The organism is Janthinobacterium sp. (assembly GCF_031995485.1).
Classification (GTDB): Bacteria; Pseudomonadota; Gammaproteobacteria; order Burkholderiales; family Burkholderiaceae_D; genus Janthinobacterium.
This window is the reverse complement of sequence record NZ_DAMAGB010000032.1, coordinates 1-56,327: the sequence shown is the minus strand read 5'-3', so window position 1 is coordinate 56,327 and position 56,327 is coordinate 1. Positions and strand designations below refer to the sequence as shown.

Below are 56,327 nucleotides of genomic sequence, written 5' to 3'. Positions count from 1 at the left end.
GACAGCGGACGTATGCCCGCACTACTGGACTACGTAGCCTTGGGCGACGTATTACGTCGGGCGCAAATGGCCCGCCTCTCTCATTCCGTCCATTTAGCGCACCGCCTCTGCGCATTCACCGCCTCACGCATTGGTAACGTCGTCAATGCTGAATGGGCGGAATTTCAGCTTGAAGGCGAGCAGCCAGTCTGGACTATTCCAAGGGAAAAAATGAAAGTCACCAACCGCGACATTGACCATCGGGTCCCTCTCTGCCCAGAGATTACAGAGGAACTACGTCGCTGGCAGGCAATGATTGGCAAAAAGGGTTACGTCTTCCCATCTCCCGCCGGTGGCAAGCACATTGGCAGGGAGTCGATTGAGAAGGTATATCGCGTAACACTAAATCTGTCTGGCAAACACTCACCTCATGGCTGGCGGAGCGCCTTTTCGACCCTCGCCCGCGATCACGGCTTTGAGCGAGATGTAGTGGAACTCGCCTTGGATCACGCACATGACAATGAAGTGGCACGAGCCTATGACCGTGGTGAACGATTCGTTCAACGTGTGGAATTATACAAATGGTGGGGCAATCAACTTGCCAACGCTCAAAGGGGTGCAGAAATTCTGCCGCTGAATAAGAATGAAAAGGCAGCAGCTTAATTTCTAATAATTCAACTTTATATGGCAGTGTCCGCTTTCAAATTCTGAACATGCCAGATGAGCTGCAATCAACAACCAATCCCATGAGCAAGCCGCGTCAAAGCTGTTTTGCGGCTATTTCTAATCAGATATTTTTGGCAAACCGTTCTTAGCCGCATGTCTAATCAATCTCTCCACCAATTCCTTTTTCGTTAGTCCAAATTTTTTAGCCAAAGTGTCCAATTGAGACCTAACGTCTTCCGGGAACGCAAAATTGGTCTGCTTGGTTCCCTCCTGATTAGCACTAACCTGTCGCCGCTTCCACTCCTTCTTTATTTCCACTATATGCAACCGCTTTTCATCTAACTTCAAACCAGATGAATCCAAAAATAAAAGAAGAGCCTCGTAAGTATGGAAAGGATTTTTCCCTCTGGTCAACCTTGGCATTTCTTTTCTATACCAACCCCACGCTGTTTCGCATTTTTGTTTTTCTGAATTTTCCTTAAACCACTTGTAATATTTATCCTCCTCCAGATGGTGCCCCCAATCTTTTCGCAAAGAATCGAGTACTTCACTCTTCCTAGCAATTGGGGCATTCCAGTAATCAACAATCGCGATTAATTTCTCTCTAGGCGATAAGTGTGCTGGGTATACCGGCTCATCAATTCTGATTTCGTTTAGAAATTCATCGATTAACCATTTTGATTGCCGCGCGCTCTTCTCAATCCATTGCAGATCTTCTTCGCGAAGTATGGTTATATTTCTCTCCTCCTCAAAATATGCTATCAGTCTCTCATCCTCAATGAAATGAGCCATGCGGTCACACATATTGTTCGCACCGAACTCATCCAAAGGAAGAGCAAGCTTTAGCCTACGAAGCATCAACCACAGCCATACAACTTCTCTGTCGTTCAGCCTCCACTTGGGAAAGAGACTCTTCAACTCGTCCTTAAACTCTATATTCATAGACTATCAATTTTTCAATATTCATAGCTTTAACCAAAAAATTCACTTTGACCTATTATCGAAATTCATGAAAAATAGCTCAGAAATGTTCGAGAAATAGATTGGAAATATATCGGAAATAAGTGAATTTTTCAATGGTTCTCGCCCGATAAAGCGTCATACAAGGCTAGCGTGAATACGCCACTATGCAGAGTGGAGTGAGGACAGGCTGCAATGACCAACTCTCACCTCATTTTCGCTTCGATCATACCCCCAGTCTTGCCACCCACTCCGAACAAAGAGATGCCGCGACGATAAAAAACTACTGGCATCTCGAATGATCTGGACAAACCAGACAGGAGTACACCATGCGCCTCATCAGACTCACAGACGTCATCTACCTTACCGGCCTCGGACGATCAACCATTTACAAATACATCACCGAAAGTACCTTCCCAAAACCCGTACCATTAGGCGGTGCACGTGTCGCGTGGGTGGAGCAGGAAGTGCAGGACTGGATTATTCAGCGGATAGAAGAACGCGACGCTATGTAAGGGAGTACAGCCCATAACTGGGAGCTTCAACTCCCAGTTATATATCTTGAATTTATCTTGCCATAATTCTCAAAGCATTCCCCAAAAAAAATAAGTCTGCATATGGAAATCCACAAAAAATCTGCACCAGCCACAAAAATAATAAATAAAACCACTTACATACACGACTTAATATCAAACCGAAATACTGCTTCTTATGAAATCAAGCAAACAAAAGGAGCATTCATTAAAAAAAGAACACTTAACAGAAATATTTTTATAGCTGACTAGCTGATCCATTGTTCAAACAGACCAATGGAGCAAGCATGATAGTGCACGAAAAAATTAATCAACTTGAAGAGAAATCACTAAATCTAGAAAAACGCATGTTCGAAGTGAAATCCAGATACTTAGTTTTGTTTCTTACCCTCAACTACAAACCAGACTATCGCGATGACATGACAATAGATGACATCCAACAACACCGTGACAAATTATTTAACAATAGAAGATCCAACACCTTTCTTAAAGGCATCAAGGGTTATATCTGGAAAATTGAAGAAGGGAAAGAAGCCGGATTACACGTCCACTTACTCATTTTCTATGCTGGAGATCACAGAGCGGATGTCTACATTGCCAGAAAGATCGGTGACTACTGGGAAGATAAGGTAACAAAAGGCACAGGCAGTTACTGGAACAGTAATGCCGATAAGAATCGCATCCTTGCCCGAGGACTTCGTGTGGGGGTTGGCCAGATTGACCGAAATCATCTTGAGCGCAGGAAAGGCTTACATGCAATCATCCACTACATGGCAAAGGATGAGCCGTTGGCGGAACACCGCCACCATTGCAGAACCTTTGGCATGAGCCAATCACCCTAACCACAAACACTGGGAGAATCAGATTTCTTCATATATTGGATATTCACGATATCACTAGAGTCTGCTGTACTTCTAGGCTTTACGCACGGCAAGTAGGAGAAATCTTGCAATCATCCGACGACACGGCTACCTGACTCTTCACGTATCCAGTCGAGTGATAATGCCTACTTTGAGCAAGCGCCAGCGCCTGACTGGTCTCGCCCCGTTTCGTAGAATGCGGCAGTAGCATTGATCGAAGGCGCGAGGCAGGGGCGCTTGCCGTGGTACGTCTTTGAACGCGACGGCGAGATCGCCGGCTACGCCTACGCAACGCCCTGGAGTGGGGTAAACAGATCGGGCGGTCTCGACCAATTAAGTCGAGCCCCAACCACACTCGGATACACCAAAAAAAGAGCTACCTGCCCCTTGCGGGCAGGTAGCTCTGTGCTGTCAACCTACTTTAATTAATGTGAAATGCCCATCACGACATAATCGGTATCGGCGTTCAGTTTAGGAGTCGTAGCGCCCAGCTTGGTACTGACAATGACGTAGAGATAGGTCGGGCTAGCGTCCTTCGTTTTGTACACCTTCCCACGAACCAAAGAACCGCCCGCTGAATTCACATAACCGCCAGAAGTCAGAGCTTGTACGAAGTTCACATCCGGGCTATCGCTCTTGCCGGACGCCTTCTCTGTGAAGATGAAATTGCCGTTTGCAGTAATCTGCGAAGTACCGTAGGCAGCACAGTCTTCGTATTCGTCGAAGGACTTACCGAACAGCTCTGTCGGGTCAGTCACTTCCATCAGGTCAGAAGAAACGTACACGTATTGACTGGCCATGTGGCCATTGAAACCACCTGTATTGTCAGTGCAAAGCTGCCCAATGCGATTCCCCATCAACGAAACGAAACCGTTGAAGGGACTACCGTGATTCAGACTCACGATGTTACCGTCGGTATTGCGCGCGGCCTTTGTCGTGATATTGCCACGATTCGGGTCAGAGATCGACAGCGAAAACGTATCGTCCAGGTTTTTGGAGGAGCCCATCTTGATCGTCGTCAGATTGGGAGTTGTGAACGCCGTAAGCGCAAACGCTTCCTTCGTCAGGGCCGCACCAGCCGATGCGGCCTTGCCAGCGTCTTCTTGTGTCAGACCAGCAGCAGTCAGTACTGCCCCATAAACTTCGAGCAAATCGTCGACCTCATTTCCCTTGACGGCATTGAAACCGGTAGTGACCGGATCAAAATTATCAGGAAGGCTCAATTTACCCGGCAAAGTAGACAAGGCCGCCTTCACCTTAGCCATACCAGCTGAAGTGGTTGTAGGGGTTATTGAGCCAGCCAAATTGCCGTTGGTTGCACTTGCGTACCAAGTAGCCGGCAACTGGCCCACCATGGTGGCTAGCAGCAGATCGGTCAGTGGCGTGATATTGGCAGTGCCAGCTCCCATAGCCGCCGAGTAGAGAGAACCAGTGAAAGTCTTACCTCCAACAGTACCGCCTGTCATTTGAATTACGCACGGATAGTCTGTCGCCTTGAGAGAAGCAGTCCAGGTGCCAGCAGCTTCAGTGACGGCGGAAAGTCTGCTACCAGACGCACATTTCATGGTGACTTGGCCACCGACAATGGGAGAGCCGATCGCAGCAGTACCAGACGACACAACAGATGGCTTCGGTGAGTCAATGACCGGAGGAGTCACGGCATCGTTGCCACCACCACATGCGGCAAGTACAGCCGCCAGGGTAGTTGTTGAGATCAAACGAAACGAATTCTTGAAGTTCTTCATTTTTATAACCTACTCCTATTGAAAAAAGCCCGGGGCAACCGGGGTCGTACTTAAAAACCAATGAATCTTGCGACGTCACTGCATCGTATGCTGGAGGGGAGAAGCCAATTTCACTTCCCGACTTTGCTTAATCATCGAAAGGAGTAGGTAAAATTTCCTTGACTGGTCATTAAGACAACCTCTTTGACTTTGCACGTATGGGCAAAAAGTTTGACGCCGTCACCAAACTTGAAGGTGAGCGGCAGGGGGTAGATTCCGCCCAGCTTCGCGCTCTTGCAATTACCACGGTTCACGTTAAAGCCGGTAAGCACAACCTTGTTGGCAATGGCCTCAAGCTGGATGATGGGAACATCACGTACGGTTTGTAGTGAGACCTGAAAAGGCGTTTCGTCTGCGGTACATACGTTGCTGACTGCGAAAATGCCAGCGATAGCGAACAATTGTAGGACTCGTTTCATTTGTTAATTTCCCAAGGTTATAGTTTGTGGATTGCCTTAACATCATTTTACCAACTTAATAGGTTGATACTCAACCTATTAAACCCTTCATCTTAATAAGGTGATGCTCGACCATGTCGATTGGATATGGAGGGTGAATGCCGAAAACTGAGGTGGAGCGCTTAGCTGCGGGCGTTAGTCGCGCAATCGCGAAGCGCCGGGCCGCTTGTGAACTGACTCAGGAGCAAGTAGCTGAGCGCTTAGGGATAGGCGTGGAGGCCGTGTCGCGGATTGAACGAGGCGTTGTCCTGCCGACCGTGGTGCGTTTGGGTGAGTTGGCTGACATCTTTGAGTGCAATATCGCCGACCTCCTAACCGAGGTCAGCTCACGCGCGACCGATCAAGCCAACCATATAGCGCGCCTACTTTCCAAGCTTGGAAGCGCTGATCGTGCGATGGTAGTGGAAATCATCGAAAAATTAACAGCCCGCCTTGGCGATCTGGACCGCTAGTCTTTGACGATTGTTTTTTGCCAGAGCGATCATGCGCAGCGTCCGGCGAGTGTCAATTTTTCGAGTTGGTGAGTCATTTTCATGCCTGCATAAAGCGCAATCCTGGCAGCACCTCGGTGCTAGCCAGGCCTTGTGATATCGAGCGCAAGGATAGAATTTATGCGACGAGTCTCAACGCCTCTTCCAAAGCCTTTTGCTTGATCATAGCCCCTTGACCGAACCAAGCCGCGTCCAGGCGGTGATCGTCGCTGCGGGCGCGGCGGTAATGGTCAACATACTCAGTAACACTGTTGAGCAGCCCCCAAGCTGTGCCGCACGCCGAGACCATTTCAGAGCCCTTGCCACGACCGGCATAAAGTTCCTGTACGGTTCTTAATGCACGATCGTTGACGGCTATGGCATTACCACCAACAGAGGGATTGACCGGATATGTCAGCACACGGCGGAGGAAAGCTTCGATATCGCCCTCCTTTACCTTGCACTCGGCCAACGACTTCATACGGACAATAAATCCGTCCCATGACGAAATTGCAATGCCTAGCTGGCGCTTGACGGCTTGCGCATCGAACTGGCTACGATGAGGCACCTTGACCGCACCGGCACCGTCGCCCAATGCAATCGCCAAGGTGTTGTTGCAGACCACCCTCACAGATGTAAACTGAGCGGTGGTCGCCAACGTGCCGTCGCAAGCCGTAGCCAGCAACAGAAAGCCATTAACCTGATCTCGACCTTTGAGCGTCGCAACCTGGCCGGTTTTGGCAAGCGCCCATAGCTTCTTTCCGCCTTTCAAGACCCCAGCAGTTTCTAGCTCGAAGCCACCGACTTCGGTGAGATCCCTGTAAAACTCAATGATGTCGGCTGGCTGCACCACTTGATAACGGGACGAAACGACTGAAAGCGGCGCCTTCGTATCAGAGCGATATAGAACTTTCTGTTCAGGAAAAGAGTGAATTGAACCGAGGCTGGAGCCAGCGCTTCCCGAAACGAAGCGCACATCGCTTTCTTCGATGCGCCAGTTCATGCCTGCCTGCTGCGCCCAGACTTCGAGAGGCTGATGAGGGGAGAGTTGATTGCCAAGCCCATGCCACGGTGTTTGGTCGACATAGGCCATAGATTGAACGAGATGCATAATTAGTACTCCTGATAATAGAGACAAAACAAATACCTACAGCCCTGCGGGGCTGTAGGTATTTGCATAAGGTAATAATGGAGAAAAGCGCCAGCAGAGTGCTATTTTTAGGAGAGAGACTTGCTAAAGGTGTAAGCACAAGCTTGGCACTCGTAGTTATCGAGAACATGAGTATCAAGCTGTTCGCCCACAGCAGCGCCAGCAACACAACCAGCGGCTCCGCCAAATAAAGCCCCCATTAGGGCTCCAGCCAGACCACCAACGATGGAGCCGACAGGACCAGCAATCATTCCGAGGGCAGCCCCGGCCTCAGCGCCGCCCAATGCTGCTGCAGCACTACCAGCAGCGCCAGCGGCAGCACCTACGGCACCTCCCGTTTTACGAGCGTAGTTACGGGTTGTGATTTTGGTGGAATTGCAACGAGGACAAGAGAAAATAGAAGACATGCGGATTCCTTTGATTAAAAATACCCATGCGGCGCACGGGCTAATCGAGCACATGAAGCCTTACTCTTGCCAGTGATATATGTTTCAAAATGTCTACAGTTTTTGTCTAGCGCAGTATCAATAGCCAGGTCAGTGAGGTGTGTCCACTAAGCTGCGCACGCAGCTAGCTTCAGTTTTTGAGATTTGTTCTGCCGGTCCTGTCTGTGACCTGTTCAACGATGGAAGTACACACATAGCCACATGCTGTCCAACCGTTCCTTTCTATCAATGAATTTTAGAAATAGTGAAAGTAGTAGTAGAGTTATCAATAGGGTCCAGGATGAATGCCTATTTTGATAATTTTTAAATGGGCGCTGGCTTAGATCACTTCCCCCTGCCCTAGTGATAGGTCAATGTTTCGCGCAGTGGTACGTGGAAAAACTGTCAAAACGACCAAATTGCTGCCTTCACCCACCAGCGGCCATTTCATGGCATAAAACCCGCCATTCTGTTAGACTACTTTCAACGATTTAAGACGATTCTAAAGGCAAATCTCTGAGCCCCAATGCAATAAACACTGAGCCGTGGGTGACTGCTGAACACGTGGCCCAACATCTGGGTGTAGTTAAGGACACGGTCTACCGCTGGCGTGAGCGTAGGGGCCTGCCTGCGCACAAGATCGGCCGGCTTTGGAAGTTCCAACTATCCGAGGTCGATGGATGGGTGCGCGCTGGCGGAGCGGATGAACCTGCCGACGGAGATAGCGCCGCATGACGACAAGCCGTAATGAAACGCAGACACGAATCGAACTCATCGATTCACAGCTGGCTCGTGCGGGTTGGTCCCGAAATCGCCGAAACCTCGTAAACGAATTTCTCTTACAGACAGCAGAGCCCACGGCCGACTATGGTGGTGAGCAGTTCGCTGACTACGTCCTTCTTGGTTCAGATGGCAAGCCGATTGCCGTAGTTGAGGCCAAGCGATCATCCCGCGATGAAATCGCCGGAAAACGCCAGGCAGCCGACTATGCCGATGTGATAAAAACAAAATTTGGCACTGATCCATTCGTGTTTCTCACCAATGGTAAAGAAATTCAATTCTGGGATCGCGAACGCTACGCTCCCCGTAAGGTCTCTGGCTTTTACACACGGGACGATCTGGAGCGACTGCGCCACCAGCGCCAGTTTGCCGAACCGCTGGGTGGCGTTTCCATCAACGCTGAAATCGCCGGCCGCGACTATCAAAACGAAGCGATTCGTCGTGTCACTGAAGGCGTAGATGCGGCCAAGCGAAAGTTTTTGCTGGTAATGGCCACTGGCACGGGAAAAACACGAACAACCATCGCCCTAGTCGATACATTGTTGCGCTCCAAGCGCGTGCAACGCGTATTGTTTCTTGCTGATCGCCGTGAACTTGTACGCCAAGCGATGTCGGAGTTCAAATCCCATCTACACAATGAAAGTGTTGCCCGTATCGAGTCCGGCGAAACTTCTGGCGCGCGTATTCAATTCTCCACCTACCCCAGCATGATGCAGGTGTACTCACGCCTGTCGGTAGGCTACTACGACCTGATCGTGGCGGATGAAAGCCACCGCTCCATTTACCAGCGCTACAAGGCCGTTTTCGATCATTTCGATGCCATTCAGCTTGGGTTGACTGCAACCCCTACCGACTACATCGACCACAACACGTTCGAACTATTTGATTGTGGTGACGGTGCACCCAGCTACTACTACAGCTATGAGCAGGCCATTGCCGACCAAAACCTGGTGAACTATCGCGTGCTGGACGCCCAAACCAACTTCCAGCTTCAAGGCATTCAGGGCGAAGCGCTGCCGGAGCCTTTGAAGCAGATGGCTCGCGATCAGGGAGTGGATCTTGACGAACTCAACTTCGATGGCAGCGACATCGAAAAGGGCATCATTAATCAGGGCACTAACGATGCCATGGTTCGAGAGTTCATGGACAAAAGCCGCAAAGATGTGCGCGGCCTGCCGCGCAAGTCCATCATCTTTGCCGTCAGTCATGCCCACGCCAAGCGGCTTTATGAGGGATTCAATCGTCTTTATCCGGAGCTGCAGCGCCAAGGCATGGCTGAAATCATCGACAGCCACATGGAGCGCGCTGACGCGACACTGGATGATTTCAAGTACCGCGCCATGCCGCGTGTGGCTATCTCCGTGGACATGCTCGACACCGGCGTAGACGTCCCCGCCATCCAGAACCTGGTTTTCGCCAAGCCCGTATTCAGCAAGGTGAAGTTCTGGCAGATGATAGGACGTGGCACACGGCTCTATACCGATATAGCCACCGGCGAGATAAAGAAGGATTTCTTGATCATCGATCACTGGAAGAACTTCGCGTATTTCAAGCTCAAACCCGACGGAGAGGTTGACCACCCCAGCGAACCGCTACCGGTTCGCCTTTTCCGACTTCGGCTTGAAAAGTGGCAACTCCTGGAGGTACAACAACAAGGCACACAAACCGCCATTGCCGATCTGCAGGCAATGTTGAAAGCATTGCCCCGTCACAGCATCAACGTACGTCCCCACTGGGACGAGCTCGACGCGCTGGCAGCGCAATGGCCAGCCCCGAGCCCAAGCACCATTGAACACTTGTCGCAAACCATCGCCCCCTTGATGCGACTTGCCCAATTGGCTGGTCTGGATGAACTTCAATTTCGCATTTGGTGCGAGCGCCTCTCCGTGGCTTGGCTTAAGGGTGATTCCGGCGAGCAGGCCAAAGTACGTGAGCGCATTCACGAGGCGATTAACAGTCTGGCCGAAAATATCCCACAGGTGCAGCGAGTGGCCGAACAACGAGCCTGGGTTCAGTCGACCGGCTTCTGGCAACACTTGGATATCGCGCGTTTGACCACACTGCAAACCGTATTCGCCCCGCTGATGCGCTATCGCACCACGGCACCAAGCCATACGGTAGAAATCAACCTACCGGACAGCATCACCCAGCGCAGCTGGATCATTTACGGCCCCACGGGTGAAGGTGCTTTTGCAGAAAGTTATCGCGAACAAGTCGAGGCCTTGGTCCGCCGACTGGCTGACCAGCTTCCCGAATTGGCCAAGCTCAAACAAGGCGAACATCTGGGCGACCAAGAGCTGGAGCGAATCAGCGACACACTTAACCAGGCTGATCTATTCGTCACCGAAGATACCTTGCGCAAAGCCTTTGAGGTTCCCGCAGCGTCGCTGGCTGACTTTCTGCGGCACATCCTTTGCGAAGGTGCGCATCTGCCCAACCGCGAGCAGCGCATCAATGCCGCGTTCGACGCTTTCATTGCAGCACACGGCTATTTGCGCGCCAACCAGCTCAACTTCCTGCGGGCCGTAAAAGCCGCTGTTGTGCGCCACGGGCGCATTACCCGCGCCGCACTCAGTGAACCGCCGCTTTCGCGCGTGGGTCGAGTGGAAACGCTGTTTCCGCCGCAAGACATTGACGAACTTATCAACCTCACCAACCAGTTGTTGGATGAGGCCGCCTAAACATCAAGGACACCACTGAATGCTTGCCCCTCATATCAAGAAAAAAGTCGACGAACTCTGGAATCGCTTCTGGGCTGCCGGACTCACCAACCCTTTGGTTGCAGTCGAGCAAATTACCTACCTGTTGTTTCTCAAACGCCTGGAAGACATAGACCTCAAGCGCCAGCAGCGTGGCTTTCCGTCTATTTATGCAGGTTTCGAAACCTGCAAGTGGAGCTACATCCGTCAGGACAAAACCAACCCCACTCACCTGATCGAAGTGGTGTTTCCCTGGTTGCGCGAACTCGACAAGCACTTCACCGGTGCCAGTGCCGACGGCACGGAGCTCGCTAGTCTCAACAACCGCATGGCCGATGCCTACTTTCAGCTCGACCCCAACAAGGGCAAGGTGCTGAGCGACGCCATTGACAAAATCGACGAGCTGTTTGCCCGCGCGGGTGAAGGCTCAGCCGCCCAGGACATCATGGGCGATACCTTTGAATATCTGCTCAGCGAAATGGCCACGGCTGGCAAAAACGGTCAGTTTCGCACCCCGCGCCACCTGATCCGCTTCATGGTCGAGTTGCTTGATCCCGAGCCTGGCCAGCGTGTGATCGATCCGGCAGCTGGCACAGGCGGCTTCCTGTTCAGCACCCAGCAACACCTGATGCGCAAATACTCGGCGCAGCAAAACCTGGTACTGGAATGGGACGGCACCCCGCACCGCATCCATGGCACTGGCGCGACGCCAGAGGAATACGCCGCCATCCACAACGGTGCCAACTTTGTCGGCCTGGACAACGATCGCACCATGGCACGCATTGGCTGGATGAACCTGGTGCTACACGATGTCTCCGATCCACACTTGGTGCAGGGCGACTCACTCAGCAAGCGTGAGGGAAAAGCCAAGCTCAAAGAATTATTGGAGCCGGGCAGCTACCAGTTCGTGCTCGCCAATCCACCCTTTACCGGTACGGTCGATAGCGGCGATCTGGAGCCCGACACGGTCCTGTTTCCGCGCGTTGGCGGTGGCGGAAAGAAGAAGGATGAATCGATCACCAACAAGAGCGAGTTGCTCTTTCTGTGGTTGATGCTCGACCTGCTGGATATTGGTGGCCGCTGTGCCGTGATCATTCCCGAGGGCGTTTTGTTCGGTAACACTGATGCCCACGTGCGTCTGCGCCGTGAGCTGCTTGTCGAGCACGTGGTAGAAGGCGTCATCTCACTTCCCGGAGGTGTCTTTCAGCCCTATACCGGCGTCAAGACCTCCATCCTGATCTTCAGAAAGGTCACGCGCCGCGACAGTAAGCAGACGCTGCCGAGCAACGCCGCACCACTGAGCGAACACGTCTGGTTCTATGAGGTAGATGAAGACGGCTACACGAAAGATGCCAAACGCAATGCCCGCCCTGGCCAACAAAACGACCTGTGGGATTCGCTGGAAAAGTTCAAGGCCTGGATTGCGCACGGTCGCACCGGCGCGCAGCACAACGAGAAAACCCTGCTACAACCCAGCTTTCACGCCGAGCGTTGGCGCCAGGCCCTGCTGCGCGACACCGCCGACAAACTCACGCCTGCTGGCGAGGCTTTTTCGGCTCTACCTGACACCAGCATGTGGGATGGTCACGTATGGGGCATCCACGAGCTGTTCCCGGAGCTTCCAGCCGACCCCAAGGCCGCCGAAATTCAGGTGCGCAACGCCACCAGTCAGCTGCTCTACAACTTGGTGATTCAGTTCTTTGCAGCCTCCACCCAACCCGTGTGGGCGAAGTGGAAAGACGCGGGCACCGCTGTCAAGCACATGGACAGTGACAAGGCGCTGGCGGAATGGCAAAAGGCCATCAAAGTGCCGCAGCAGGAATTCAACCGCGCCGCGCGCGACGTACAGCGTTTCTTTGAAGCGGAAGACGGCCCAGCACTGCCGCTGTGGAAGGACATGGTCAAAGACGCGCTCAACGCGGGACTGTCGTATCACAAACACGCTGCCACGCAAGCGCCTACGGTGCAGTTCAGTATTCATGAACCGGTTGCAGACCTGAACGCTGCACTTGAAGCCGTCGCCCGCGAAGTCGCCAAACTCGACGGCTTCGATGTCACATTGCGTAGCCTGGCCATTGATCAGGCAAGCGACCTCAAAGCGGCCAAGCACTGGGTTGTGCCTGTGCGCGACTGGGTGCGCAACGACGAATGGCAAAGCGCAGATGGCCAGCTTATCGGCTCACACGATGCCTACGGCTTGGTGCGCCCGGCTTATGTGCAAGCCATGCTGGCCGAGGGGCTCTACGACGAGAAAGGCGCGCTCAAGGACGGCGTGCTCGACCCGGACTGCATCGAGGCGCGCGAGTGGAACCTGTCCGCCGGACAGTACAAGCCTTTTGACTTCACCCAGCTGAAAAGCGACATGAGCGTGGCCGAATTGATCGGTACACTCAAGACCACTGAGCACGACATCATCCAAGGTTTGGAAAAGCTGCTGGCGATGGTGGAGGGGCGGGAATGAGCTTGCCTGAAACGTGGATACAGGCTCGCTTAACTGATATTTGCGAGCTCAACCCTCGGCTACGTTCCGAAGACCGACTCACTGACGATGCCATTGTCACCTTTGTGCCTATGTCCGCTGTCGATGAGTATGGCGGCGTCATCATAAAACCTGAAACTCGAACGTTTGCTGAAGTTGCAAAGGGCTATACGAGTTTCCGTGAGCGCGACGTGCTTTTCGCAAAAGTCACGCCTTGTATGGAAAACGGAAAAGCGGCCATTGCATCGAATCTTGAAAATGGTTTGGGCTTTGGATCGACAGAATTTCATGTACTGCGTCCGACCGAGACCGTGCTTCCTGAGTACATTTTCAGTTTTATTCGGCAGAAAGCCTTTCGTGATCGGGCTGCATCTGCATTTATTGGAACAGGCGGCTTGCAGCGAGTGCCGCCTGACTTTCTTGCGAGAGTAAAGATCCCGCTCCCTACACTTCCCGAGCAACAGCGAATCATTGATTTACTGCGACAAGCGGAAGCCTTCGACCACAGCCGCGTTGCCACGAAAGAAACATTGGGCACCGTTCTCCGCGAACAGTACAGGGCACTGTTCGGGGACGTACTGAACAATGAAAGAAGCTGGCAAGTTCGCAAGATTTCGCAAGTAGCCGAACTGGTTCGCGGCAGCTCGCCACGGCCACAAGGCGATCCGAGACTTTTTGGCGGCCCCGTTCCGCGTTTGATGGTTTCCGATGTGACGCGAGACGGGTTGTGGGTTAATGCCACCACGGATTCGCTGACGGACGAAGGCGCCAAGGCAAGTCGGCCAATGGCTGCACAGTCTGTGGTGATGGCAGTTAGTGGTGCCCCAGGACTGACTGCCATCCTCAATCACGATGCCTGCATTCACGACGGGTTCGTAGGCTTACGCGATTTGAACGCTGATCTATTGCCCGAATTTGTCGCCTTTACACTCAATCTTATGCGCGCAAAGAACGACCAGCAAGCAGTGGGGGCTGTATTCCGAAATCTGACAACGGATCAGGTCAAAGCGATGGTGATTCCAGTGCCGCCGATAGAGAAACAAAAGGCATTCCGAGAATTCCTATTGCAGTGGCAGGTTGTTCAACTCGGCATTGCGAGGTCTAAGCGCTTACTTGACGAGTTAATAAATGAGCTGAGTATTGATGCGTTTTCTGGGGCGCTAACGGCGACTTGGCGGGATAAATCTGCGAGGCAAATAGCTGAAGCAGCCTTAGCTCGCAACCACCTATTGCATGAACGCGGCACCAAGATCGCGCTTAGCGGCACCGCCAAAATCAGCCTCACGGCGCAAGCCGATCTCACCGTGGGCCCAGCGCGCCACTGGCTGCTCGCCGAGCTCAGTGAATTCCAGCGCCAAGTGCTGACGGCCTTCACCGAGTATTGCCAACAAAGCGGCCAGCCCTTGCTGGTGGAAGACCCGGAGGTATTCGCCCGCTTCTGCGATGACTCAGCCGTGACGGATCGGCTGCAAGCCTTTGGCCAATCCCAGGGCAATCGCATTCGTCGCGCTCTCAGCCAATTGGCGGCACTGGGCTTGATCGCCAAAATCACCTTGCCCAAGCAAGACACGAACAGCGGCGAGCGCGACTACCTTAAGGCCTTTCGCCCTCTGCGCCCGGAAGAGTTCACACGCATGGCCGATGTGCAGACATTGCGGAAAGCGTTGCCGACCAGCGTAGATCCGCAACGCTATTATTTTGAAGTCCAGTTGGATTACGAGACTTCTGAGCGTGCTGGCGCGAGCGGGATGTTCCAGGTGATTTTGGTCGAAGATGAAGACGGCATGGACTTCACCCACCTGGTGGATCAGGGCCAGCAATACGCCTCACTCGACGACCTTAAAGAAAACATCGCCAGCGCGCTCAAAGTAGAGGCGCAGCAAGTCGATCTGGAGGCCGTGTAATGCGCCTGCGCTACTTGCACCTGCAGAACTATCCACCGATCTCTGACATCAAGGTGTGCTTCGCCAGCGGCTCACCGCTGGCGCGTGAATGCGCAATCCGTTTTGTGGTGGGTGTGAATGGCAGCGGGAAATCGAACCTGCTGCGCGCGGTGGCTGAGGTGTTTTTGGCGCTGGCTGACCTGCGTGTGCCAGCGTTCCCGGTCAGCCTGGCGTATGAGTTGGGCGTGCGCGGAACACCGAACCATCGCACCTTGCTGCTGCACTGCCCGGGGCAACGCCAGCAAGCCAGCTTATGGTTGCACGAGAAATACACCTTTCCCGACGATACAGATCAACAGATGTTTGATCTGACTTTCGAGCATCTTTGGCAGCGCGATGTTCCAATGGTCCCGGGCTTCGTGCCCTTGATCGCAGCTGGCAGTTGGCCGCTGCGTGACAGCTCGCCGCCACAGATTGCATTGCCTTCGGCGGTACTGGCGTACACCACCGGCGACCTGCGCCCCTGGCGCTCGGTGTGGAACCGTAATCAGCATGCTGACGATTTTCTGGAAGGCGGTGATGACACACAAAGCGATGAGCGCCCAGCGGGTTGGACCACTGCCCAGGAAAATGCCCTGCAAGCGGCTCGGCAGGTCGGCGACGGCACGCCACGGCTGGCCATAAATTCAAGCAACGCGGAAACGGATCACTTCCGCCGCCCAGTGCTGCTGGATGCCACGCTGCTGAAATGCGCACTGTTGGCAGTCGCGCTGCCGCAGGCGTTTATTGAAACGGCAGACTATCCGCTACGGACAGAGGCTGATGCAGCGATGCCCAAACTGCTTCGTCGCGACGACAACAAGAACGCGCTGCAAAACCTGCTAGAGCGTGGCGGCTGGCATAGCTTAGTCTCGGTCGCTTTTCGCTCACGCCTGCAAACAGCGCAATGGGATCAGAAGCTCTGTGAAACCGCCCACGATTGGTGGCTATGCGCGAGCGAGGTTATTGCCGAGCCGCACCCGGTGGAAGTTCGCCGCACCCTAATGTTTGATTTGAAGGGGCCTTTCGATGCGCAAGGACCGTCGTTCCTGTCGGCCGCCCGTGAGGAGCTGCAAACTTGCACCAGCCAAGGCGAAGCTTTGTGGACCTTGTTGGGCGGGGCCAAGGATGCTAGCGCCTTCGACTTGTTCACCCGCTTACTTGAACTGAAACAGGCAGGCTTGTTTGACGATGTTTTGTTGCGCTTACGTCGGGCACCAGTAGCTGATCGCGACGAGGCAATCAGCGCAATCGACGTTGGTGTCTTGCGCTATGAGGAGCTGTCGGACGGTGAGCAAATGGTGCTGGGCCGCATGGCGCTATTCCACTTACTGCAAGGTCAGCAGGACGCTTTGCTGCTGCTGGATGAACCGGAGACTCATTTCAATGACAAATGGAAGCGCGAGATCGTCGACATCATTGATGATGCCATTGGTCACGCGACCAATGATGTCTTGATCTCCACTCACTCGGCCATCGTGCTCTCGGATGTCTTCAATAACGAGATTGTGATGGTGCAAAAGACTGCTGAAGGCTCGATAGTACGCAGTGTGGACGAACCAACGTTCGCCACTGATCCGAGCGCATTAATGATGACGGTGTTCGGTGCCGATGACAGCATCGGCAAACGCGCCCAGGAATTCATTGAAGGCAAGCTGCGGCAAGCCACTGGCACACCTGCCGAGGTGGTCGATCTTGAGCACTTGATCGCCAGAATGGGATCAGGGTTCTATCGCAGTGAATTGCGTACACTGCTGAACACTTGGCGGGACAGAAATGCTTAAACCCATCCATCGCGTCAACTGCTCGCCTGCGTTGGATGCCTGTCAACGCATGATGCAACGTTTTGCTCTGTGGTTGTGTAGTCCCGCCATAACTGGTGTCAACATCAGTCAACCAGGTTTGCAGCCTCCAGTGCTCGCTAGCGCAATTGAGGCAAATTGGTTGTGGGGCTTTCTCCAACGCATTGAGGGTGGCCAATCGTTGTTGAGCCGTGCGCAAATGGTGGCGAACATGGCTCCCGCACAAAAGGCTAACTTGGCCAATTGGATGCAGACTGTGGCAGCGGTTGCAACGCAATTTCAACCTGCTCCGGTTCCGTGGCCGATCTATCGCCCAATTACAACCGATTCGAATTGGAAGGCGTTCAAAGCCCTGATGGAAGCCTTTTACGAAAAGGGGTTTAGGGGAGGTCTGCCCTATCTGGCCGATGGCACGCCCACGGCTGCCGGTGGCGTTAGCTACGCCGATTACGTGAGCGCTTTTCGAAGTAGCCACCGTCTGAGTTCTGCGCCCCACTCCCGAGAAGTTTGCGTGCTCTGCGGCGGTCCACTTGGCGACACGCCACACGTTGACCACTGGATTATCAAAAGCGCTTTTCCGCTCCTCAGCGTATGCGCTGACAACCTGCAATTAATTTGCAGCACCTGCAATGAAGCACCGAACAAGGGCGACAAGCCGGTGCACTCCGCTGGCAGCTTTGCAGATTGGTTTCACCCCTATTTCCGTCCGGGCAACGGAACGTTGCAAATAGCATATGTGCTTCCCGAATTTGCCGTGCGATGTTCTGCCAGTACAATTACTGATGAGCCAAAGGCAGAAAAACTAGACACGCTGCTTAACCTGAATAGCCGGTGGACACGCGAATTCAAGGCGGAATATGCCAAGCATCAGGACGTACTTATTCGTAGGGAGCAGCGTCGATTACAAAGCGCACAGGCTCGTCACACCCAAGTCGAAATTCTGTCCTATATCCAGCAATGGCAGGCAGATTTGACCGCAAGCGAGCCGCACCACGAAGTTCACCTAGCCTTAGCTGCGGCTTTGCAAGAACCATCTCGGATCGCAGCTTGGCATAGTGAATTAGCTTCAAAAAACTGAGCCCGCTGAAAAGGTAAGTTCAGTAACTACCGTTTAGTTGACCTTTGCGCGTTCGGCTAGCTCTCAAGGGAATTATCCAACTTGATTTGGATTCGTCAGTGTAAAGAGTGCAGGTAGGATAGTCTATCAAAAATGGTTTACCAGTATGTCGACAATAGCAATGTGTTGAACGAAGAACAGTATGGCCGTTGCCGTGTCGTTGCCGTGTTCGGTGACGCAGCCGCTATAAAGCGTTTACCGGGCGTTATCACAGGTGGCAGCAGCGTGCTCATATCGACGTCAGGTGCTTATGTCGGTTCGAATGGGGTACTGACGATCACACGTGCCGGTGGCGAAAATGTGGCATCAAACACTCTTCTCACCGAATGCAAAAAGATCTGATACGCAATGCTATTCAAGTTGCGACATCGTGCTCAGCAGGAGCAATGGCACTGGCAATCCATACCGGTACAGATTCGCGCGGTGACAAGCGGCTACATGCCTTTGCGGTCGGGCATATAAGCAAACCAGACGGCTGCTGGCGTCGTGTCGCCGGCTGGCCGCTTACCGCCGGCTGGCCGATCATCACGCACAACCGAAGCACCTAGCTCCAGCAACAGCGCCAATGCGCGCTTAAACTCCAGCGGGGGGGGGGGGGGGGGGGGCTGACGGTAGTGACCGCGCGTGTTGCTGGGAATGATCGGTTGAAAATTTGTGTCCATAATCAGAATTTGTGGGCACAAATGCTGTGCCAAACTTCGATCATGACTGGGGCATGGATCAGCGTCTAGACGGTGCTGACTTTACGCTTACTGTTCGGTCACATGCCGAATCCTTCAAAAAATATGGTTGGAAAAGGGGGGAGCGGCAATGCCGTCCACGGTTAAACAAAAAGGGCATAACTCCGCAGCCTGCTGGCTGCGGAGTTATGCCCTCGATTGATGAGGTTCGGTCTGTCCAGAAGGGAAGGTCCGTGGCGCAGCTCCTGGCAGATCAGTTCCCTGTTCTCCCCTCACCGATATAGTTCTGAAATTTTATAGCTCGATCCACCTGTTGCGCTGTGGGGAGATCCGTGCCTATCCATTAGGGAACAGTGCTCTTCTGAGTGAAGAATAGGGAAAAACGCTTCTATAACGCATTAATCGCTTTTTTGCGTGTCTGACGAGCAGTTTTTTTGCAAAACAACTCAGACACGAAAGTTTTTGTGATAAAATTCCTCTCACTGGAAATAATCTGAGAGTGCCGTATGAATGCGAAATCCCCAAGCAGTCTTCGTGAGTTAGAGCAACTCATCATTGAGCATATTCCAAGGGATGTTTTCATGGCATGTGAGGATGCCTACTACGATGGCGATGAAACGGGACGCATTCAGTCGGCTGCATTTGCGAAAGGTCATCGTCCTTCCGCCGCCGGACAGATTAAACACTTCCGTATTAACGAAGCGTTCCATGAGGCATTGGATGCACAAGGGGCTGAACCCAGCCCGCTCAAGGGGACGAGATTAGTCATAGGGCGATTAGGTATCTTTAACGTCGTCCGACTCAATGTGCCTGGTCATAAGTGGTTTAGTTTGCGGCGTAGTGCTACGCGTAAGTCGTTGGCCGAACTCAACGACAACATCGAGCGCAAGTATGTTCAGAGCGATATGTTTGCTGACGCGGCCGATCCGACAGGAGGCACTATCTTTATCCTTGGAGTGATGGATGGCGTGGACGAAAATGGCATTGCCCAGCTGACGCAAGTTATGGTGGCATTGCCAGCGCCAGACATGAAGTCTTGGCTCTATAAAAGCACAATCTCCGATTTCTTAAGCCTTTACGATCAAGCCGATGTTGCTGGTCAAATTGATAAAGCTCAGCCTACACTCAAGACGCAACCCAAGAAGCAAACAGGAAATGACTAAAGGAATTAATGATCTTCAAGCCGCACGCCTCGAACAGGCGCTTGCGGCTCGTGGCCTGACCAAAGGCCAGTTAGCTAGTCTCGTTGGTGTGGCAGCGCCGACGGTTACAAAGTGGTGCAAAGGGGATCAAGCCCCGGAGGCACATACGTTTGATCGCCTTGCTACTGTGCTTAATGTTCAGGCAGAGTGGCTCACACGCCCGATGTTGCAGGCTGTTTCTCCTCCACTTTTTCGCAGTAATGCTTCAGCACTAAAAGCTGCTCGTGCGAAACTTGAAGCGCGTACAGAATGGGTGCAAGAAGTCGCCACTCTTCTCAGTGAATACGTTGACTATCCTAAGGTCAATTTACCACGACGCGAATTTAAAGATCCCGAGCAGATTAGTGATGCTGATATCGAAGCTGCTGCGGATGAGTGCCGTGCACTTTGGCAGTTGGGGCGTGGTCCCATTCAAAATCTCGTGCTAGCTGCTGAAAGTGCGGGCATTATTGTCGCTAGAGAAGAAACTGAAATATCCGCGATCGAAGGACTTTCGAGCTGGAGCGAAATTTTAGGTCGTCCAATTGTTTTGCTGTCGGCGGATAAAGCAAATGGCTATCGCAGTCGCTTCGATCTCGCTCACGAAATAGGACATCTCATCCTTCATAGGTGTATACCTAGGGCCGATGAGCGAGATCGTTACAACCAGATGGAGAAGCAGGCGCATCGATTTGCGGGTGCTCTGTTACTTCCTGCGGAAACGTTTGCTCGCGAAGTTCGGGTGCCAACAAATTTAGATAATTTATTAATATTGAAGCAGCGTTGGGGGGCATCTGTGGCGGCGATGATGATGCGCTTACATGCGCTTGGCTTGTTGAGTGATGAAGAGAAGTTGGCGCTCTTTAAGCGCCGCTCTGCCCGCTGGGGATCAAAAGCTGAGCCGGGAGACGATAAATGGGCTCCTGAGTCACCGCGTCTACTTCGACGTACTGTGGAGCTTTTAGTCAACGAAGGAATTTTGCCGGTTGAGAGCCTTCCTCGTCATTTGGGCTTTTCCCCTCTCGATATACAAAAGCTTTGTAGCTTACGTAGCAATTACTTTGACGCCCCAGGTGAAGTAATCGACCTCGCAACGCTCCGCGTAGCCAAAGCCGATGGACGGCCGGTGAGCCCTCCCGATAGAAAGCCGGGGGCAGTGTTGTCTTTTTTGAATTTTAAAAAATAACTGCTCTTAGAAAACGGCTAGGCTGTTTGGAACAATATGAGTTGCCAACCGATTTCGGGAGCGTAAAGCGCGCTGCTATGTGTGAATTTTACAACATACCTAATAAGATGCATCAGAGCAATTTAAAGTGAGAATAGTCTAACGGCGGCTAAGCAAGTCGTACCCTATTCGATGATTGTGGGGGTATTTTTGGGGGTATTTAAATAATTGAACTCATTTAAAACACTTCAAGCCGTTGAATTTAATAACATTTTTTTATTTGGTTTGATTGACGCCGTCCCACCATGGGATAAAAAGTTAAGGGCCCCCGAGCGCGAGCGACGGGGCCCTTACTTTTTATCCTAGGCGAAACAGCGGGGCATCGAATCCGCGTCCGGCACGGACGCGGGGGACGAGAAGTGTTCCTATCAATAGATCCTGCCTATGTGGTTGGCAAATGAACTGATGAATGGTTGGTAAGCATCAAAGTTGACTAATCAACACACTGGTCTTAAGCTACGGTGTGATTTTGCCAAGTCTGAGAGTTAAACTGAAATGCACATTTCCAACCAGAAAGAATTGTTTAACGTCGCCTATGTTCACGCTATGGCTGCTCAGGCTGGACTCAATCATGGCTCGAGGAGTGTCGATGACGGCAGCCTTGATTTGATCATCGCTGGCAAAGGCTTTGGACAAAACGGAGGGCTTCGTAATCCACAGATGCATCTTCAGCTGAAGTGCACTTCGCAGGACTTGATTTCTTGCGAATACATTAAGTTTCCCTTGTCAATGAAGAATTACGATGACCTGCGTGCTTCGAATGTTGTCGCGCCGTGTTACTTGGTAGTGCTCGTGGTACCCGAGGACGTGAAATCCTGGGCGCACCACGACTCCGATAGCATGATTCTCAATCACTACTGTTACTGGGTGTCTTTGAAGGGCATGCCGTCATCGTCCAATACTGGGAAGATCATTGTGAATGTTCCGCTGTCTCAACGGCTGACGCCAGACGCAATGTATCAGGAGGGGATGAAGAATGAGTAATTGGCTGCAATAGGTCGACCAAGAACTACGACCCTATACGGAATGATAATAACAAGCGAGACAGTCCATGACTATTCAACAGATAGTAGCAGCACGAAACATTCGTTATCTGTGCCACTTCACACGATTGGAAAATCTGGAATCGATATTAAACCATGGGCTCTTACCGACCGACTGGTTGGACAGAAATCGTATAGTTTCCATTCGCAACGACCAAGCACGCTTTGATCGAACAACAGGGATCTGTGCGACTGTCAGCTTTCCGAACTACAAGCTCTTCTGGCCACTTCGGTCTGACAATCCCGGGACAGAGTGGGTTGTGCTTCGAATTAAAGCAGAAGTGCTGTGGCAGAAGAACTGTGCGTTTTGCGTTCGCAATGCTGCGCATAACGAGGTCACCGGCATCCCGCTTCCATTGAGACAAACTACTGAAGCATTTCGAGCAATGTTTGATGACTTTCCCGGCGTTCCTCGGGCGGGGCTTAATATACCAGATCGTTATACAACAAATCCGCAAGCGGAGGTGTTGATGCTCGAACCTGTCGAACTGGAGGATATTGACGCTATAATCTTTGATGACGCGGCGCTGAGGCTTAAGTACGCCGCAATGAACTTGCAGCAGCAAGTCTTGCATAATCATGTCTATTTCTCTGCACGGATGGATTTCGACAAGTGGAAATAAATGGCTAAGCGTCCCGTATTCATCCCGACAACTGATGGGCCGGCTCTGGTTTCGACAGTGCTGGTAGACTTTGAATGGTTCCCGGGCATGGCGCTGTCACAGGCGCAGAAGTGTGTCGAATCCCTGCACGATGCGACGCGTAAAGCGGTCGGGGTACAGCGTATCCTTGAGATTTCGAGTAAGTCCAAGGAGGACCTTGGCGTTCAGTTAAGCGCGTTCAATCTCAAGATTAGGACGCTGAAATACCAACGAGAGTTCAGCGTTGAATGTGCATATCAAGCGAGTAAAGTGTTTGAACGAGGTGGGCCGTTTACCGACTTGCTAGGCGCGACATCCCTAGAGGCCAAGCGCGATCCGAGGCTTACGCAAAACGGGCGTATGACGAAATTCGTATTTTTCAAGCAGGAATGGCCGTTAGAGCCTCGCACGGCGTTCTACGACTGGCTCTACATAAATGCTCTGCATAAGCATATAGACTACGTAGATGAAGTGCTGCAATACCAAGCATTTACCGACATCGCTTTCAACCCAGAACGGTCTGTTAATTGCCAAGCTTACGCTGCGGCGCTGTATTCGTCGCTGGTGCGTCGGAAGATGCTCAATCAGACGCTCCTTCAGGATCAGGAGCTGTATCTATCGATGGTTAAGGGGATGAAAGTTAGTAATGCTCACGAAAACACAGTGACGCAGGATCGAATCAACTTCGACTGACTAATGCTTAGAATCCTTGGTTGCGACCAACTTTCGTATTGAGGAAGACTATGAGCAATGCCAGTAACGCTAAGGTCGCATGCAGATCAAGCTGTCAGTTCAAAAACAGAAATTGTCTCCAGTCTTCGATGATAAAATTCAATGATGACTATGAAGCAACATTCGAAGCCAATGGTATAGTGCCGGAAATATACACACCGAAAGCAACCCCATGAAAAACGACACAACCGCCCGCCCGCAAGCCTCCCAGGCCCCTGCCCGGCTCACCAAAGACGACTTCGTCACCGCCCTGCGCAAACTGCTGCAGGAAGAAGCAAAGGCTGGCAAGGCCAGCGTGGACGTACGCGCTGCGAACCTGCACACCGACGTTGGGGTTTATCCGGCGCGCGGCCACTCGATGCCAACCTGCTGCACGGTGATGTATGAAGAGATGCTGCCGGGTGACGAGATACTGCTGACGCCGGCGGGCGGCAAAGGACCGACGCTGCTGGTACGGTATAAACTGCCACGCTGAGAATCGCGGTCTTCAGCTGCTGGTGGCGAAGTCAGCTGCTGCGGCACCAGGGGCGAACGCCTGCGCAGCAAGGGCGAGATCTGGTGCATTTACCAGCCACCCGATACTTACCGCTGCTTCCTGGGTGTCAATCTGCGCACCGGCGCCAGCATTGCCGGCGCAAGCTGCTGAAGCCTCACCCTCAATTTGCCATCAGATACCTGATCGCCCGTCCATACTTCTCCACCCGCTCCAGATCCTTCTGCGACGGCTCGGCTATCCTCGACAAAACACTGTTCTCCATCAGATCCGCCAGCTTGACGGCCTTGCCCACCGGATCGCGCGCCGCGCGCGCCACGAAGTCCTCGTAGGACTCCCCCGAGGCCGGGGTCAGGTCCGCCATGACAACACGGTTGCAGCCATACCTATGTCCGGACCAAAAATCACTGCGCAATCTCAGTGTCAATGTAAATAGCTCAGGTATGGTCCTCCATACACGATTGCTATTCGGCAGTGCAGCCGCTCCCAACCTCCATACATATTGACGGAACCCCAGCATGCTGGAAATTCAACCCAGAGATAAACGCGGCTATTTCATGCTTCCGCAGGCGCCAGAGGATGCTGGCTACTACGTCTACGGCACGCCAGTCGAGGGCGCTGGCCAATATGCTGACCCTGTATTGCTCTCGGTAATTTTCTTTGTGGAACGTCACTGGCAAGCCACGGAGAAGAGGAAATTCGGCGTTGGCAATATCAGCCAGGCTGGCGGCGTCATCTACGGCAAACATAGCAGCCACAAGGACGGCTTGCAAATGGATATACGTGCACTGCGCGCGGATGGTCTTCATCTGCCAGTCACGCGATTTGATCGCCAATACGATCAACAAGCAACAAAAAGACTAATAGAGATTTTTTATTCACATCCGGCCGTCAAGAAAATCCTGTTTAACGACAAGGATATCCCTCGCGTGCAGTACTGGTTAAATCACGACGATCACTTCCACGTCGATATAAGGGCAACACCAAAATGAAGCCGCTGCTCCCGATTCTCTTCCTCTCCACCCTGCTCGACACAGTTCACGCCGCCGACCAGCCCATGCAACCTGCCAGAACCAAACCACTGAAGGCCGAGTACACGATCTATTCCGGAGAGCTGGGCAACGAGCAAGCGCCAAGCAAGAGCGACCGGAAGCTGGCGATCGAAATCAACGGTCCGGCGGCGAAAGATATCTTCGACTCCCTCTATCCAGACGCCAAAATCACGTGCAGCGGCGAGCAAGGCGAACGCTTGCGCAGCAAGGGAAACCTGTGGTGCTCGTTTCTTCCCGCTACTGGGTACCGCTGCTTCCTCGGTTATGACCTGAGAGCAGGCAAGGACATTCCTGGCGCAAGCTGTTAAACCAGCTATTTTCGCTGAACATCAGATGCCTGTGGAGCAAGCGCGCTGTCTGGTGCATCTGCCAGCCGCCCAATCAATACCGCTGCCTCCTGGGGTTTGATCTGCGCACCGGCAACAGTATCGCTGGCGCCAGCTGCTGACTGACCCCAGTCACAGCCGAGCCAGCCCATTCCCCATCACCCAGCCAAAATCGAAGCCCATCGCACCCCGCTCGCATCGCCACCCTATATTCCCTATCGTCCCTGGCACACCGGCCCAGCTGGAATGTGGGCAAGCTGCGCGGCATGACGATGCAGTCGCACGGCGGCGGCAGAAATGGTGGCGATGAAGGCGGCGGCCATCGCCGCCGGCAACCCTTTCCAGGAGCGCACCGCGATCACGCTCGCCACCCAAGGTGCTGGATGTCTACTTGGGCATTTACCAGATCGATGACAGCAACACGCGCAATTTCCGCAGCGAAGGCTGACAGTTGGTGATGGACCGCAAAGTTCGGGCGCGATGCCGAAGGCGCAGTAAGCAAGGTCACATTCCGTGGCGCTGGCGAGCCGGTGGTGCATGTGCGGACAGGCGCGCTGGTGCCGTAGCAGCATGTGTCGGGATCTCCCGCTACGCGCTTGCCATCAAATACGCAATCGCCCGCCCATACTTCTCCACCCGCTCCAGATCCTTCCGCGACGGCTCGGCTATCCTCGACAAATCACTGTTCTCCATCAGATCCGCCAGCTTGACGGCCTTGCCCACCGGATCGCGCGCCGCGCGCGCGACGAAATCCTCGTACGACTCGCCCTCCACCTTGGTCACCGCGCGCAATCCTTTGACCACCTCGGCGGAAAACCCTTCGCGCTCCAGGTCCTCGAACGTGACGTCGCTGTCCTCCACCACATCATGCAGCACCGCCACAATCTGCTGCGCTCCCGGCGCCACGCGCAGCATCACGCGCAGGGGATGCAGGATGTAGGGCGCGCCGCCCTTGTCGGCCTGGCCCGCATGGGCACGGGCGGCAATTTCTATGGCCCGTTCCAGCGTTCCCTGTCCCAAAATTTCCTTCATGTTGACTCCTTGACGAGCACAGCCTTGCGCCAGCTGCGGCGCTGCAGATGGCAGACGCTGGTGCACAGCACGGCTGGCAATAACAGATTGAGTACCGGGACCAGCATCAGCAAACACAGGAGCAGTCCCAGGAAAACGATTGCCGGACGCTGCTGGTGGCGCAGCGCGCGCTGCTGTTCCTTGTCCAGCACGCCTTCGGCGGCCGCGCCATAGATAAGCCACACATTGCAGGCCAGCAGCCACACCACCAGCACGCACAGCGCCCAGATCGGGATCAGCAGCGACAACACCAGCAGCATACGCCACAGCCAGCGCGGACGGGTACGCTCCAGGCCGGCCGGCGCCTGCCACAAGGCGTAGCGGCGCGCCACCACCTCCTTCGCGCGGGCCAGGAACAGCCAGCGCAGCGGCAAGCGGGCCGTGCCGATGGAGGCAACGATGAACACGAGAAGATAAAAGAAGGTGGCCAGCGCCAGCAGCACCAGCGCGATCTGGGCGATCGACAGCAGGGCCTGGCCGAGACTGCCGAGGCTGCCAGCGACATTGCTCATTTGCGAGACGGTGGCCGGGCCGGTGGCGATCGGCGCCACGCCCTGCATCACGCCGAGTCCCATCAGGCCAGTGACGGACAGCATCGCCAGGATCGCGCTCAGCTCCAGAAAAAAGCGGCCGAAATGCAGATACAGGGCCAGCCACACAGCCACTACCACCGTGCACCACAGCGCGGAACGCCACCACAGCCCCGCATGGCGCGTGTCGCGCACGCCCAGCATCAGGCAGGACAATGCTTCGCGGGCGCCAAGCGACCAGTTTGTCAGTGTATTTTTCAAGCTCGGCACGCTCCGGGTAAGGGGTGGATCGTCGATCCGTATGTTGCCGATTGTACAGTTATGGAGCAGGCCCAGCCGCACCCCACACGTCCCCTGCACCGCATCGATTGCCTCGACAGCGTACACTGGCCCCTCCCCCATCCACGCATCGGCCTCCAGTGAAACTATCGCGCTTTATTACCAGTCATATGGAGGAGCTCCTGGAAGAATGGGAACTGTTCGCCCGTTCCCTGCCGATACCCGGCGCGGCCATCTCGAAAACCGATCTGCGCGATCACGCCAGACAGATGCTGCAAGCCATCGTGATCGACATGGATGGCATCGAAAGCGCCGTGCAGCGCAAGAAGAAAGCGACCAGCGACGTGTCGGAAATGGCAGGCGCGCAAACGGCGGCCGCCACGCACGGCTCGTCGCGCCAGCTGATCGGCTTTACCATGCCGCAACTGACGGCGGAGTTTCGCGCCATGCGCGCCAGCGTGCTGCGGCGCTGGATGGCGCAGGTGACGGTCAGCTCGAAAACGGTGACGCAGGACATCCTGCGCTTCAATGAAGCGATCGACCAGGCGTTGCAGGAGTCGGCCATCCGCTACTCGCAGCAGAGCGACCGCACGCGCAATACCTTTCTTGCCATTCTCAGCCATGACCTGCGCAGCCCGCTCACCACCATGACGATGGCCGGCGCGCTGCTGAGCCGGCCCAGCGCGGACCCGTCATCGTCGGTGCAGATCGGTGCACGCGTGGCCCGCAGCGCCGCCACCATGACCACCATGGTCAACGATCTGCTGGAGTTTGCCCGTACGCAATTGGGTGGCCGCATGCCGGTCACCCCCTCGCTCGGCGATATCGGCGAGATCTGCAAGCAGGCGGTGGACGACGCCTCCGCTGCCCACCCGAAATGCAAGTTCCAGCTGAGCACCTCGGGCGAGATGATCGGCGACTTTGACGCGCCGCGCCTGGCCCAGCTGTTTTCGAACCTGCTCAATAACGCCGCGCAATACCGCAGTGACGATCAACCCGTCACCATCACGGCATGCGGCGATGCCGACACGGCCGTGGTGCAGGTGACCAATTTCGGCCGCCAGATTCCGTCCGATTCATTGAAAGCCATTTTCGATCCGCTGGTGCAGCTGGCCATGTCCGACGATCACAAGGCGCCGAACGCCACCAGCATCGGCCTGGGCTTGTTTATTGCGCGCGAAATCGCCAGCGCCCATGGCGGCACCATCGGCGCCGAGTCCAGCCTGGAATCGGGCACGGTGTTTACCGTGCGGCTGCCCAGGGTGTCGCTGAACGAAGGCGTGGCAGGCAGTTAGACCAGGTGCCTTGATCCTGGCAGCATTACGCCAGGTTCTGCCGCCGGCTGAGGGGTACGTATTCGCCGGGCAGGCTGGACGCTTCCAGCGCGTCGGCAAACGCCAGCAGGAACTTGGCCGGGCCGTGGTCCGACACCAGCAGGGACGCGCCCTTGTGGCGCAGCAGTTTCAGCACTTCCTGATGGTGCGCCTGGTATTCCGGCGCGTGGCCATAAAAGGTCTGGTACATTTCCAGCGTTTCCATGGCCTTGGCGGCCAGGATGAATTCGGGTTTGTCCATGATCTCTCCTTGTGGTGACGTCGAAAGCATTACGCAGTCATCATACGCCTGAACTCAGCCGGCCAGCAACCGCGCACCATCAGGGACGGTAAGGCTGGCCCGACAGGATGCCCTCATACGCACTGAGAGTGGCGCCCACGTGCAGGCCTTCCTCGTCGATATCGTAGAAGCGGATATCCTTGCTGTGGCCGCTGCCGCGTACCTTGACCACCGATACCACGCGCCGGAACTGGCCGTCCAGTTCGATATAGCGCTGCATCACGATGGCGTCGGCCAGGAAGGCGTTGCCGTAGGAGCTGAAGCGCAGCTGCGTGTACTGGTCTTCCAGCTCGGCCGTCATCAGCACCGACACGCCCATGTCGGTCAGCGCCGCCACCAGCCGGTACAGCGATTCGCGGAAGTCCTCGCGGAACATCGACGCCAGCGCCATCTCGAAGCCGGACAGCGAATCGATCACCACGCGCTTGGCCTTCATGCGCGTGATCATGCTGATCAGGTCATGCAGGATCTCATCAAGCGACAGATCGAGCGTGCGCGTGTTGATCACGCCGACCTGGCCGGACTGGATCAGGCCGTTCAACTGGTAACTGAGCAACTGGTTCGGACTTTTTTCAAACGCGGCGATCACGCCCGGCTCGCCGCAGTTCACGCCTTCGGTCAGGAACTGCGTGGCCAGCACGGTCTTGCCGGAGCCGGACGGCCCCACCAGCAGCAGCGAATAGCCGGCAGGCAGGCCGCCGCCCATCATCGCGTCGAGCTCGGGCACGCCCAGCGACAGGCGCTGGTTGCCTGAAATGCTGACTTCTTCCATGCCGCTCGCTTTCAGCACCGCGCGCGAAAAGATTTCCACCCCATCGTCGTTGATGCGGAAGGTATGCACGCCCAGGCTTTGCGCCTGGCCGCGCATCTTGACCACCTGGATCTTGCGCACCATGGCGTCGCGGTGCACCAGCTGCGACAGCCACAGGATGCCGTCGGCAACCGTAAATACCGCGCTCGATTCGGCCTCGGGCGCCAGGTATTCGCCAATCAAAAAGGTAGTGGCCAGCCAGCTGGTCATCTGCGTGCCCAGTTGCTGCACGAAATGCTGCAGGCCGGCCGCGCCCGTGTTCATGGCCTTCGCCGATTGCACCACGGAACGGAAGGAATCGACAAACACCAGGCTGGGCGAAAACGCCGCCACTTCCTCGGCGATGCGCGCCAGTACGCGGTCGAAGTCGCCATCGAGCAGGTCGGCCGACAGGTTGACGAATTTGATCGAATCGTTGATTTTCTCGACATCGAAAAACGGAAACTGCTGCTGGTAGCGCAGCATTTTCAGCGGCGGCTCGCCCAGCACGGTGAAGAACAGGGCCTTGCGCTCGGGGTTGGCCAACGAAAACATGATCTGGTGCGCCAGCGTGGTCTTGCCGCTGCCGGGCGTGCCGGCCAGCAGGTTGAAGGAAAACTCCGGTATGCCGCCGCCCAGCAGTTCGTCCAGGCCGGGCACACCAGAAGCCAGGCGTTGGATGGTCACTTTGTTCATTGGTTCGGCTCCGTTCCAGCATGATTTACTACCTCATCGCCCCAGGCTTGCCGGAGGATGCTATTCGTTAAAAGTTCGCCTATCAGCAAGATCAGCGTGGTGATGAAATGCATCAGCATGGCGGTACTGGCTGCCATCACCAGCGTCTCCTGGCGTGTCTGCAAGTCGCCCCGCAGCACTGTCATGGCCATTTCCAGCGGCTGCGGCGCATGCAGGGTCAGCCAGGCAAACTGCTTCTGGCTCTGGTGCAGGCTGCGTGCGTACATGGATTCCACTCCGCGTTCGCCGACGATCTGATTCAAGGCCGTGGCCAGTTGCTGCCACAGGCAAATACTGACCTCTGCCACCGCACCCGGGCCGCGCATCAGGGCATGCTGAATCATGCGCTGGCGCTGTTCATGGACTGTGGCCATCATCGATTCTTTCTGCAGTTTTGGTGTAGAGACCAGGTTGAACAAACGCACGGACCGCGCACTTCAGCGCAGCACCTGTGCCGAAATGATTTTCAACAGCGCTTCGATATTGATCGGCTTGACCAGGTAATGATCAAAGCCGGCCTCGCCGGCCAGGTCGAACTCGGCCAGCTGGCTGTAACCCGAGGCGGCAATAAAACATGGCAAGGGCGCGCTCAAGGCTGCGCGCGCCGAGCTGATGACCTGGTAGCCATCCATGCCGGGCAGGCCGATATCGCAGATCACCACGTCATACGGTGCGTCGAGCACGGCGCGCAGGCCGCTGGGGCCGTCGAGGCGCAGGTCGACCTGGTGGCCTTCCTGCTCCAGCAGCATGGCCAGCAATTCCGCCGCATCGGCGTTGTCTTCGATCAGCAGTACACGCTTCGGCAAGGCCTTGTCGGCAGGCTCCGGCACGACACTGGCGCCCGGCATGGGTAACGGTGAAATGGGCAGCTTCAGGATGAACTGGCTGCCCATGCCCAGGCCCGCACTGAACACATCGACGGTACCACCATGCAGTTGCGTCAGAGTGCGTACCAGCGACAGGCCGATGCCCAGGCCACCCTGGGCCCGCTCCAGCGAACGGTACCCCTGGGTGAACAAGTCAAAGATAAACGGCTGGGTATCGAGGGCGATGCCGGCGCCGTCGTCGCTGACGGTGATTTCCACCACCGCACCATTGCGTTTGGCAACGATCTCGATATGGCCGAATTCCTGCGTGAATTTGCTGGCGTTGATAAGCAGGTTGGCAAACACCTGCGTCATGCGCACCAGATCGGCCTCGATCGCCAGCGGTTCTTTCGGCAGACTCATTCGCAACACCTGCTGGCGTGTGCCGATCGAGTGCTCGCTGGCCTCCACCGCGCTGGCGATGATGTCGCTCAGCAGCACCGGCAGCAGTTGCAGGTTGATCTTGCCGCTGCTGACGCGCGACGCATCGAGCAGATCGTCGATCAGGCGCGCCATATGGCCAACCTGGCGGCCTATCACGCCATGCACATGTTCCAGCGTAGGGTCGAGCGCGACTTTCTTGCCCAGCAAATCATTGGCCATCGCCAGCGGCTGCAGCGGATTGCGCAGTTCGTGGGCCAGCATGGCGAGAAACTCGGTCTGGCGTAGCGACGCTGCCTCGGCAGTAGCTTGCAGGTCCTGCGCGCCGAACGTCGCCAGCACCAGGTTCTGGTTCGCTTCGCGCAGCTGTGCGATCAGCAGAGTGAAGGCTTCGGATTTGTCCTTTTCCTGTACCTGCATGTTCGCCATCACCAGCAGCTGGTTGATGGTCTCGCGCAGCAGCTTGATTTCGCGCTCGTGCGCGCCATGCAGGCTCGCGTCAGCGGAAGATGATGCGGGGGGCGCATGCCCGGATTCGGGCGGAAGCGCAATGCGGTGCATGATGGCGGATATTCGGCTTGTGTGAGCAAACCTCAGGGACTACTCTTCGCCCACCGGCGCTCACTCAGGCATCGCCGTGCACGTCAGCTCGATTGCTGCAAACAGTATATTTCTGACTAACGGGCACACGATACTCTCTTTTCCCGACAGCACGGCAGCAATTGCGTTATTTTTGCTCCGGCGTGCGCACGGCGATCACATGATTGGCCAGCTGCCAACCCATGGCCAGCGCCGATTGTTCCGCTTCGTGCCGGGTAGCGCGGTTTTCCAGGTTCGCTTCGCAAACGTCGTCATATCCGCACTTGCTCAATACTAGCTGGCCCTGCCAGCAGCCTTCCGGCAGTTCACTGGCGTAGGCGGTAATGACAAAACCATTGTGGGTGGTAGGGTTTTCGTAGCGCATGGTGCCTCCTGTGTGGAATGCGCACGCCCGATACGGAACCGCACGACAGCAAGCCATCGTTCATGGTACGCCGATTATGGCGGCAGCTGCATACAATTGAACGGCATCGTCTGCTTGTCCCTGACGGCAGGACAGCGTTGTCAGGTAACATACGCAGCTTCGCCACAGAGGACTGCCCATGCTCCGTTTAAGCTCTGCCCTGCCCTGCTTGCGCCTGCTGGCCCTTGCCCTGCCGCTTGCCAGTTTGAGCGCCTGCGCCAGCCCGCCCGCAGCTGATGTCCTGTTCGTGGCCGCGCCGCTGACGGCGCCGCACTCGTTTACCAAGGGCATCGAAGGCCCGGCCGTCGATGCGGACGGCAATGTCTACGCCGTCAATTTCGCGCGCCAGCAAACCATCGGCAAGGTCACGCCCGATGGCAAGGGCGAAGTCTTCCTCACCCTGCCCGGCGCCAGCATCGCCAACGGCATCCGCTTCGGCAGCCGTGGCCAGATGTATTTGGCCGACTATATCGAGCACACGATTTACAGGGTCGACCCGCTCACGCGGGCTGTCACCGTCCACGCGCGCGACGAGCGCATGACACAGCCCAACGATATCGCCATCACGCAGGATGACGTGCTGTATGCGAGCGACCCGAACTGGAAAAACGACACCGGCCGCGTGTGGCGCATCGCGCCCGACGGCACGGTCACGCTGGCGCTCGACACCATGGGCACGGCCAACGGCATCGAGGTCAGCCCTGACGGCAGGACGCTGTACGTGAATGAAAGCGTGCAGCGCAATCTCTGGGCCTACACCATCGAAAAGGACGGCAGCCTGAGCGGCAAGCGCCTGCTGAAGACCTTTGACGACTTCGGCATGGACGGCATGCGCGTCGATGTCGACGGCAACCTGTATGTGACGCGCTACGGCAAGGGCACGGTGGTCAAGCTGTCGCCCGAGGGCGCCGTGCTGCGCGAGATCACGGTGCCGGGCGCAAAGCCCAGCAACATCACCTTCGGCGGCCCGGACGGGCGCACCGCATATGTGACGGAAGTGGTGCAGGGGCGGCTGCTGCAGTTCCGCGTGGACCGGCCGGGGCTGGAGTGGCAGCGGGGACAGGAGCGCAAGGCGCACGGGTTGGCCATACCAACGATGAAGTAATGCGGGTCGGATTAGCGCGCGGCGCATAATCCGACAACAGTGTTGGCGGCCGTGGTGGTGTCTGCCAGCAAAATAACCCAACGGCAGATGCCGGGGTCGGACCCTCAGGGTCCGACCCCAGTCCTTGCTCCTGGGTTTAACGCGGAATCACGCGCTCCGCTTTCAAGCGGTCAAACAACGCAAAAAACGCCTCCGGCGTATCCTGGTAATCGAGGAACCCCGCCTTGCGGCTCTTGCCCATGTCGGTCATCACTTCCATCGGACGGCCCAGGTCGGCGTCGGTATGCCACCATGATGCCAGGCGGCTGACATCGGTTTCCACCAGATTATGCTGCGCGGCGATGGCGCGCCATTGCTCGGCAGCGCCGTCCATGCGTTCGGCCAGCGGCGAGATGGTGTCGGGCAGTTCGGCCGCTTCGACGCCGAAGTAGGCAGCCAGGCGCGGCCACAGCCACTTCCAGCGGAACACATCGCCATTGACGATATTGAAGTCCTGGTTCGCTGCGGCCGGGCTTTCGGCGGCCCACGCCAGCTGGCGCGCGATCTGGCCGGCGTCGGTCATGTCGGACAAGCCATTCCACTGCGCGGCAGAACCGGGAAACACGAACGGCTGGCCGCTGGCCTTGCACAGGCTGGCGTACACGGCCAGCGTCAGGCCCATGTTCATGGCGTTGCCCAGCGCGTAGCCGATAATCGTGTGCGGACGGTGCACGCTCCATGTGAAGCCGTATTTTTCGGCCGCTTCAAACAGGCGGTCTTCCTGCTCGTAATAGAAATTCTCGACATCCTGGCGGCCCTGCTCTTCGCGGAACGGCGTGACAGGTACCGAACCCTTGCCATACGCGTCGAACGGTCCCAGGTAGTGCTTCAGGCCCGTCACCAGCGCGGCGTGGCGCAAGTCGCCATTCGGTCCCAAGGCCGCCAGCACATTGGCGACCATGGCGCCGTTGACGCGGATATTGTCCTTTTCATTTTCCTGGCGCGCCCAGGCCGTGAAGAACACATGGCTGGCGCCGATATTGGCCAGGCCGGAGGCGACGGCCGCGGCATCGGTGGCGTCGAGCTGCAGCGATGCGCAGCCGGCCGGCACCGGCGTGCGGCCGCGCGAGACGCCGGTCACCTTCCAGCCCTGCGACAGCAGGTGCGCAGCCAGATTGCTGCCGATAACGCCGCTGGCGCCGATAATCAATGCGTGCTTGTCCATAGATGCTCCAGTATAAAAAACCATCATATAACGGACAGAAATTCTTATCCGCGATAGTATTTCGTATTATTCATGAAAAATATTCTGCAATCATGTCCGACCACCTGAAAGGCATTGCCCCGTTCCTGGCCACCGCCGACGCCGGCAGTTTTACCAAGGCAGCCGAGCGATTGCACCTGACCAGCTCGGCCGTGAGCAAGAGCGTGGCGCGCCTGGAAGAACGCCTGGGGGTAACGCTGTTCGAGCGCAGCACGCGGCGATTGAAACTGAGCAGCGCGGGCCACGCCTATTACGCCACCTGCAAGCGCGTGCTGCAGGAACTGTCCGATGCGGAAGGCGTGCTGGCCGAGCAGGAAGGCGAGCTGGCGGGCAAGGTGCGCATCGGCGTGCCGGCCTCGTATGGCCGCATGCGCGTGATGCCGGCGCTGATCGCCCTGTGCGCCAAATATCCGCGGCTGCAGCCGTCGGTCGATTTCAGCGACCGCTTTGTCGACCTGTTCGAGGAACGCATCGATATCGCCGTGCGCATCGGCGCGCCCACGCACTGGCCGGCCGCGCTGGGAAAGATGCAGCTGGGGGAGGAGCGGCTGATCTTCTGCGCGGCACCCGCCTACCTGGCGCGGCACGGCACGCCGGAAGATATAACGGCGCTGGAACGGCACGACTGCATCGCCTATGGCCGTGGCGACGGCACGGCGGCACCGTGGCTGTTTGCCAATGAGGAGGGAGTCGAGCGGCGCATGGTCACGCCGCGCTTGATCGTGGGCGACGCCGAAGCGCAGACGGCCGCCATGCTGGCAGGCCTCGGCATCGCGCAGCAGGCGACGTGGCTGGTGCAGGAGCATCTGGCCAGCGGCGCCATCGTCGAAGTGCTGGCTGACCATGCCACGCCAGGCCTGCCGCTGTTCCTGGCGTGGCCGCTGGCGCGCCAGCTGACCACCAGGACCGGTACGCTGCTGCAGGAACTGAAGCAGCGTTTGCACATCAGCTGACGATCAATACAGCACGTTCTTCGCTTCCGGCAGGTCGACATTGGCCTTGGTGACGATCACCACGCCGGTGTTGACGAACGGGGCGACCTTCTTGCCTTCGATCAGGCTGACGATGGTTTTCACGCCCAGCGCGCCCATCGAGTAGGAGCCCTGCACGGCGGTGGCATACAGCGTGCCGTCCTTGACGAAGTTTTTCAGGTCTTCATTGCCGTCGAAGCCCACGCCGACCACTTTGCCAGCCTTGCCCGCCTGCGCAAGCGCGCGGCCCATGCCGACGGCGGTCGGTTCATTCGCGCCGAAGATGCCTTTCAGGTCAGGATTCGAGGCCAGCACGTCGGTGGTCTGGTTCAAAGCTGTCGCCATCTGCGATTGCGAATAGTAGGTGCCGACGATCTGCAGCTGCGAGTTCTTTTCGATATAGCGCTTGAAGCCGCCCACGCGGCCCGTCTCGGAACCGGCGCCGGCCACATACGACATCACGGCGATCTTGCCCGTCTTGCCGACCTGCGAAATCAGGGCCTTGGCGCTGGCCTCGCCGGCCGCTTCATTGTCGGTCGACAGGAACGACTGGTAATAGCGCTTGCCGCTGTCGGCCACCAGCGAATCGATCAGCACCACCGGGATCTTCGCTTCCCACGCTTTTTTCAGGGCCGGCACCAGCGCGTCCGGGTCCGACGCGGCCAGCACGATGCCGGCCACTTTGCGCGTCACGGCGTTTTCCACCATGCTGACCTGGTCGGCGATGGCGGACTCCGAAGCCGGGCCCTGGAAGGTCATGCTGTAACCCTTGGCGTCGGCCGCGCTGGCGGTGGCGCCCTTCTTGACGTTCTGCCAGTAGTTCGAGTTCGTCGTCTTGACGATCACGGCGATCTCTTTCGGCGCGGCGAATGCGGCGCTGGTGCTCAGGGCAAATGCTGCGGTCATCAGACCCAGCGACATGGCTTTGATGGTTTTCATTGTCTTCCTCGTTTAATTATAGATTTATGGGTTTTGACTACTTCAACGTGGTTACCTTACTGCTTCAGGCGCGGTTGCGCTTCTGATCGATCCAGACGGTCAGCAGGATGACCAGTCCGATAATGATTTGCTGGATAAAACTCGATACGCCGTTCATGTTCAGGCCATTGCGCAGGATGCCGATCACGAACGAGCCGATGACGGTGCCGGAAATGGTGCCGATGCCGCCGATCAGCGAAGCGCCGCCGATCACCGCGCTGGCGATCGCATCGAGTTCGTACATCACGCCTTCGTTCGGCTGCGCCGTCACCAGGCGCGACATCAGCACGCAGCCGGTCAGGCCCGACAAGGCGCCGGACAGCGTGTACACCAGCAGCGTGACGCGGCCCACCTTGACGCCCGACAGGCGCGCCGCCTCGGCGTTCGAGCCGACCGCATAGATATGTCGGCCAAAGGTGGTGCGGCTGAGCATGATGGACACGGCCACGGCGATCACCACCATCAGCACCACCGGATATGGAATGCCGGGGAAGACGACTTCGGGAAAGGTGCCGCCCGTGTCGCGCTCGATGCGCCACAGCACGCCATTTCCCAGTTCGCCGAACGACTCGCCCAGGCCGGAAATGGCGCGCGCACCGGTTACCTGCAGCGCCAGGCCGCGCGCGATCAGCATCATGCCCAGCGTGGCGATGAATGGCGGGAGTTTCAATTGCGTGATGCAGAAACCGTTGACGGCGCCGCACATGGCGCCCACCACGATGCCGCCCAGCATGGCGACCGGCACCGGCACGCCGCTCTTGACCAGCAGTGCCGCGGCCACGCCGGCCAGCGCCAGCACCGAGCCGGAACTCAAGTCAATGCCGCCGGTGATGATGACGCAGGTGGCGGCGATGCCGAGATATGCAATCGAGGTCACCTGCAGCGCCACGCTCATGCCATTGCTGACCGAGAAAAAGGCGTCGCTGGTCAGCGAAAACACCAGCAGCAGCAAGGACAGGCTGCCCAGCGCGGCAAATTTTTGGATCAGTTCTTTATTCATTTTCTTGTGGCTTTCTGATATGGCTTTTTAATATCAATGAATTGCGGCCTGGCCGGCGACGCGGCCCGAGGCAAGGTGCATGATTTCTTCCTGCGACGACTCGCGCGTATTGACGATGCCGCTGATGCGACCTTCGTGGAACACGGCCACCCGGTCCGTCATGCCCATGATCTCGGGCAGCTCGGAGGTGATCAGCACCACGCCGATGCCCTCGGACGCCAGCTTGTCGAGCAGCTGGTAGATCGCGAACTTGGCGCCCACGTCGATGCCGCGCGTCGGTTCGTCAAAGAAGATGATTTTCGATTCACGGTACAGCCATTTGCTGATGACGATCTTCTGCTGGTTGCCGCCCGACAGATTGCGCGCGATCTGCTTCGACGTCGGCGTCTTGATGCCGAGCGCCGCGATGTACTGCTTCGCCACCGCTTCCTCTTTCGCAAAATCGATGAAGCCGAAACGGTTGGACAGTGCCGACACATTGGTCAGGGTCAGGTTGGCCGCCACCGACATGCGGATCGCCAGGCCGTGGCTCTTGCGGTCTTCGGACAGGTAGGCGATGCCGTGGTCGATCGCGTCGATCGGACTATTGACGGTGATCTCGGTGTCGCCCAGGTGGATCGCGCCGCTGGTCAGTGGATCGGCGCCGAAGATGGCGCGCGCCACTTCCGTGCGCCCTGCTCCCATCAGGCCAGAGAAGCCGAGGATCTCGCCGCGCTTCAGGTCGAAGCTGAGCGGACCGAAGACGTCCTTGCGGTGCAGGTCCGTCACGCGCAGCAGCACGTCGCCGGTCGGTTTCGAAAAGCGTTCGGGGAATTTTTCATCGAGCGTGCGGCCCACCATCTTGGCGACGATGGCGTCGAGGCTGATGGAATTAAAGTCGTCGGTACTGACGAATTTGCCGTCGCGCAGCACCGTCACGCGGTCGATAATATGCTGCATCTCTTCCAGGCGGTGCGAGATATACACCACGCTCACGCCATTGCGCTTGATCTCGTTGATGATCTCGAACAGCTGGCCCGTTTCGCTTTCCGTCAGCGACGAGGTGGGTTCGTCCATGATCAGCACTTCCGTGTTCAGCGACAGCGCCTTGGCGATTTCCACCATCTGCTGCTGCGCACACGACAGGTTCTTCACCAGCTGGCGCGGATCGATGCGCAGCTTGAGGCGGTCCAGCAAGGCCTGCGCATCGGCGCGCATCTTCTTGCGGTCGATGAAAATGCCGCGCACCGGCTCGCGCGCCAGGAAAATATTTTCGGCCACGCTCAGGTGCGGGATCAGGTTCAGCTCCTGGTGGATGATGGCGATGCCGGCCGCCTCCGCATCCACGCTGCAGGTAAAACTGCACACCTTGCCCTTGTAGACCAGTTCCCCCTCGTCGGCCTGGTACACGCCGCTCATCACCTTCATCAGGGTGGACTTGCCGGCGCCGTTTTCGCCGCACAGCGCATGCGCTTCGCCGCGGCGCAAACTGAAGCTCACATTGTCCAGCGCCAGCACGCCGGGAAAGCGCTTGCTCACGCTTTTGAGCGCCAGTATCTCTTCGGATTGATTCATGGTGTGTCTCCTCCACTCCACTGCGATATAACGGCGCGCCCATGTCTGTGCATGTTTGGCGCGCCGGTGCGGCTTGTTCAGTTGTCGATCAGTTCCGGATTCCAGGCGTGTACGGTCTGCTGCTGCTCGCCGAGGCCGGTGATGCCCAGGCGCATGGTGTCGCCCGGCTTCAGGTACACGGCTGCCGGTTTCTGGCCCATGCCCACGCCCGGCGGCGTGCCGGTGCTGATGATGTCGCCCGGGTACAGGGTCATGAAGCGGCTGATGTAGCTGACCAGGTTGGCCACGCCGAACACCATGGTTTTCGTGTTGCCGTCCTGGACCCGCTTGCCGTTCACTTCCAGCCACAGGCCCAGGTTCTGCGGGTCCGCCACTTCGTCGGCGGTCACCAGCCACGGGCCGATCGGACCGAAGGTATCGCAGCCCTTGCCCTTGTCCCACTGGCCGCCGCGCTCGAGCTGATATTCGCGCTCGGACAGGTCGTTTACCACGCAGTAGCCGGCCACGTGCGACAGCGCATCGGCTTCCGACACATAGCGCGCGGTGGTGCCGATCACCACGCCCAGTTCCACTTCCCAGTCGCTCTTTTTCGAGTCCTGCGGCAGCACCACGGCGTCGTTGGCGCCGATGACGGCGCTGGTCGCTTTCATGAACAGCACCGGTTCGGCCGGCACCGCCATGCCCGATTCGGCCGCATGGTCGGCATAGTTCAGGCCCACGCACAAAAACTTGCCCACGCCTTTCCATGGCGGCGCGATGCGGCCCGGATTTTCCACCACTGGCAGGCTGGCGATATCGACGGCGGCCAGGGTCGCCAGCTTATCCTTGCTCAAGGTCGCGCCGGTAATATCGGGCAGCACGCCGGACAGGTCGCGCACGGCGCCATTCGCATCGATCAGTGCAGGTTTTTCAGCGCCCTTGGCGCCATAACGCATCAGTTTCATGTATGTCTCTCGTTGTTGTAGTGATTAATTTGACCAGCCGCCATCGATGACGTGTGTCATGCCAGTCGTAAAGGCGGATTCGTCGGAAGCCAGGTAGACGGCCAGCGCAGCGATTTCATCGGCCTTGCCGACGCGTCCCATCGGCTGGCGCGCGACGAATGCCGCCTGCACCTCGGCGACGCTGACGCCCGTCGCTGCGGCCTGGGCGGCGATGCGCTCCTTGAGCGACGGCGACTCGATGGTGCCGGGGCAGATGGCATTGCAGCGGATGCCGCGCGTGACAAAGTCCGCCGCCACCGACTTGGTCATGCCGACCACGGCCGCTTTCGAGGTGCCATAGATAAAGCGGTTCGGCGCGCCCTTCACGCTCGACGCCACGGACGACATATTGACGATGGAGCCGGCGCCTTTTTCCAGCATGCCGGGCAGCACGGCGCGCATCAGGCGGTACATCGAGCGGGCGTTGATCTCGAACGAGCGGTCCCAGGCGGCATCGTCGCAATCGAGGATGGTGCCGCCGTCGACGAATCCGGCGCAGTTGAACAGGATATCGACGGGGCCGATCTCGTTCACCAGCGCGGTGATGGCGGCGCCGTCGGTGACGTCGAGCAGGCGCACGGTGCAGCCGGTCGCTTCTTTCAGCGCATCGAGCTGGGACTGGTTGATATCGGTGGCGATCACGGTCGCGCCTTCGCGCACGAAGGCTTCGGCGGTGGCGCGGCCGATGCCCTGGCCGGCGGCGGTGAGCAGTGCGGTTTTGCCTTGTAGTCTGGCGGTCATTTCTGTCTCCTTTATTTTTAACCGAACCCTTGAACTGCCGGGGTCGGAACCTGAGGGTCCGACCCCGGTCTTCGCTTTGGGGTCTACGTCTAATTCATATGAAAAACCTGCTCCATCATCGCCCAGTGTTCCCCCTCGGCGCGCGAGGCCAGGGGGACCTGGCACGGCGCGCAGAAGGTCCACCAGCGCTGCGTTTCCGGGTCCGCTGCAATCGCTGCCATATCAGCCTTGAAATCGCTGCCGTGGTATTCCCAGTAGCCGAACAGCAGGTTTTCCGGCTCGCGCAGGAAGATCGAGTAATTGCCGACGTTCGCCTGCGCCAGCCGGTCCAGCACCTGCGGCCAGACCGCTGCGTGCAGCGTCTTGTACTCATCGATGCGCTCCGGCGCAATGCCGATGACCATGCCCATTCTTTGCATTTCGATTCCTCTTTGTTGGCTTACGCCGGCCAGGGCCGGCTAAGCCAAGCTACAATATGTAACGCCGCGGTTCGCTGGTTCGCAGGAAGTGTAGGTCGGCTTAGCCGGCACGGCGCAAGCCGACAAAACCAGCACGTCATTTGAACCCATAAAACCGGCAGGCATTGAGACCGAAAATATCGTTGCGGTCCTGCTGTCCCAGATGCGCGAGCAAGGTCTCGCTGGCTGACAGCCAGGCGCCATAGCCGCCCGCCAGGTCCACCACCGGCCAGTCGCTGCCCCAGATCACGCGCTGCGCGCCAAACACTTCCAGCACATGCGACACGTACGGGCGCAGGTCATCCACGTTCCAGTCCTGTTTCGCTTCCGTCACCATTCCCGACAGCTTGCAGTGCACGTTCGGCAGCGCCGCCAGCTGCGCCATGTCTTCGCGCCACTGTCCAAACGAGGCATCGGCGATCGGCGGCTTGGCTGCATGGTCGATCACGATCGACAAGGCCGGATAGTCGCGTGCACATTGCAGCAGCGCCGGCAAGTGGCGCGGCAGCACCAGCGCGTCGAAGCGCAGGCCGTGTTCCACCATGGCCCTCAAGCCCGGCGCCAGCGCAGGGTTGGCGATCCACTGCTCGTCGTCGAGGTCCTGCAGCATCGGCCGCAGGCCTTTCAGCTTGCTGTTTGACGCCAGGCGGGCAATCGCGGCCGGTGCATCGACAGCCAGCAGATCGGTCCAGCCCACCACGGCGCGGATAAAGCCGGCGCGCTCGGCCAGCGCCAGCAGCCAGCCGGTATCCGCCTCAGAGGGCAGCGACTGCACCAGCACCGTGCCTGCCACGCCATGTTCGGCCAGCAGCGGCGCCAGGTCGCCGGGCGCAAAATCGCGGTAGATCGCGGCCAGGGACGGTGGCGGCCAGCCGCCGGCACGCGCGGCCAGTTGCCAGAAATGCTGATGGGCGTCGATGCGCATCATGCGGCTCCCGCCGGTACCGGGGAAGGCACGGGGGCGCGCGCGTCGATCAGGCCCGCTCCCTGCAACGCCGTCCACAAGCCGGCGGGCAGCGGCGTGGCGAACCAGTCCAGGTTCTGCCGCAGCTGCGCCAGGTCCTGGCCGCCGGGGATGCAGGACACTACGGCCGGATGCGCGAGCGGGAACTGCAGCGCGGCCGCCTGCAGCGGCACATGGAATTCGCGGCAGATGGCGTCGAGCTGCGCCACGCGCTGCAGGATGGCGTCCGGCGCGTCGGCGTAATTGAACTTGCCGTTGCCGGCCAGCACGCCCGAGTTGAATGGCCCGCCGATCACGATGGCGTTGCCACGCTCTACGCACAGGTCCAGCAGCGACGACAGCGAGGCTTGTTCCAGCAAGGTGTAGCGGCCGGCCAGCAGTGTGCAGTCCAGGTCGAATTCGCCCATCGCCCGCTGCACGATCTCGCATTCATTGACACCGAGACCCACGGCTTTCACCTGCCCGCTGCTGCGCAGCTGGTCGAGCGCGCGAAAGCCGCCGCCATCCAGAAGCTGGCGCCAGTATTGCTGATCGTGTTCGCCGTGCGTGACACTGCCGATATCGTGCACGAACAGGATATCGATGCGCTCCAGGCCAAGCCTCTGCAGGCTGTCGTCGTGCGAGCGCAGGATGCCGTCATAGGTGTAGTCATACTGCGGGCGGAACGGCAGCGGCGCGGCGAAGCCGTCGTCGCCGGGGCGCACGGAGGCGTCGGGACGCATCAGCCGGCCCACCTTGGTGCTGATCACGAACTCGTTGCGTGGCCGCTCGCGCAGGGCCGCGCCCAGGCGATGTTCGGACTGGGTATAGCCGTAGTACGGCGCCGTGTCGAAAAAGCGCACGCCGGCCTCCCAGGCGCCATCGAGCGTATTGCGCGCCTGCGCGTCGCTGACCGGCTGGTACAGGCCGCCGAGCGGCGCGCAACCCATGCCGATGCAAGGCAGTGACAGGCCGCCGCGTGGAAGAATACGGTGTTGAGTGACATCCATGACAGCAGTTCTCAGGCAGCGCGCAGCGGGAAACAGCCTGGCCCCACCGCGTCGAATTGTTTATAGGTCAGCACGAACTCCTGGTGGCCCAGGTCCTCCGAGCGGCTCAAGGCACCGTTGGCCACGTCCAGCACGGCGGCGACGATCTCGGCGCCCACTTCTTCCAGGCTCGCTTCACCGGTCAGTATCTTGCCCGCATTGACGTCCATGTCGTCGGACAGCCGCTCGAAGGTTTGCGGATTGGCGCACACCTTGATCACCGGCGAAATCGCCGAGCCGACCACCGAACCGCGGCCGGTGGTAAACAAGGTGATATGGGCGCCGCAGGAAATCAGTTCGACGATTTCCGCGTTGTCGGACACGTTCGGAAAGCCGAAGCGCGGTTCGCCGTCCGGCACCACGTCGAGCAGGTACAGGCCGCCGCCGGCCGGCTGGTCGCCCGGTTTCAGGATGCCGACGATGGGCGAAGAGCCGCTCTTGGCATAGGCGCCCAGCGATTTTTCTTCCTGCGTGGTCAGGCCGCCATCGGCGTTCCCGGGCGAAAAGCTGCCATGGCCCATGATGGTGTAGTAGCGCGCGGCCTTGGCCACGGTTTCGACAATCGCGTTGCCCAGGTCCGGGCTGACGGCGCGCCGCTGCATGTGGTATTCGCAGCCCACCAGTTCGCCCGTCTCTTCAAAGATGCAGGGGCTGCCGGCCGCGATCAGGGTGTCGAAGGCCACGCCGACGGCCGGGTTGGCGCTGATGCCGCTGGTGCTGTCGGAGCCGCCGCAGATGGTGGCCACCACCAGTTCGTCCAACCCCATCGGCACGCGGGTTTGCTGCGCAAGGTGCGCCAAAGCCCAGCCGATCCACTCGACGCCGCTGCTGACGCTGGGGCGGGTACCGCTGTTTTCCTGGATGGTAATCGTGTGGACCGGGCGGTCGCTGTCGGCCACGGCGCTCGACAAACCGTACTTGTTGAAGCCTTCGCAGCCGAGCGATACCAGCAGCACGGCGCCCACGTTCGGGTGCGTCAGCAGGCGGCGCATTACCTGGTCGGCGTATTCGTTCGGGAAGCAGCCGGTGAAACCGATCAGGTGCACCGGCTGGCCGGGAAAGGCGTTGACCATCAGGCGCGCCACGTGATGCGCGCATTCGACCATGTAGGCCACTACCACGATATTGCGGATGCCCTTGCGGCCATCGGCGCGCAGGTAGCCCGACAGAGCGGGCGTCGTTGTTGGAGCGTTCATTGTTTGGCGTCCTTGTCCAGGAAATGGTGGCCGTCCTGGCCCAGGGTAAACGTGGGGATGTAGTCGCTTTCCAGGTTGTGCGTATGGATATGCTCACCGATGGCGACGGGGGCCGTGATGCTGCCGATCAGGGCGCCATAGCGCAGCACCTTGTCGCCTACCGCCAGCGCGCGGCGCGCCACCTTGTGGCCGATCAGGATAGCTTGCGTGAGCGTGACGTCGACGCCGTCGATGGTGACGATGTCGCCCTGGGCCAGTGCGGTCCTGGCGATCATGCAGTTGTCTTCGGGCGACATCAGCAGCAGGCTGGATACAGGATTGGCAAGGCTCATTGCGCGCCCTCCCCTGCAGTGCTGGCGCTTACGGCTGCGTCAGTTTTTCGCGCGTGCCGATCGACGACAGCATGGTGCTGCGCGAAGAATTGAGGTGCGACTTCATGGATTCCAGCGCCTTGGGTATGTCGTGTTCGGCCAGCGCCCGCAAAATTGCCAGGTGCTCCTGCACCGCATACTGGTTGCGGCCCTTTTCCTCGCCCTTGTCCCACTGGTAATGATAGTGAAACACGAACGAGACGATATCGTAGAAGCCCTGCGCGAAACGGTTGTTCAGCAGGCCGATCAGAAACGTGTGGAACTCGCGGTCCAGCGCCGGAAACGCGTTGTGGCGCGTGTCGATCTTCGCTGCCAGCTTCTCGTGCTGCCTGATCAGCCGCGCCAGTTCCGCATACGCCGGATCGCCGTGCGGCAGGTTGGCAAACTGCTCCACTGCCGCCATCTCGAACATGCGCCGCATGTCCGCCAGTTCGGTGGCGAACGAGCGGTCGAACGCGCACAGGCGCCAGCCGCCGCGCGGCTTCTTTTCGATCAGGCCGAAGCGCGAAAAGCCGATCAGGAATTCGCGCACGCTGACGGTACTGGCGCCCGCCTCGCGCGCCAGCTCCGCTTCCGAAAACTCGGCGCCCGGCGGCATGTCGCGCTGGTAGACGCGTTCCATCAGCACCTGCTGGATGCGCTCCGCCCCCGACTGCAGTTCGGCGATATCGAAATAATCGCCCGGTATCGGTTTCCTCAGTAGCCGCCGTTCGGCCGGACTGCTGATCAGCCGCCGCGTCGACAGGTACGCAATCGCGCTGCGGATCGCCGTACGGCTGCCCTGGCAGATGGTGGTCAGGAACTGCTCCGTCGGCAGCATCTCGCCCACTGCGACATTCTCGGCGAGAAATTGCAACAGCAGATTGGTACTGCGCTTGAAGACGGTAGCCGGTTTTGACATGGATGGGGGTGCTCGCTATGTCGGCGACAGGGAAAGTGGGAAAGTGGGCCATTTTAGTCGATATCAGGTTAGGCAGGCATGCGGACGGAATCATCATTGTTGAACTCCCGTCGCCAGCAAAGCGCGCAGATGGGGCTGGGCCAGCGTCGGGCATAGCTGCTGCGCCAGCGCCACCACGGGGGCGATGCGGCGGCGGATTTTCTCGCCATGGTTCTGCGCGATGTCGGCCAGCCGGTGCGCCAGGAAGGAATTGTTGAAGCGCTCCTTTACCTGCGCCAGGTAGGCTGCCGCCGCTACGCCTTCGTCCGCACCCATGGCCGCAAACACGGGCAGCACTTCGTCCTGCCACACGGTTTCCAGCGCCGCCAGCATGGCCGCGTCCTGCATGGCTTCCTTCACCGTCATCGAAGCGGGGCTGCCGGCGTCCTGCCACAGCTGCGCCAGATACGTGTGGCCCAGGTTCAGCAAAAACAGCTTGCGCTGTTCGTAGGCGCGCAAGTCGTCGGTGACCACCACCTGCGGATGGCTGCAAGGCAGCAGCATGCCTGCCTGCCGTTCGATGGCCCACAGCGCATACGGTTCGGCCACGGCGCCGATCGGCTCGATGGCTTCCGAGACGATGCGGTCGACCAGCGAATTGATCCACAGGCAGCCGTTTTGCAGATAGTCGACAAAGGCGCCATCGAGCTGCCACTGGCGCGCCAGCGTGACCACCACGTCGCGCAGCACGCTGCCGTTGTCGACCACCAGCTCGCATGGAAAAATCGTGACAGGCAGTGCGCCCGCCAGATGGCGGCCATGCAGCAGCACCAGCAGTTTGGCGGGAAAACTCGCGGGTGCGACGTCGCCCGCCACGAGGCCCGCATGGTCGTCATTGGAAAGCTGGTAGCCGGTGTCGCCCGTATTCGAGACGATCACGCGCGCGGCCACGGCCGCCTCGCGCACCTGCGGCCAGTCGGTCGACGTTTGCCAGGCTTGCGTGACGGCCTGCACACGGCGTTCCTGGTCAACTTCTGCGCCATGTTCCCGGCCGCGGATGCGTACCGGATAGCCGCCCTGGCGAAACGCCGCCACGCGCGCCGCGCCCTGCGCACTGTGCGTCGTCTGCACGATGGTGATATTGCCCAGTGCTTCGCCGGCCGCCGCCGCCTCGCTGACAAACAGGTCGACATGCGCCTGCAGGAAGCGGCTGGTGCCGAACTGCAGGATGGGGTTGTGGTTGAGCTTGTCCATCTCAGACCTCGACGATGGCCTTGATGACGCCGGTCGACGGCTGCATCCAGTGTTCGAGCACATTGGTAAATTCGTCGAGCGTGGTGCGGTGCGTATTGAGCAGCGCGGTCGGCACTTTGCCCGCCTTCATGGCCGCCACCACCTCTTCGAAATCCTCGGCCGTGGCGTTGCGGCTGCCCAGCAAGGTGGTTTCGCGCTTGTGGAATTCGGGGTCGGAAAACGACAGGCGGTCGCGCACGATCGACACCAGCACATAAGAGCCACCGTGGGCGACGAATTCCAGCCCGCGCTCCATGGCGGCGATATTGCCGGTGGCGTCGAACACCACGTCAAAGAAGTCGCCGTCGGTGGCGTTCGACAATTGCTCCTTGTCGTCCTCGCCCAGCTGCACGGTGCGGGCGATGCCGAGCGCATCGCGGCAGAACTGCAGGCGGTCGGCGCGCGCATCGAGCACCGTCACGTCGGCGCCTTTCAGCGACGAGAACAGCATCACGGCCATGCCGATCGGACCGGCTCCCACCACCAGCACGCGCTTGCCGGCGCCGACCGCGCCACGCGTGACGGCATGTGCGCCAATGGCGAGAAATTCGATCATGGCCGCGTCATCGAGCGAGATGCCTTCGGTCTTGAAGACAAAGCGTTCCGGCAGCGCCAGGTATTCGGTCATGCCGCCATCGCGGTGCACGCCCAATACTTCGATGCGGGTGCAGCAGTTGGTCTTGCCCTGGCGGCAGGCCACGCAGGTGCCGCAGGACAGGTAGGGCATCACGTACACCTGATCGCCCACGGCCAGGCGCGAGCCGGCCGGTGCGCTTTCGATATGGCCGGACAATTCGTGGCCCATCACGCGCGGATAGCTGAGGAAGGGTTGCGTGCCGCGGAAGATATGCATGTCGGTGCCGCAGATGCCGATGCGGCGCACGCGCACCAGCACTTCGTCGCCAACCGGCACGGGGACGGGCCGCTGCTCCATGCGCAGGCTGCCCGGCGTATCGCAAACGATACTTTTCATCATGGTCGTCTCTCTCGCCAGCCGGTCGTTGCCGGCGGCATATTATATTTAACGTACAAACCAACTGCGAAAAAAATCCGTCTGCGCGGATTGTCTTTCCAGTCCTGCTGATGGCGCGCCTTGCTGCGCCGCACAACGATTGTTCCGTAATTCCATGTGGCCCAAACGCGTATGGGAACTGATGTCGCCGTTTGGTTTTATAAATATACCGTACAAAAAAATGAAGGTCAACGGATTCTTTTTGCGGTTTTTTTCCGCTCTCTGCTACATTCCTGCTTGACCCTGACGCTACGTCAGGCGCCATTGTGGCTGCACGCACCGAAGAACAGGAGAAGACGATGTCGTTGAAGATAGGCGAGCTGGCCAGGCTCACGGGCCTGACCGTGCGCACCCTGCACCACTACGACAGCATTGGCCTGCTCTCGCCTTCGGCGCGCACGCAGGCCGGCTACCGCCTGTACCAGCACAGCGACATGGCCCGGCTGCACCGGATCATGGCGCTGCGCCGGTTCGGGCTGTCGCTGGCCGAGATCGCAACTTCACTGGCCAGGTCCGACCTGCCGCTGGCGACCATCGTGGCGAAACAGATCGCCATGCTCGATCACCAGCTGGCGCAGGCCAGCAGCCTGCGCACGCGCCTGCTGGCGCTGCAAACGCAGCTGGCGCAGGGACAGCAGCCGGAACTGGCCGACTGGCTGACCACAATGGAGCAGATGACGATGTACGACAAATATTTTACGCAGCAGGAATTGCAGCAATTGCCGATGCTGAACGACGCGCAGGTGGAACAGGAATGGCAGGCGCTGGTGGCGCGCGTGCAGGCCTTGAAAAATAGCGGCGCGCCTGCCACTTCGCTTGAGGCGCAGGCGCTCGGCACCGAGTGGATGATCAAGCTGGTACGCGATACCGGCGCCCATCCCGGCCTGTTCGAGCGCCTCAATGCCATGCATGTGCAGGAGCCGGGCATGCAGCAAAAAACCGGCATCGACGCGCAGCTGATGGGTTTTGTCACCAGCGCGTTCGGCGCCTCGCGCATCGCGCTGTACCGCCCTTTTCTGGACGACGCCGAATACGCGCACCTGCAGGCCAACTACGGCAAGCGCGCCAGCGAATGGCCGGCGCTGATCGCCGCCGTGCGCGCGGCCATGGACCAGCAAACACCGCCCGCTGATCCTGCCGTGCTGGCGCTGGCGCGGCAATGGCGCGCACTGTTCCAGTCGTATGCGGGCACGGACCCGGCCACGCAGCTGAAATTTCGCCAGGCGCACCAGCAGGAACCGCGCCTGATGCAGGGCAGCTTTGTCACCCTCGCGATGGTTCAGTACCTGGCGCCAGCGATGGCGATCGTGGCGCGCGAAACACAGGCAGCCATGTAGAATCGGGGCCACGCCAACCCCTGAGGAAAATCGATGCGCCGCCTTGCCTTTTGTCTGCTGTCCCTGTCCGCCCTGCCCTTCGCCGTGGCGGCCGACGCCTCCCTGCAAGGGGTCTGGCAGGGCAAGCTCGGCGGCGCCGATATCGTCGCCTGCTTCAACCAGCCTGGCAGCGGTTCGGACAGCAGCGGCAGCTATTACTATACGCGCTACAAGTCGCCCATCATGCTGTCCAAGGCCGAAGGCAAGACGGCGTGGAAGGAAACCGGTCCGGACAACCAGGTCACCGGCAACTGGAGCCTGAATCCGCCGCAGGGCGGCAAGATCGCGGGCAGCTGGACGCATCCGAAAACCGGCAAGTCGCTGCCCGTCGCGCTGACCCTGCTTGAGCGGGCCGGCGGCCTCGATCACCCGGCCTGCGCCACTGACGCCTACAACACCGCGCTGGAAACTTTTCCGGCACTGAAAACGTCAAAAACGAAGACCTTCGAAGGCCATCAATACCGTACTTTAAGCGTGGCCGATACGGTCACGGTGGAGCTGCTGGCGCCCGGCGACGGCGTGGCAAAAGTCAATGCGCAACTGCGCGGCGTGCTGGCGAAAAACACCAAGGACCTGGAAGATTATTTCGACACGCGCCGCCAGCACCTGGGCCAAAACGGCTGGGCGGCGGAAGCGGAAGTGGACGCCGGACCGACCTACTGGTCAGCGCGCTGGGTGACCGTCAAATTCTATCGCTGGGCCGCCGGCTACGGCGCCAGCGGCATCTCGATGAACTACCGCACCTGGGACCTGGCAACAGGACAGGAAACCGACCCCTGGACCTGGTTCGGCACGCGCGCCACCAAGGGCGACGGCGCGGCCGACGACAAGAGCGAACTGCCGCCGCGTTTGCGCCAGGCCCTGTTCAAGGATGCCGTGGCGGACCCCGAATGCAAGGGCGACTACCCGGGCAAGGGCCGCTATCACGTGTCGCTCAAGCGCGAAGGCGTGTCGTTCTGGGAGGACGCGCGCGGCAGCGGCTGCGAGCAGGAATTCCTGCTGCCCTACAACAAGGTCGGGCCATTCCTGACGCCGCAGGGACGCGCCGCGTTAGGCGACATGGTGCGTTAGGCGACATGGTGCGATAGGCGTGGCGGCACGGGCCACGCTGCGCTTGCCGTGGCCATCCGCCAAGAAACATCGATAGCATTGCTGGCCTGTATGAAGGTGTCAGCCAGCTTTTCCATGGCTGTCGTCAGAGGTCGGTGATGGTGGTGTCGGCGATGGTGGCGGCAAAGCCATTGCCGAACAATCCGGCCGGCGTCTGGAAGCCGGAACGATGCTCGCCGGCCAGCACGCGCCGGCCTGCCTCGGCGGCGGCAGTGGCCGTGAACGTGTAGCCATTGACCGTATCGAGCACCGAGCGCACGACAGCGCCGCCGGCACCGGTGACCTCGGCCACGGCCTGGTAGCGGTTGGCCAGCCTTTCCTGTTCACCGGGTCCATCCGGCAGCGCCGACAGTTCACCCTGTGGAAATCCCTCGCCTGTCACATGGACAAAGGCTTCGATGCCGGGTACGCCGGTGGCGCGCCAGATCGTGACGAGATCGGGCAGCGTCACCTGGAAGCAGTCGACGGGGCCGCTGCCGAAGTCGAACTGGCGGATCGCGCCGGGCGTGCTGGCCACGAGTTTGCCGCCGGTGCGCGCCAGCGTTTCGGCAGTAACGCTGGCCATGGCGCTGACCGCCGAGCCGCGCGACAGGCCGCCAGAGACATGCATGGCCACCCTGATATGCGATGGATGGAGGCTTCTCGCCACGGCGTGGCCGGCCAGGCAACCGAGCATGGCGACGCTGCCACCGCTGCCCGGCAACAGCATCACGCCGGCGGCACGGGCTTCGCCGTCGAGCAGTTCGGCCAGGCGATAGCCGTCCAGTTCCGCGGCCACGTCGAGATAATGCACGCCATTGCGCATGCCGGCCCGCATCAGGATTTCAGCAGTCGCGGCAAACGGCCCGGCGCAGTTGAGCAGCACGCCAACGCCGCGCAGCGCGTGGTCCACCACCATCGTATCGCCGAGCGGGAACACGCGGTATTCCACGCCCAGGCTGGCGGCCAGCGACGCCAGCGCCGCCTCGTTGCGTCCCGCCAGGACCAGCGGCGTGCCCGCTGCCGCGGCATGCTGCGCCGCCATGCGGCCGGTGTAGCCGGTCGCGCCATAGATCATCAGTTTTTTCATACAGGTTCCCGTATATTCAGCAAGGGCTGATGATAGAACCTGCGCCCACCGCGCACTCGCCCGATCCTGCCCGAAACCTGCCTGTTCCTGCTTTTCCTTGGCATGCCGCGCCACCGTCATATCAACCGTAAAAACAGTCTTCCAGCAGCATGTCTTCAAAAAAAGCGCCATACGGCAGCGTCGGATGGCGCAGATGGATGTCCAGTATCGAGCGCATGCTTGGAGGTGACGGCTCCAGCAAGGCCAGCGTACAGCGATGGCGGCGATCTTTTAACGCCGCTCCGACGGCAAAAAGCTGTTCGCCTCCACAAACACATCCATCGGCCCGCCGACGTCGGGCGCCGGCACGCCGGGGAAGATCAGGATGGCGATGGATGGCACTGGTCAAGCTCCAGTTTGCGCCAGCACGGCGTCGCTGACCATTTCGGCAGTCGCCGCCGCCAGGGTCCAGCCCAGATGGCCGTGGCCGGTGTTGTAGAACACGCCCGGCGCCCTGCCCGCTCCCACTTTCGGCAGCATGGCGGGCAGCATCGGGCGCAGGCCGGCCCACGGCACCACGCGCCGCGTTGCGATACCGGGAAAATGCTGCTCGACCCAGCGCAGCAGCGGCGCCACGCGGTCGGCGCGAATGTCCCTGTTCTCGCCGTTGAATTCGGCCGTGCCGGCCACGCGCAAGCGGTCTTCGCCCAGGCGGCTGCTGACCAGTTTGGCGGCATCGTCGAGCAGGCTGACGGTGGGCGCGGCAGCGCGGCTGGCCGGGTCGTCCAGCTGCACGGTAATCGAATAGCCCTTGACCGGATAGACATTCACACGGTCGCCCAGCATGGCCGCCATGGCGCGGCTGGCCGTGCCGGCGCAGATCACGGCCGCGTCGAACAGCGCGCTGGCGGCATCGGTGGTGACGCGTACGCGGCCGTTTTCAGGTTTCAAGGCAGTGATGGCCTGGCCATACCGGCAGGCCACGCCTCGCCGCGCGCAGGCGTCGGCCAGGCCCGTGGTGAATTTGTGGATATCGCCGGTGGAATCGCTGTCCGTGTAGTAGCCGCCATAGAACTGTCCGGCCAGGGCGGGCTCGATGGCGCGCATCTCGTGCGGGGTGACGGCGCGGCGTACCAGGCCGCCTTTTGCCAGCATCTGCGACACGCCCGCCGCGCGCTCGAAGCCGGCGCGTTCGCGGTACACATGCAGGATGCCGGCGCGGCGGTGGTCGAAGTCGATGGCTTCATCGGCTGCCCAGGCAAACAGGTGCTCGCGCGCAGCGATCGCCATGCGCGCGGTGGCAATCGTGTTTCGCTCGTAGTGCGGCATGGCGGCAAGGAACTCGGCAAACCACGACAGCTTGTGCCAGCCGGGGCGCGGGTGCAGCAGCAGTGGCGCGTCGCGCCGGGCCATCCATTTGAGGGCATTGAGAATCGTGTATTTATGGTTCCACACTTCCGCATGCGAAGCCGACAGCTGCCCGCCATTGGCGAACGAGGTTTCCATCGCCGCGTAGCGGTGGCGCTCGATCAGCGTGACATGCGCGCCGCGCCTGGCCAGCGCATAGGCGGTGGTCACGCCCGTGATGCCGCCACCGATCACCGCCACGCGTGTCATGGCCGGACCTTGTGCACCTGCGTGTCGCTGACCTGCAGCACGCGGCCATCTTTGCTGACGACCTGCATGGCTGGCAGCGCCGCGCCGCTGTCCTTTTCCAGCAGCGTCGAATGCGCTTCGCCCTTGTCGAACAATTGCGCCTCGCCCCACTGGCGCAAACCGACCACCACCGGGAACAGGGCCAGGCCCTTGGATGCCAGCACATATTCCTGGTAGGCGCTGCCGTCCGAGGCTGGCGCCACCGTAAAGATGCCTTCGTCGACCAGCGCCTGCAGGCGGTCGGCCAGGATATTGCGGGCCACGCCCAGGCTTTTCTGGAATTCGCCGAAGCGGCGCATGCCGTCGAACGCATCGCGCACGATCAGCAGCGCCCAGCGCTCGCCGATCACATCGAGCGCGCGCGCCACCGGGCAGGGATCGGACCGCATACTCTTGCGTTTGGCCATCGGAGTTCTCCAGGGATTAGTAGTTGCATTTTAAAACTTGTCGGCATAAACTCCAACTGGTTTTAATTTGCAACTACTTAGCCGAAAGAACCACGATGCGCGATACCTCTTCCCCTGCCACAACACTGGCTCCCTCTGTGGTCTGGCTGTTTGCCACTGCAGCCGGCTTGTGCGTGGCCAATGTCTATTACGCCCAGCCGCTGCTGGCCACCCTGGCGCACGAATTCGGCATGACGGATGCCGGCAGCGGAATGGTGATCACGGCCACGCAGACCGGCTGCGCGCTGGCGCTGCTGCTGGTGGTGCCGCTGGGCGACATGCTGAACCGGCGCAGACTGACCTTGATCCAGCTGGCAATGCTGAGTAGCAGTCTTGCGGCGCTGGCCTGCGCCACTTCGACGGCCGCGCTGCTGGCCGGCATGCTGCTGGCCGGTTTGCTGGGCACGGCCATGACGCAGGGGCTGATCGCCTATGCGGCCAGCGCGGCGGCCAGCCATGAACGGGGCCAGGTGGTAGGCATGGCGCAAGGCGGCGTGGTGATCGGCCTGTTGCTGGCGCGCACCTTGTCGGGCGTGGTGACGGACCTGGCCGGCTGGCGCGCCGTGTACCTGCTGTCGGCCGCGCTGTCGCTGGGTTTGCTGTTGCTGCTGTGGCGCCGCCTGCCGCCGCCCGCACCCGTCACGCATAAACTGTCGTATGGCGCCCTGCTGTCATCCATGCTGGGCATGCTGGCGACCAATAAAGTGCTGCAGGTGCGCGGCGTGCTGGCCATGCTGCTGTTTGCCGTATTTAATATTTTCTGGAGCGCGCTGGTGTTTCCCCTGACCGCACAAGGCTACAGCCACTCCGCCGTCGGCGCCTTCGGGCTGGTGGGCGTGGTGGGCGCGCTGGGCGCGGCGCGCGCCGGCGCGCTGGCGGACCGCGGCCGCGCGCAGTGGACCACGGGCGCGGCGCTGTTGCTGCTGGCCGCCTCCTGGCTGCCGTTGAATTTTGCCTGCAGCGCGCTGTGGCCTCTGGTCGTCGGCATCATCGCGCTGGACCTGGCAGGCCAGGCCATCCACGTGACCAACCAGAGCCTGATCTTCAAGGACGACAGCGACGCACACAGCCGCCTGGTGGCCTGCTACATGCTGTTCTATGCGGTGGGGAGCGGCGCGGGAGCGATTGCCGCCACCAGCGTGTATGCGCTGGCGGGGTGGCAGGCGGTGTGCGGGCTGGGGGCGGCGGTCAGCTTGCTGGCTCTGCTGTTCTGGCGGCTGACCCTGCCGGCTGCAAAAGCCTGAAACAGGACTTAATTCAGCAACGCCGTGGTGGCGCCATGCCGATACGTTTTCAGCGCATCGGGCTGGATCTGGATCAGCGAGCCGCTGACCTTGATCAGGTGCAGGTCGGTCAGCTGGTGCAGCACGCGCGACAGGGTCGCGGGCGCCAGGTTCAGGAAGGACGCCAGCAGGCTTTTCTTGAGGTCCAGCTTGACTTCGTTCGAGCGCTGCTGGTCGGACGCCTGCAGCAGGTATTCGACCACGCGCTGGGTGGCGTTCTGCACCGAGCAGCGCTCCACATTGCGGATAAAACCCATCAGGTGGTGCGACAGGCTGTTCATCATCTGGCGCGCGATGCGCGGCGACTGGTCCAGCAGGCGCAGCAGCGCGTGTGGCGGGATGCGCAGCAGCAGGCAGTGTTCGAGCGCTTCGGCGCAGAAAGGATACGGTTCGTCGAGGAAGATCATGGCTTCGCCGAAGCTCTGGCCCGGGCGGATCAGTTCGAGGACCTTGTCGGTGCCTTCCATCGAAAACACGCTCAGCTTGACCAGGCCGAAGACCACCACATAAGCGCCTTCGGCGACTTCACCCTTGCGGAACAGGACCTTGCCTTTTTCGACTTCGACACGCACCACATCCTGGCGCAATTGTTCGAGCTGCGAAGGGGAAATATGGCGAAACAGAGCTTGGCTCGACAACAAGCCGTCGACGTTGACCTTATGCATGACACTCTCTTCATTTGATTAGCGAATAACTAAGTGTAATGCGAGGGTAGCGTCAAGGCCATACGTCAAAGGGAGTAGGCCCGGCTAGCCAAAAGCGGCATGCAGATCAATTTTTTGACGCTTTATTTGGCTATGTCACTGTCATGTGTGGAAAAAAACCGAGCGTGGCTTTGAGCAAGCTCTCCGGCGACATGATGCGGCGCGCGTCGAGTATCCAGCGCCAGCCCAGGTAGTTGGGCA

General features: G+C 58.8%; 55 protein-coding genes and 1 pseudogene (1 of these 56 running past the window's edge). 24 read left to right on the top strand and 32 right to left on the bottom strand.

Features of this window, described 5'->3' with window-relative positions; translation table 11 throughout:
• Positions 1–642 carry the 3' portion of a phage integrase central domain-containing protein gene (locus RTQ46_RS17505; protein ID WP_312438526.1) on the top strand. Its footprint begins 624 nt before the window's first position, so 642 of the gene's 1,266 nt are visible here — the last part of the coding sequence; its start codon lies beyond the left edge, outside the window; it ends in the stop codon at positions 640–642.
• Between the two features lie 120 nt (positions 643–762).
• Here the strand turns inward: RTQ46_RS17505 and RTQ46_RS17500 are convergent, their stop codons facing one another.
• The gene (locus RTQ46_RS17500) at positions 763–1,587 is read right to left on the bottom strand and encodes a hypothetical protein (RefSeq protein WP_312438525.1); all 825 of its coding nucleotides are present in this window, start codon (positions 1,585–1,587) and stop codon (positions 763–765) included.
• A gap of 347 nt (positions 1,588–1,934) precedes the next feature.
• Here RTQ46_RS17500 and RTQ46_RS17495 point away from each other — a divergent pair, with 347 nt between their 5' ends.
• Positions 1,935–2,120, top strand: a complete 186-nt coding sequence (locus RTQ46_RS17495) for an AlpA family transcriptional regulator (protein ID WP_312438523.1) — start codon at positions 1,935–1,937, stop codon at positions 2,118–2,120.
• A gap of 305 nt (positions 2,121–2,425) precedes the next feature.
• Positions 2,426–2,980 carry an inovirus-type Gp2 protein gene (locus tag RTQ46_RS17490; RefSeq protein ID WP_312438521.1) on the top strand — a complete coding sequence of 185 codons (555 nt, stop codon included), beginning with the start codon at positions 2,426–2,428 and terminating at the stop codon, positions 2,978–2,980.
• Between the two features lie 443 nt (positions 2,981–3,423).
• Here RTQ46_RS17490 and RTQ46_RS17485 read toward each other — a convergent pair whose 3' ends face one another.
• Positions 3,424–4,743 carry a hypothetical protein gene (locus RTQ46_RS17485; RefSeq protein WP_312438519.1) on the bottom strand — a complete coding sequence of 440 codons (1,320 nt, stop codon included), beginning with the start codon at positions 4,741–4,743 and terminating at the stop codon, positions 3,424–3,426.
• A gap of 131 nt (positions 4,744–4,874) precedes the next feature.
• On the bottom strand, positions 4,875–5,201 hold the full coding sequence (locus RTQ46_RS17480) for a hypothetical protein (RefSeq protein WP_312438518.1): 327 nt from the start codon (positions 5,199–5,201) through the stop codon (positions 4,875–4,877).
• A 137-nt stretch (positions 5,202–5,338) separates the two neighbouring features.
• Between RTQ46_RS17480 and RTQ46_RS17475 the strand changes: the two genes are divergently transcribed.
• The gene (locus RTQ46_RS17475; protein WP_312438517.1) at positions 5,339–5,692 is read left to right on the top strand and encodes a helix-turn-helix transcriptional regulator; all 354 of its coding nucleotides are present in this window, start codon (positions 5,339–5,341) and stop codon (positions 5,690–5,692) included.
• Between the two features lie 157 nt (positions 5,693–5,849).
• Here RTQ46_RS17475 and RTQ46_RS17470 read toward each other — a convergent pair whose 3' ends face one another.
• Positions 5,850–6,821, bottom strand: coding sequence for a DUF932 domain-containing protein (locus RTQ46_RS17470; RefSeq protein WP_312438516.1), 972 nt, complete (start codon positions 6,819–6,821; stop codon positions 5,850–5,852).
• A 107-nt stretch (positions 6,822–6,928) separates the two neighbouring features.
• Positions 6,929–7,267: a hypothetical protein gene (locus tag RTQ46_RS17465; protein ID WP_312438515.1), complete on the bottom strand. Its 339-nt coding sequence runs from the start codon at positions 7,265–7,267 to the stop codon at positions 6,929–6,931.
• A 549-nt stretch (positions 7,268–7,816) separates the two neighbouring features.
• Here RTQ46_RS17465 and RTQ46_RS17460 point away from each other — a divergent pair.
• The 12 genes from RTQ46_RS17460 to RTQ46_RS17405 all read left to right on the top strand — a co-directional run bounded on the left by RTQ46_RS17460 (position 7,817) and on the right by RTQ46_RS17405 (position 24,061).
• Positions 7,817–8,020 carry a helix-turn-helix domain-containing protein gene (locus RTQ46_RS17460; RefSeq protein WP_312438587.1) on the top strand — a complete coding sequence of 68 codons (204 nt, stop codon included), beginning with the start codon at positions 7,817–7,819 and terminating at the stop codon, positions 8,018–8,020.
• Entirely contained in the window at positions 8,017–10,746 is a 2,730-nt protein-coding gene (locus tag RTQ46_RS17455) for a DEAD/DEAH box helicase family protein (RefSeq protein ID WP_312438513.1), read from the top strand. Before RTQ46_RS17460 ends, RTQ46_RS17455 begins: the two co-directional genes overlap by 4 nt.
• Positions 10,747–10,765: 19 nt before the next feature.
• Positions 10,766–13,225 carry a class I SAM-dependent DNA methyltransferase gene (locus tag RTQ46_RS17450; protein WP_312438511.1) on the top strand — a complete coding sequence of 820 codons (2,460 nt, stop codon included), beginning with the start codon at positions 10,766–10,768 and terminating at the stop codon, positions 13,223–13,225.
• Complete coding sequence (locus RTQ46_RS17445; protein WP_312438509.1) at positions 13,222–15,147, top strand: restriction endonuclease subunit S; 1,926 nt, start codon at positions 13,222–13,224, stop codon at positions 15,145–15,147. The genes RTQ46_RS17450 and RTQ46_RS17445 overlap by 4 nt, the downstream gene beginning before the upstream one ends.
• Complete coding sequence (locus RTQ46_RS17440; RefSeq protein ID WP_312438507.1) at positions 15,147–16,949, top strand: AAA family ATPase; 1,803 nt, start codon at positions 15,147–15,149, stop codon at positions 16,947–16,949. The genes RTQ46_RS17445 and RTQ46_RS17440 overlap by 1 nt, the downstream gene beginning before the upstream one ends.
• Positions 16,942–18,045 (top strand): HNH endonuclease, encoded by a 1,104-nt coding sequence (locus RTQ46_RS17435; RefSeq protein WP_312438506.1) that lies wholly within the window; start codon positions 16,942–16,944, stop codon positions 18,043–18,045. Before RTQ46_RS17440 ends, RTQ46_RS17435 begins: the two co-directional genes overlap by 8 nt.
• A 1,225-nt stretch (positions 18,046–19,270) precedes the next feature.
• Positions 19,271–19,927 carry a hypothetical protein gene (locus RTQ46_RS17430; RefSeq protein ID WP_312438504.1) on the top strand — a complete coding sequence of 219 codons (657 nt, stop codon included), beginning with the start codon at positions 19,271–19,273 and terminating at the stop codon, positions 19,925–19,927.
• Positions 19,920–21,131 (top strand): XRE family transcriptional regulator, encoded by a 1,212-nt coding sequence (locus RTQ46_RS17425; protein WP_312438503.1) that lies wholly within the window; start codon positions 19,920–19,922, stop codon positions 21,129–21,131. The genes RTQ46_RS17430 and RTQ46_RS17425 overlap by 8 nt, the downstream gene beginning before the upstream one ends.
• Before the next feature lie 534 nt (positions 21,132–21,665).
• The gene (locus RTQ46_RS17420; RefSeq protein ID WP_312438501.1) at positions 21,666–22,154 is read left to right on the top strand and encodes a DUF4365 domain-containing protein; all 489 of its coding nucleotides are present in this window, start codon (positions 21,666–21,668) and stop codon (positions 22,152–22,154) included.
• Positions 22,155–22,221: 67 nt separating this feature from the next.
• Positions 22,222–22,836: a DarT ssDNA thymidine ADP-ribosyltransferase family protein gene (locus RTQ46_RS17415; RefSeq protein WP_312438500.1), complete on the top strand. Its 615-nt coding sequence runs from the start codon at positions 22,222–22,224 to the stop codon at positions 22,834–22,836.
• Complete coding sequence (locus RTQ46_RS17410) at positions 22,837–23,547, top strand: DUF6977 family protein (protein WP_312438498.1); 711 nt, start codon at positions 22,837–22,839, stop codon at positions 23,545–23,547. It begins immediately after the preceding gene.
• Positions 23,548–23,758: 211 nt separating this feature from the next.
• Positions 23,759–24,061: an HNH endonuclease gene (locus tag RTQ46_RS17405; protein WP_312438496.1), complete on the top strand. Its 303-nt coding sequence runs from the start codon at positions 23,759–23,761 to the stop codon at positions 24,059–24,061.
• Between the two features lie 181 nt (positions 24,062–24,242).
• On the opposite strand, the gene RTQ46_RS17400 is transcribed toward RTQ46_RS17405, so the two are convergent.
• Entirely contained in the window at positions 24,243–24,443 is a 201-nt protein-coding gene (locus tag RTQ46_RS17400) for a hypothetical protein (RefSeq protein WP_312438494.1), read from the bottom strand.
• 154 nt (positions 24,444–24,597) lie between these two features.
• Between RTQ46_RS17400 and RTQ46_RS17395 the strand changes: the two genes are divergently transcribed.
• Both RTQ46_RS17395 and RTQ46_RS17390 read left to right on the top strand, forming a co-directional pair.
• Complete coding sequence (locus RTQ46_RS17395; RefSeq protein WP_312438493.1) at positions 24,598–25,071, top strand: hypothetical protein; 474 nt, start codon at positions 24,598–24,600, stop codon at positions 25,069–25,071.
• Positions 25,068–25,439 (top strand): hypothetical protein, encoded by a 372-nt coding sequence (locus tag RTQ46_RS17390; RefSeq protein ID WP_312438491.1) that lies wholly within the window; start codon positions 25,068–25,070, stop codon positions 25,437–25,439. The genes RTQ46_RS17395 and RTQ46_RS17390 overlap by 4 nt, the downstream gene beginning before the upstream one ends.
• Before the next feature lie 606 nt (positions 25,440–26,045).
• On the opposite strand, the gene RTQ46_RS17385 is transcribed toward RTQ46_RS17390, so the two are convergent.
• On the bottom strand, positions 26,046–26,489 hold the full coding sequence (locus RTQ46_RS17385) for an HD domain-containing protein (protein ID WP_312438490.1): 444 nt from the start codon (positions 26,487–26,489) through the stop codon (positions 26,046–26,048).
• Positions 26,486–27,319: a hypothetical protein gene (locus RTQ46_RS17380; RefSeq protein WP_312438488.1), complete on the bottom strand. Its 834-nt coding sequence runs from the start codon at positions 27,317–27,319 to the stop codon at positions 26,486–26,488. Before RTQ46_RS17380 ends, RTQ46_RS17385 begins: the two co-directional genes overlap by 4 nt.
• Before the next feature lie 158 nt (positions 27,320–27,477).
• Here RTQ46_RS17380 and RTQ46_RS17375 point away from each other — a divergent pair, with 158 nt between their 5' ends.
• The gene (locus tag RTQ46_RS17375) at positions 27,478–28,632 is read left to right on the top strand and encodes a HAMP domain-containing sensor histidine kinase (RefSeq protein WP_312438486.1); all 1,155 of its coding nucleotides are present in this window, start codon (positions 27,478–27,480) and stop codon (positions 28,630–28,632) included.
• Between the two features lie 25 nt (positions 28,633–28,657).
• On the opposite strand, the gene RTQ46_RS17370 is transcribed toward RTQ46_RS17375, so the two are convergent.
• From RTQ46_RS17370 to RTQ46_RS17350, 5 genes are all read right to left on the bottom strand, one after another.
• A complete protein-coding gene (locus RTQ46_RS17370) occupies positions 28,658–28,912 on the bottom strand; it encodes a hypothetical protein (protein ID WP_312438484.1) in 255 nt (84 codons plus the stop codon).
• Between the two features lie 79 nt (positions 28,913–28,991).
• Positions 28,992–30,437, bottom strand: a complete 1,446-nt coding sequence (locus RTQ46_RS17365; RefSeq protein WP_312438482.1) for an ATPase domain-containing protein — start codon at positions 30,435–30,437, stop codon at positions 28,992–28,994.
• Positions 30,434–30,901, bottom strand: a complete 468-nt coding sequence (locus RTQ46_RS17360) for a hypothetical protein (RefSeq protein ID WP_312438481.1) — start codon at positions 30,899–30,901, stop codon at positions 30,434–30,436. The genes RTQ46_RS17365 and RTQ46_RS17360 overlap by 4 nt, the downstream gene beginning before the upstream one ends.
• 12 nt (positions 30,902–30,913) lie before the next feature.
• Complete coding sequence (locus tag RTQ46_RS17355) at positions 30,914–32,284, bottom strand: hybrid sensor histidine kinase/response regulator (RefSeq protein WP_312438479.1); 1,371 nt, start codon at positions 32,282–32,284, stop codon at positions 30,914–30,916.
• A gap of 166 nt (positions 32,285–32,450) precedes the next feature.
• Positions 32,451–32,687 carry a hypothetical protein gene (locus tag RTQ46_RS17350; protein WP_312438477.1) on the bottom strand — a complete coding sequence of 79 codons (237 nt, stop codon included), beginning with the start codon at positions 32,685–32,687 and terminating at the stop codon, positions 32,451–32,453.
• Positions 32,688–32,865: 178 nt separating this feature from the next.
• On the opposite strand from RTQ46_RS17350, the gene RTQ46_RS17345 reads away from it, so the two are divergent.
• Positions 32,866–33,831, top strand: coding sequence for an SMP-30/gluconolactonase/LRE family protein (locus RTQ46_RS17345; protein WP_312438476.1), 966 nt, complete (start codon positions 32,866–32,868; stop codon positions 33,829–33,831).
• A 136-nt stretch (positions 33,832–33,967) separates the two neighbouring features.
• On the opposite strand, the gene RTQ46_RS17340 is transcribed toward RTQ46_RS17345, so the two are convergent.
• Positions 33,968–35,035, bottom strand: a complete 1,068-nt coding sequence (locus RTQ46_RS17340; RefSeq protein WP_312438474.1) for an SDR family oxidoreductase — start codon at positions 35,033–35,035, stop codon at positions 33,968–33,970.
• A 92-nt stretch (positions 35,036–35,127) separates the two neighbouring features.
• Here RTQ46_RS17340 and RTQ46_RS17335 point away from each other — a divergent pair, with 92 nt between their 5' ends.
• Positions 35,128–36,027 (top strand): LysR family transcriptional regulator, encoded by a 900-nt coding sequence (locus RTQ46_RS17335; RefSeq protein WP_312438472.1) that lies wholly within the window; start codon positions 35,128–35,130, stop codon positions 36,025–36,027.
• A gap of 3 nt (positions 36,028–36,030) precedes the next feature.
• Here RTQ46_RS17335 and RTQ46_RS17330 read toward each other — a convergent pair whose 3' ends face one another.
• The 13 genes from RTQ46_RS17330 to RTQ46_RS17270 form a co-directional block, all read right to left on the bottom strand.
• Positions 36,031–36,966, bottom strand: a complete 936-nt coding sequence (locus RTQ46_RS17330) for an ABC transporter substrate-binding protein (protein WP_409518350.1) — start codon at positions 36,964–36,966, stop codon at positions 36,031–36,033.
• 82 nt (positions 36,967–37,048) lie between these two features.
• On the bottom strand, positions 37,049–38,023 hold the full coding sequence (locus RTQ46_RS17325; RefSeq protein WP_092798384.1) for an ABC transporter permease: 975 nt from the start codon (positions 38,021–38,023) through the stop codon (positions 37,049–37,051).
• Positions 38,024–38,056: 33 nt separating this feature from the next.
• The gene (locus tag RTQ46_RS17320) at positions 38,057–39,577 is read right to left on the bottom strand and encodes an ATP-binding cassette domain-containing protein (protein ID WP_312438466.1); all 1,521 of its coding nucleotides are present in this window, start codon (positions 39,575–39,577) and stop codon (positions 38,057–38,059) included.
• A gap of 77 nt (positions 39,578–39,654) precedes the next feature.
• Positions 39,655–40,521 (bottom strand): fumarylacetoacetate hydrolase family protein, encoded by an 867-nt coding sequence (locus RTQ46_RS17315; RefSeq protein ID WP_312438464.1) that lies wholly within the window; start codon positions 40,519–40,521, stop codon positions 39,655–39,657.
• A 24-nt stretch (positions 40,522–40,545) separates the two neighbouring features.
• Entirely contained in the window at positions 40,546–41,301 is a 756-nt protein-coding gene (locus RTQ46_RS17310; RefSeq protein ID WP_312438462.1) for an SDR family oxidoreductase, read from the bottom strand.
• An 89-nt stretch (positions 41,302–41,390) separates the two neighbouring features.
• Positions 41,391–41,720, bottom strand: a complete 330-nt coding sequence (locus tag RTQ46_RS17305) for an L-rhamnose mutarotase (protein ID WP_312438461.1) — start codon at positions 41,718–41,720, stop codon at positions 41,391–41,393.
• Positions 41,721–41,856: 136 nt separating this feature from the next.
• Positions 41,857–42,687 carry an amidohydrolase family protein gene (locus RTQ46_RS17300; RefSeq protein WP_312438459.1) on the bottom strand — a complete coding sequence of 277 codons (831 nt, stop codon included), beginning with the start codon at positions 42,685–42,687 and terminating at the stop codon, positions 41,857–41,859.
• Complete coding sequence (locus tag RTQ46_RS17295; RefSeq protein WP_312438458.1) at positions 42,684–43,712, bottom strand: aldo/keto reductase; 1,029 nt, start codon at positions 43,710–43,712, stop codon at positions 42,684–42,686. The genes RTQ46_RS17300 and RTQ46_RS17295 overlap by 4 nt, the downstream gene beginning before the upstream one ends.
• Positions 43,713–43,723: 11 nt before the next feature.
• Positions 43,724–44,947: a UxaA family hydrolase gene (locus RTQ46_RS17290; protein ID WP_312438456.1), complete on the bottom strand. Its 1,224-nt coding sequence runs from the start codon at positions 44,945–44,947 to the stop codon at positions 43,724–43,726.
• Complete coding sequence (locus RTQ46_RS17285; protein ID WP_312438455.1) at positions 44,944–45,279, bottom strand: UxaA family hydrolase; 336 nt, start codon at positions 45,277–45,279, stop codon at positions 44,944–44,946. Before RTQ46_RS17285 ends, RTQ46_RS17290 begins: the two co-directional genes overlap by 4 nt.
• 28 nt (positions 45,280–45,307) lie before the next feature.
• Positions 45,308–46,219, bottom strand: coding sequence for a GntR family transcriptional regulator (locus RTQ46_RS17280; RefSeq protein ID WP_312438453.1), 912 nt, complete (start codon positions 46,217–46,219; stop codon positions 45,308–45,310).
• 93 nt (positions 46,220–46,312) lie between these two features.
• A complete protein-coding gene (locus RTQ46_RS17275) occupies positions 46,313–47,452 on the bottom strand; it encodes a mannitol dehydrogenase family protein (RefSeq protein WP_312438451.1) in 1,140 nt (379 codons plus the stop codon).
• A 1-nt stretch (position 47,453) separates the two neighbouring features.
• Positions 47,454–48,464 (bottom strand): zinc-binding alcohol dehydrogenase family protein, encoded by a 1,011-nt coding sequence (locus RTQ46_RS17270; RefSeq protein WP_312438583.1) that lies wholly within the window; start codon positions 48,462–48,464, stop codon positions 47,454–47,456.
• Between the two features lie 338 nt (positions 48,465–48,802).
• Here RTQ46_RS17270 and RTQ46_RS17265 point away from each other — a divergent pair, with 338 nt between their 5' ends.
• Entirely contained in the window at positions 48,803–49,840 is a 1,038-nt protein-coding gene (locus tag RTQ46_RS17265; RefSeq protein ID WP_312438449.1) for a MerR family transcriptional regulator, read from the top strand.
• A 33-nt stretch (positions 49,841–49,873) separates the two neighbouring features.
• A complete protein-coding gene (locus RTQ46_RS17260; protein ID WP_312438447.1) occupies positions 49,874–50,950 on the top strand; it encodes a hypothetical protein in 1,077 nt (358 codons plus the stop codon).
• Positions 50,951–51,074: 124 nt separating this feature from the next.
• On the opposite strand, the gene RTQ46_RS17255 is transcribed toward RTQ46_RS17260, so the two are convergent.
• The 3 genes from RTQ46_RS17255 to RTQ46_RS17245 all read right to left on the bottom strand — a co-directional run bounded on the left by RTQ46_RS17255 (position 51,075) and on the right by RTQ46_RS17245 (position 54,100).
• Positions 51,075–52,058 (bottom strand): saccharopine dehydrogenase NADP-binding domain-containing protein, encoded by a 984-nt coding sequence (locus RTQ46_RS17255; protein WP_312438446.1) that lies wholly within the window; start codon positions 52,056–52,058, stop codon positions 51,075–51,077.
• A 384-nt stretch (positions 52,059–52,442) separates the two neighbouring features.
• Complete coding sequence (locus RTQ46_RS17250) at positions 52,443–53,654, bottom strand: D-amino acid dehydrogenase (protein WP_312438444.1); 1,212 nt, start codon at positions 53,652–53,654, stop codon at positions 52,443–52,445.
• Positions 53,651–54,100, bottom strand: coding sequence for a helix-turn-helix domain-containing protein (locus RTQ46_RS17245; RefSeq protein WP_312438442.1), 450 nt, complete (start codon positions 54,098–54,100; stop codon positions 53,651–53,653). Before RTQ46_RS17245 ends, RTQ46_RS17250 begins: the two co-directional genes overlap by 4 nt.
• A 95-nt stretch (positions 54,101–54,195) precedes the next feature.
• Here RTQ46_RS17245 and RTQ46_RS17240 point away from each other — a divergent pair, with 95 nt between their 5' ends.
• Positions 54,196–55,383, top strand: a complete 1,188-nt coding sequence (locus RTQ46_RS17240) for an MFS transporter (protein WP_312438440.1) — start codon at positions 54,196–54,198, stop codon at positions 55,381–55,383.
• An 8-nt stretch (positions 55,384–55,391) separates the two neighbouring features.
• On the opposite strand, the gene RTQ46_RS17235 is transcribed toward RTQ46_RS17240, so the two are convergent.
• Positions 55,392–56,087, bottom strand: coding sequence for a Crp/Fnr family transcriptional regulator (locus tag RTQ46_RS17235; protein ID WP_312438438.1), 696 nt, complete (start codon positions 56,085–56,087; stop codon positions 55,392–55,394).
• 130 nt (positions 56,088–56,217) lie between these two features.
• Positions 56,218–56,327: pseudogene (locus RTQ46_RS17230) on the bottom strand (IS1595 family transposase); the annotation flags it as partial.

Bases quoted from the DNA above. Each gene is read 5' to 3' on its own strand.
- RTQ46_RS17500 (WP_312438525.1), bottom strand. From the start codon at position 1,587: ATGAATATAGAGTTTAAGGACGAGTTGAAGAGTCTCTTTCCCAAGTGG.
- RTQ46_RS17495 (WP_312438523.1), top strand. From the start codon at position 1,935: ATGCGCCTCATCAGACTCACAGACGTCATCTACCTTACCGGCCTCGGA.
- RTQ46_RS17490 (WP_312438521.1), top strand. From the start codon at position 2,426: ATGATAGTGCACGAAAAAATTAATCAACTTGAAGAGAAATCACTAAAT.
- RTQ46_RS17485 (WP_312438519.1), bottom strand. From the start codon at position 4,743: ATGAAGAACTTCAAGAATTCGTTTCGTTTGATCTCAACAACTACCCTG.
- RTQ46_RS17480 (WP_312438518.1), bottom strand. From the start codon at position 5,201: ATGAAACGAGTCCTACAATTGTTCGCTATCGCTGGCATTTTCGCAGTC.
- RTQ46_RS17475 (WP_312438517.1), top strand. From the start codon at position 5,339: ATGCCGAAAACTGAGGTGGAGCGCTTAGCTGCGGGCGTTAGTCGCGCA.
- RTQ46_RS17470 (WP_312438516.1), bottom strand. From the start codon at position 6,821: ATGCATCTCGTTCAATCTATGGCCTATGTCGACCAAACACCGTGGCAT.
- RTQ46_RS17465 (WP_312438515.1), bottom strand. From the start codon at position 7,267: ATGTCTTCTATTTTCTCTTGTCCTCGTTGCAATTCCACCAAAATCACA.
- RTQ46_RS17455 (WP_312438513.1), top strand. From the start codon at position 8,017: ATGACGACAAGCCGTAATGAAACGCAGACACGAATCGAACTCATCGAT.
- RTQ46_RS17450 (WP_312438511.1), top strand. From the start codon at position 10,766: ATGCTTGCCCCTCATATCAAGAAAAAAGTCGACGAACTCTGGAATCGC.
- RTQ46_RS17445 (WP_312438509.1), top strand. From the start codon at position 13,222: ATGAGCTTGCCTGAAACGTGGATACAGGCTCGCTTAACTGATATTTGC.
- RTQ46_RS17440 (WP_312438507.1), top strand. From the start codon at position 15,147: ATGCGCCTGCGCTACTTGCACCTGCAGAACTATCCACCGATCTCTGAC.
- RTQ46_RS17435 (WP_312438506.1), top strand. From the start codon at position 16,942: ATGCTTAAACCCATCCATCGCGTCAACTGCTCGCCTGCGTTGGATGCC.
- RTQ46_RS17430 (WP_312438504.1), top strand. From the start codon at position 19,271: ATGAATGCGAAATCCCCAAGCAGTCTTCGTGAGTTAGAGCAACTCATC.
- RTQ46_RS17425 (WP_312438503.1), top strand. From the start codon at position 19,920: ATGACTAAAGGAATTAATGATCTTCAAGCCGCACGCCTCGAACAGGCG.
- RTQ46_RS17420 (WP_312438501.1), top strand. From the start codon at position 21,666: ATGCACATTTCCAACCAGAAAGAATTGTTTAACGTCGCCTATGTTCAC.
- RTQ46_RS17415 (WP_312438500.1), top strand. From the start codon at position 22,222: ATGACTATTCAACAGATAGTAGCAGCACGAAACATTCGTTATCTGTGC.
- RTQ46_RS17410 (WP_312438498.1), top strand. From the start codon at position 22,837: ATGGCTAAGCGTCCCGTATTCATCCCGACAACTGATGGGCCGGCTCTG.
- RTQ46_RS17405 (WP_312438496.1), top strand. From the start codon at position 23,759: ATGAAAAACGACACAACCGCCCGCCCGCAAGCCTCCCAGGCCCCTGCC.
- RTQ46_RS17400 (WP_312438494.1), bottom strand. From the start codon at position 24,443: ATGGCGGACCTGACCCCGGCCTCGGGGGAGTCCTACGAGGACTTCGTG.
- RTQ46_RS17395 (WP_312438493.1), top strand. From the start codon at position 24,598: ATGCTGGAAATTCAACCCAGAGATAAACGCGGCTATTTCATGCTTCCG.
- RTQ46_RS17390 (WP_312438491.1), top strand. From the start codon at position 25,068: ATGAAGCCGCTGCTCCCGATTCTCTTCCTCTCCACCCTGCTCGACACA.
- RTQ46_RS17385 (WP_312438490.1), bottom strand. From the start codon at position 26,489: ATGAAGGAAATTTTGGGACAGGGAACGCTGGAACGGGCCATAGAAATT.
- RTQ46_RS17370 (WP_312438484.1), bottom strand. From the start codon at position 28,912: ATGGACAAACCCGAATTCATCCTGGCCGCCAAGGCCATGGAAACGCTG.
- RTQ46_RS17365 (WP_312438482.1), bottom strand. From the start codon at position 30,437: ATGAACAAAGTGACCATCCAACGCCTGGCTTCTGGTGTGCCCGGCCTG.
- RTQ46_RS17355 (WP_312438479.1), bottom strand. From the start codon at position 32,284: ATGCACCGCATTGCGCTTCCGCCCGAATCCGGGCATGCGCCCCCCGCA.
- RTQ46_RS17350 (WP_312438477.1), bottom strand. From the start codon at position 32,687: ATGCGCTACGAAAACCCTACCACCCACAATGGTTTTGTCATTACCGCC.
- RTQ46_RS17345 (WP_312438476.1), top strand. From the start codon at position 32,866: ATGCTCCGTTTAAGCTCTGCCCTGCCCTGCTTGCGCCTGCTGGCCCTT.
- RTQ46_RS17340 (WP_312438474.1), bottom strand. From the start codon at position 35,035: ATGGACAAGCACGCATTGATTATCGGCGCCAGCGGCGTTATCGGCAGC.
- RTQ46_RS17335 (WP_312438472.1), top strand. From the start codon at position 35,128: ATGTCCGACCACCTGAAAGGCATTGCCCCGTTCCTGGCCACCGCCGAC.
- RTQ46_RS17330 (WP_409518350.1), bottom strand. From the start codon at position 36,966: ATGTCGCTGGGTCTGATGACCGCAGCATTTGCCCTGAGCACCAGCGCC.
- RTQ46_RS17325 (WP_092798384.1), bottom strand. From the start codon at position 38,023: ATGAATAAAGAACTGATCCAAAAATTTGCCGCGCTGGGCAGCCTGTCC.
- RTQ46_RS17320 (WP_312438466.1), bottom strand. From the start codon at position 39,577: ATGAATCAATCCGAAGAGATACTGGCGCTCAAAAGCGTGAGCAAGCGC.
- RTQ46_RS17315 (WP_312438464.1), bottom strand. From the start codon at position 40,521: ATGAAACTGATGCGTTATGGCGCCAAGGGCGCTGAAAAACCTGCACTG.
- RTQ46_RS17310 (WP_312438462.1), bottom strand. From the start codon at position 41,301: ATGACCGCCAGACTACAAGGCAAAACCGCACTGCTCACCGCCGCCGGC.
- RTQ46_RS17305 (WP_312438461.1), bottom strand. From the start codon at position 41,720: ATGCAAAGAATGGGCATGGTCATCGGCATTGCGCCGGAGCGCATCGAT.
- RTQ46_RS17300 (WP_312438459.1), bottom strand. From the start codon at position 42,687: ATGATGCGCATCGACGCCCATCAGCATTTCTGGCAACTGGCCGCGCGT.
- RTQ46_RS17295 (WP_312438458.1), bottom strand. From the start codon at position 43,712: ATGGATGTCACTCAACACCGTATTCTTCCACGCGGCGGCCTGTCACTG.
- RTQ46_RS17290 (WP_312438456.1), bottom strand. From the start codon at position 44,947: ATGAACGCTCCAACAACGACGCCCGCTCTGTCGGGCTACCTGCGCGCC.
- RTQ46_RS17285 (WP_312438455.1), bottom strand. From the start codon at position 45,279: ATGAGCCTTGCCAATCCTGTATCCAGCCTGCTGCTGATGTCGCCCGAA.
- RTQ46_RS17280 (WP_312438453.1), bottom strand. From the start codon at position 46,219: ATGTCAAAACCGGCTACCGTCTTCAAGCGCAGTACCAATCTGCTGTTG.
- RTQ46_RS17275 (WP_312438451.1), bottom strand. From the start codon at position 47,452: ATGGACAAGCTCAACCACAACCCCATCCTGCAGTTCGGCACCAGCCGC.
- RTQ46_RS17270 (WP_312438583.1), bottom strand. From the start codon at position 48,464: ATGAAAAGTATCGTTTGCGATACGCCGGGCAGCCTGCGCATGGAGCAG.
- RTQ46_RS17265 (WP_312438449.1), top strand. From the start codon at position 48,803: ATGTCGTTGAAGATAGGCGAGCTGGCCAGGCTCACGGGCCTGACCGTG.
- RTQ46_RS17260 (WP_312438447.1), top strand. From the start codon at position 49,874: ATGCGCCGCCTTGCCTTTTGTCTGCTGTCCCTGTCCGCCCTGCCCTTC.
- RTQ46_RS17255 (WP_312438446.1), bottom strand. From the start codon at position 52,058: ATGAAAAAACTGATGATCTATGGCGCGACCGGCTACACCGGCCGCATG.
- RTQ46_RS17250 (WP_312438444.1), bottom strand. From the start codon at position 53,654: ATGACACGCGTGGCGGTGATCGGTGGCGGCATCACGGGCGTGACCACC.
- RTQ46_RS17245 (WP_312438442.1), bottom strand. From the start codon at position 54,100: ATGGCCAAACGCAAGAGTATGCGGTCCGATCCCTGCCCGGTGGCGCGC.
- RTQ46_RS17240 (WP_312438440.1), top strand. From the start codon at position 54,196: ATGCGCGATACCTCTTCCCCTGCCACAACACTGGCTCCCTCTGTGGTC.
- RTQ46_RS17235 (WP_312438438.1), bottom strand. From the start codon at position 56,087: ATGCATAAGGTCAACGTCGACGGCTTGTTGTCGAGCCAAGCTCTGTTT.